This window comes from Microbacterium sp. Cr-K32, from assembly GCF_000708345.1.
Taxonomy (GTDB): domain Bacteria; phylum Actinomycetota; class Actinomycetes; order Actinomycetales; family Microbacteriaceae; genus Microbacterium; species Microbacterium maritypicum_A.
In genome coordinates, this window is sequence record NZ_JARD01000020.1 from 1 (window position 1) to 56,351 (window position 56,351).

The 56,351-nt window shown below is 68.5% G+C and carries 55 protein-coding genes (1 of these 55 running past the window's edge); 29 read left to right on the forward strand and 26 right to left on the reverse strand.

Annotation, left to right across the window (positions count from 1 at the left end; translation table 11 throughout):
* Window positions 1-107: 107 nt before the first annotated feature.
* The 5 genes from GZ64_RS0110180 to GZ64_RS0110200 all read left to right on the forward strand — a co-directional run bounded on the left by GZ64_RS0110180 (window position 108) and on the right by GZ64_RS0110200 (window position 4,047).
* A complete protein-coding gene (locus GZ64_RS0110180) occupies window positions 108-1,343 on the forward strand; it encodes a hypothetical protein (RefSeq protein WP_036271461.1) in 1,236 nt (411 codons plus the stop codon).
* Window positions 1,344-1,347: 4 nt separating this feature from the next.
* A complete protein-coding gene (locus tag GZ64_RS0110185; RefSeq protein WP_029266351.1) occupies window positions 1,348-1,692 on the forward strand; it encodes a thiamine-binding protein in 345 nt (114 codons plus the stop codon).
* Window positions 1,685-2,161, forward strand: coding sequence for a GNAT family N-acetyltransferase (locus GZ64_RS0110190; RefSeq protein WP_331280330.1), 477 nt, complete (start codon window positions 1,685-1,687; stop codon window positions 2,159-2,161). The genes GZ64_RS0110185 and GZ64_RS0110190 overlap by 8 nt, the downstream gene beginning before the upstream one ends.
* Window positions 2,162-2,170: 9 nt before the next feature.
* Window positions 2,171-3,352: an MFS transporter gene (locus GZ64_RS0110195; RefSeq protein ID WP_029266355.1), complete on the forward strand. Its 1,182-nt coding sequence runs from the start codon at window positions 2,171-2,173 to the stop codon at window positions 3,350-3,352.
* 83 nt (window positions 3,353-3,435) lie between these two features.
* The gene (locus tag GZ64_RS0110200) at window positions 3,436-4,047 is read left to right on the forward strand and encodes an NUDIX domain-containing protein (protein WP_029258484.1); all 612 of its coding nucleotides are present in this window, start codon (window positions 3,436-3,438) and stop codon (window positions 4,045-4,047) included.
* Between the two features lie 10 nt (window positions 4,048-4,057).
* Here GZ64_RS0110200 and metX read toward each other — a convergent pair whose 3' ends face one another.
* The 3 genes from metX to GZ64_RS0110215 all read right to left on the reverse strand — a co-directional run bounded on the left by metX (window position 4,058) and on the right by GZ64_RS0110215 (window position 7,785).
* Window positions 4,058-5,263, reverse strand: coding sequence for a homoserine O-acetyltransferase MetX (gene metX, locus GZ64_RS0110205; RefSeq protein WP_029258483.1), 1,206 nt, complete (start codon window positions 5,261-5,263; stop codon window positions 4,058-4,060).
* A 130-nt stretch (window positions 5,264-5,393) separates the two neighbouring features.
* Window positions 5,394-6,338 (reverse strand): endonuclease/exonuclease/phosphatase family protein, encoded by a 945-nt coding sequence (locus tag GZ64_RS0110210; RefSeq protein ID WP_051667954.1) that lies wholly within the window; start codon window positions 6,336-6,338, stop codon window positions 5,394-5,396.
* 124 nt (window positions 6,339-6,462) lie between these two features.
* Window positions 6,463-7,785 carry a bifunctional o-acetylhomoserine/o-acetylserine sulfhydrylase gene (locus GZ64_RS0110215; RefSeq protein ID WP_021198513.1) on the reverse strand — a complete coding sequence of 441 codons (1,323 nt, stop codon included), beginning with the start codon at window positions 7,783-7,785 and terminating at the stop codon, window positions 6,463-6,465.
* A 195-nt stretch (window positions 7,786-7,980) separates the two neighbouring features.
* Here GZ64_RS0110215 and GZ64_RS0110220 point away from each other — a divergent pair, with 195 nt between their 5' ends.
* From GZ64_RS0110220 to GZ64_RS0110230, 3 genes are read left to right on the forward strand one after another with little or no spacing between them, the layout of a single operon-like run.
* Window positions 7,981-8,763 carry an SDR family oxidoreductase gene (locus tag GZ64_RS0110220; protein WP_029266357.1) on the forward strand — a complete coding sequence of 261 codons (783 nt, stop codon included), beginning with the start codon at window positions 7,981-7,983 and terminating at the stop codon, window positions 8,761-8,763.
* A 2-nt stretch (window positions 8,764-8,765) separates the two neighbouring features.
* Window positions 8,766-9,479: a uracil-DNA glycosylase gene (locus tag GZ64_RS0110225; protein WP_029258480.1), complete on the forward strand. Its 714-nt coding sequence runs from the start codon at window positions 8,766-8,768 to the stop codon at window positions 9,477-9,479.
* Between the two features lie 4 nt (window positions 9,480-9,483).
* Complete coding sequence (locus tag GZ64_RS0110230) at window positions 9,484-10,101, forward strand: GNAT family N-acetyltransferase (protein ID WP_029266359.1); 618 nt, start codon at window positions 9,484-9,486, stop codon at window positions 10,099-10,101.
* 30 nt (window positions 10,102-10,131) lie between these two features.
* Here the strand turns inward: GZ64_RS0110230 and GZ64_RS0110235 are convergent, their stop codons facing one another.
* The 6 genes from GZ64_RS0110235 to GZ64_RS0110260 form a co-directional block, all read right to left on the reverse strand.
* Window positions 10,132-10,929 carry an ABC transporter ATP-binding protein gene (locus tag GZ64_RS0110235; protein ID WP_029266361.1) on the reverse strand — a complete coding sequence of 266 codons (798 nt, stop codon included), beginning with the start codon at window positions 10,927-10,929 and terminating at the stop codon, window positions 10,132-10,134.
* A complete protein-coding gene (locus GZ64_RS0110240; RefSeq protein ID WP_029266363.1) occupies window positions 10,926-11,717 on the reverse strand; it encodes an ABC transporter ATP-binding protein in 792 nt (263 codons plus the stop codon). Before GZ64_RS0110240 ends, GZ64_RS0110235 begins: the two co-directional genes overlap by 4 nt.
* A complete protein-coding gene (locus GZ64_RS0110245) occupies window positions 11,714-12,583 on the reverse strand; it encodes an ABC transporter permease (RefSeq protein ID WP_029266365.1) in 870 nt (289 codons plus the stop codon). Before GZ64_RS0110245 ends, GZ64_RS0110240 begins: the two co-directional genes overlap by 4 nt.
* Window positions 12,580-13,530: an ABC transporter permease gene (locus GZ64_RS0110250; RefSeq protein WP_029258475.1), complete on the reverse strand. Its 951-nt coding sequence runs from the start codon at window positions 13,528-13,530 to the stop codon at window positions 12,580-12,582. The genes GZ64_RS0110245 and GZ64_RS0110250 overlap by 4 nt, the downstream gene beginning before the upstream one ends.
* A 17-nt stretch (window positions 13,531-13,547) precedes the next feature.
* On the reverse strand, window positions 13,548-15,068 hold the full coding sequence (locus GZ64_RS0110255; protein WP_029258474.1) for an ABC transporter substrate-binding protein: 1,521 nt from the start codon (window positions 15,066-15,068) through the stop codon (window positions 13,548-13,550).
* A gap of 92 nt (window positions 15,069-15,160) precedes the next feature.
* A complete protein-coding gene (locus GZ64_RS0110260) occupies window positions 15,161-16,087 on the reverse strand; it encodes an alpha/beta fold hydrolase (protein ID WP_029258473.1) in 927 nt (308 codons plus the stop codon).
* Between the two features lie 170 nt (window positions 16,088-16,257).
* Here GZ64_RS0110260 and GZ64_RS0110265 point away from each other — a divergent pair, with 170 nt between their 5' ends.
* Genes GZ64_RS0110265 through GZ64_RS0110275 form a run of 3 tightly spaced genes read left to right on the forward strand, consistent with a single transcriptional unit; the run spans window position 16,258 to window position 17,989 of the window.
* A complete protein-coding gene (locus GZ64_RS0110265; RefSeq protein ID WP_021198503.1) occupies window positions 16,258-16,734 on the forward strand; it encodes a carboxymuconolactone decarboxylase family protein in 477 nt (158 codons plus the stop codon).
* Window positions 16,731-17,465 (forward strand): tyrosine-protein phosphatase, encoded by a 735-nt coding sequence (locus GZ64_RS0110270; RefSeq protein ID WP_021198502.1) that lies wholly within the window; start codon window positions 16,731-16,733, stop codon window positions 17,463-17,465. The genes GZ64_RS0110265 and GZ64_RS0110270 overlap by 4 nt, the downstream gene beginning before the upstream one ends.
* 35 nt (window positions 17,466-17,500) lie before the next feature.
* Window positions 17,501-17,989, forward strand: a complete 489-nt coding sequence (locus tag GZ64_RS0110275; RefSeq protein ID WP_231479866.1) for an SIP domain-containing protein — start codon at window positions 17,501-17,503, stop codon at window positions 17,987-17,989.
* 76 nt (window positions 17,990-18,065) lie between these two features.
* Here GZ64_RS0110275 and GZ64_RS0110280 read toward each other — a convergent pair whose 3' ends face one another.
* The 4 genes from GZ64_RS0110280 to GZ64_RS0110295 form a co-directional block, all read right to left on the reverse strand.
* Window positions 18,066-18,509, reverse strand: a complete 444-nt coding sequence (locus tag GZ64_RS0110280; RefSeq protein WP_021198500.1) for a hypothetical protein — start codon at window positions 18,507-18,509, stop codon at window positions 18,066-18,068.
* Entirely contained in the window at window positions 18,506-19,309 is an 804-nt protein-coding gene (locus GZ64_RS0110285) for an arginase family protein (protein ID WP_029266370.1), read from the reverse strand. Before GZ64_RS0110285 ends, GZ64_RS0110280 begins: the two co-directional genes overlap by 4 nt.
* A 64-nt stretch (window positions 19,310-19,373) precedes the next feature.
* Entirely contained in the window at window positions 19,374-20,117 is a 744-nt protein-coding gene (locus tag GZ64_RS0110290) for a PspA/IM30 family protein (protein ID WP_017831053.1), read from the reverse strand.
* Between the two features lie 58 nt (window positions 20,118-20,175).
* Window positions 20,176-22,221 carry a TPM domain-containing protein gene (locus GZ64_RS0110295; protein ID WP_029266372.1) on the reverse strand — a complete coding sequence of 682 codons (2,046 nt, stop codon included), beginning with the start codon at window positions 22,219-22,221 and terminating at the stop codon, window positions 20,176-20,178.
* Window positions 22,222-22,343: 122 nt separating this feature from the next.
* Between GZ64_RS0110295 and GZ64_RS0110300 the strand changes: the two genes are divergently transcribed.
* The 5 genes from GZ64_RS0110300 to GZ64_RS0110320 all read left to right on the forward strand — a co-directional run bounded on the left by GZ64_RS0110300 (window position 22,344) and on the right by GZ64_RS0110320 (window position 26,428).
* Window positions 22,344-23,183 carry a DUF3097 domain-containing protein gene (locus GZ64_RS0110300; protein ID WP_029266374.1) on the forward strand — a complete coding sequence of 280 codons (840 nt, stop codon included), beginning with the start codon at window positions 22,344-22,346 and terminating at the stop codon, window positions 23,181-23,183.
* 65 nt (window positions 23,184-23,248) lie between these two features.
* Window positions 23,249-23,974, forward strand: coding sequence for a tRNA (guanosine(46)-N7)-methyltransferase TrmB (gene trmB / locus GZ64_RS0110305; RefSeq protein WP_021198496.1), 726 nt, complete (start codon window positions 23,249-23,251; stop codon window positions 23,972-23,974).
* Window positions 23,975-23,994: 20 nt separating this feature from the next.
* A complete protein-coding gene (locus GZ64_RS0110310; protein WP_029266376.1) occupies window positions 23,995-24,861 on the forward strand; it encodes a CPBP family intramembrane glutamic endopeptidase in 867 nt (288 codons plus the stop codon).
* Window positions 24,862-24,913: 52 nt separating this feature from the next.
* A complete protein-coding gene (locus tag GZ64_RS0110315; RefSeq protein WP_029266378.1) occupies window positions 24,914-25,306 on the forward strand; it encodes a DUF1304 domain-containing protein in 393 nt (130 codons plus the stop codon).
* A gap of 45 nt (window positions 25,307-25,351) precedes the next feature.
* Window positions 25,352-26,428: a DNA polymerase IV gene (locus GZ64_RS0110320; protein ID WP_029266380.1), complete on the forward strand. Its 1,077-nt coding sequence runs from the start codon at window positions 25,352-25,354 to the stop codon at window positions 26,426-26,428.
* A 37-nt stretch (window positions 26,429-26,465) separates the two neighbouring features.
* On the opposite strand, the gene GZ64_RS0110325 is transcribed toward GZ64_RS0110320, so the two are convergent.
* The 4 genes from GZ64_RS0110325 to GZ64_RS0110340 form a co-directional block, all read right to left on the reverse strand.
* The gene (locus tag GZ64_RS0110325; protein WP_029258462.1) at window positions 26,466-26,867 is read right to left on the reverse strand and encodes a RidA family protein; all 402 of its coding nucleotides are present in this window, start codon (window positions 26,865-26,867) and stop codon (window positions 26,466-26,468) included.
* 56 nt (window positions 26,868-26,923) lie between these two features.
* A complete protein-coding gene (locus GZ64_RS0110330; protein ID WP_021198036.1) occupies window positions 26,924-27,901 on the reverse strand; it encodes a zinc-binding dehydrogenase in 978 nt (325 codons plus the stop codon).
* Window positions 27,902-27,928: 27 nt separating this feature from the next.
* Window positions 27,929-28,393, reverse strand: coding sequence for a MarR family winged helix-turn-helix transcriptional regulator (locus tag GZ64_RS0110335; RefSeq protein ID WP_197020520.1), 465 nt, complete (start codon window positions 28,391-28,393; stop codon window positions 27,929-27,931).
* A 92-nt stretch (window positions 28,394-28,485) separates the two neighbouring features.
* On the reverse strand, window positions 28,486-28,872 hold the full coding sequence (locus GZ64_RS0110340) for an SHOCT domain-containing protein (protein WP_021198034.1): 387 nt from the start codon (window positions 28,870-28,872) through the stop codon (window positions 28,486-28,488).
* Window positions 28,873-29,058: 186 nt separating this feature from the next.
* Between GZ64_RS0110340 and GZ64_RS19095 the strand changes: the two genes are divergently transcribed.
* The 3 genes from GZ64_RS19095 (at window position 29,059) to GZ64_RS0110355 (ending at window position 34,535) form a co-directional block, all read left to right on the forward strand.
* On the forward strand, window positions 29,059-30,735 hold the full coding sequence (locus GZ64_RS19095; RefSeq protein WP_029258459.1) for a SulP family inorganic anion transporter: 1,677 nt from the start codon (window positions 29,059-29,061) through the stop codon (window positions 30,733-30,735).
* 117 nt (window positions 30,736-30,852) lie between these two features.
* Entirely contained in the window at window positions 30,853-31,833 is a 981-nt protein-coding gene (locus GZ64_RS0110350; RefSeq protein WP_051667958.1) for an FUSC family protein, read from the forward strand.
* A gap of 101 nt (window positions 31,834-31,934) precedes the next feature.
* The gene (locus tag GZ64_RS0110355) at window positions 31,935-34,535 is read left to right on the forward strand and encodes a LuxR C-terminal-related transcriptional regulator (RefSeq protein WP_136023752.1); all 2,601 of its coding nucleotides are present in this window, start codon (window positions 31,935-31,937) and stop codon (window positions 34,533-34,535) included.
* A gap of 58 nt (window positions 34,536-34,593) precedes the next feature.
* Here the strand turns inward: GZ64_RS0110355 and GZ64_RS0110360 are convergent, their stop codons facing one another.
* From GZ64_RS0110360 to GZ64_RS0110380, 5 genes are all read right to left on the reverse strand, one after another.
* Window positions 34,594-35,310, reverse strand: coding sequence for a GAP family protein (locus GZ64_RS0110360; RefSeq protein ID WP_029266390.1), 717 nt, complete (start codon window positions 35,308-35,310; stop codon window positions 34,594-34,596).
* A 45-nt stretch (window positions 35,311-35,355) separates the two neighbouring features.
* Window positions 35,356-36,027, reverse strand: coding sequence for a GAP family protein (locus GZ64_RS0110365; protein ID WP_029266392.1), 672 nt, complete (start codon window positions 36,025-36,027; stop codon window positions 35,356-35,358).
* Window positions 36,027-37,679, reverse strand: a complete 1,653-nt coding sequence (locus GZ64_RS0110370) for a SulP family inorganic anion transporter (protein WP_231479867.1) — start codon at window positions 37,677-37,679, stop codon at window positions 36,027-36,029. Before GZ64_RS0110370 ends, GZ64_RS0110365 begins: the two co-directional genes overlap by 1 nt.
* Before the next feature lie 196 nt (window positions 37,680-37,875).
* Window positions 37,876-39,024, reverse strand: coding sequence for an AI-2E family transporter (locus tag GZ64_RS0110375; protein ID WP_231479868.1), 1,149 nt, complete (start codon window positions 39,022-39,024; stop codon window positions 37,876-37,878).
* 22 nt (window positions 39,025-39,046) lie between these two features.
* Window positions 39,047-39,880 (reverse strand): mechanosensitive ion channel family protein, encoded by an 834-nt coding sequence (locus tag GZ64_RS0110380; RefSeq protein ID WP_029258452.1) that lies wholly within the window; start codon window positions 39,878-39,880, stop codon window positions 39,047-39,049.
* A 180-nt stretch (window positions 39,881-40,060) separates the two neighbouring features.
* On the opposite strand from GZ64_RS0110380, the gene GZ64_RS0110385 reads away from it, so the two are divergent.
* Window positions 40,061-41,128, forward strand: coding sequence for a DUF998 domain-containing protein (locus GZ64_RS0110385; protein ID WP_081859735.1), 1,068 nt, complete (start codon window positions 40,061-40,063; stop codon window positions 41,126-41,128).
* 56 nt (window positions 41,129-41,184) lie between these two features.
* Window positions 41,185-43,731 carry a LuxR C-terminal-related transcriptional regulator gene (locus tag GZ64_RS0110390; RefSeq protein WP_136025490.1) on the forward strand — a complete coding sequence of 849 codons (2,547 nt, stop codon included), beginning with the start codon at window positions 41,185-41,187 and terminating at the stop codon, window positions 43,729-43,731.
* A 26-nt stretch (window positions 43,732-43,757) separates the two neighbouring features.
* Here GZ64_RS0110390 and GZ64_RS0110395 read toward each other — a convergent pair whose 3' ends face one another.
* Together GZ64_RS0110395 and GZ64_RS0110400 are read right to left on the reverse strand one after the other, a co-directional pair.
* Window positions 43,758-44,186 (reverse strand): DUF6325 family protein, encoded by a 429-nt coding sequence (locus GZ64_RS0110395; RefSeq protein WP_136023755.1) that lies wholly within the window; start codon window positions 44,184-44,186, stop codon window positions 43,758-43,760.
* 22 nt (window positions 44,187-44,208) lie between these two features.
* Complete coding sequence (locus GZ64_RS0110400; protein ID WP_029258448.1) at window positions 44,209-44,595, reverse strand: SHOCT domain-containing protein; 387 nt, start codon at window positions 44,593-44,595, stop codon at window positions 44,209-44,211.
* Between the two features lie 212 nt (window positions 44,596-44,807).
* Between GZ64_RS0110400 and GZ64_RS0110405 the strand changes: the two genes are divergently transcribed.
* From GZ64_RS0110405 to GZ64_RS0110415, 3 genes are read left to right on the forward strand one after another with little or no spacing between them, the layout of a single operon-like run.
* Complete coding sequence (locus tag GZ64_RS0110405; protein WP_021198022.1) at window positions 44,808-45,242, forward strand: DUF6325 family protein; 435 nt, start codon at window positions 44,808-44,810, stop codon at window positions 45,240-45,242.
* Between the two features lies 1 nt (window position 45,243).
* Entirely contained in the window at window positions 45,244-45,585 is a 342-nt protein-coding gene (locus tag GZ64_RS0110410) for an SHOCT domain-containing protein (protein WP_029258446.1), read from the forward strand.
* Window positions 45,586-45,634: 49 nt separating this feature from the next.
* Window positions 45,635-46,993, forward strand: coding sequence for a hypothetical protein (locus GZ64_RS0110415; protein ID WP_029266398.1), 1,359 nt, complete (start codon window positions 45,635-45,637; stop codon window positions 46,991-46,993).
* A gap of 28 nt (window positions 46,994-47,021) precedes the next feature.
* Here GZ64_RS0110415 and GZ64_RS0110420 read toward each other — a convergent pair whose 3' ends face one another.
* Window positions 47,022-47,963: an HAD family hydrolase gene (locus GZ64_RS0110420; RefSeq protein ID WP_029266400.1), complete on the reverse strand. Its 942-nt coding sequence runs from the start codon at window positions 47,961-47,963 to the stop codon at window positions 47,022-47,024.
* Window positions 47,964-48,172: 209 nt separating this feature from the next.
* On the opposite strand from GZ64_RS0110420, the gene GZ64_RS0110425 reads away from it, so the two are divergent.
* From GZ64_RS0110425 to GZ64_RS0110445, 5 genes are all read left to right on the forward strand, one after another.
* On the forward strand, window positions 48,173-48,382 hold the full coding sequence (locus GZ64_RS0110425; protein ID WP_029266402.1) for a heavy-metal-associated domain-containing protein: 210 nt from the start codon (window positions 48,173-48,175) through the stop codon (window positions 48,380-48,382).
* A complete protein-coding gene (locus tag GZ64_RS0110430; RefSeq protein WP_029266404.1) occupies window positions 48,382-49,338 on the forward strand; it encodes a hypothetical protein in 957 nt (318 codons plus the stop codon). Before GZ64_RS0110425 ends, GZ64_RS0110430 begins: the two co-directional genes overlap by 1 nt.
* Window positions 49,339-49,400: 62 nt before the next feature.
* Window positions 49,401-51,728 (forward strand): heavy metal translocating P-type ATPase, encoded by a 2,328-nt coding sequence (locus GZ64_RS0110435; protein WP_029266406.1) that lies wholly within the window; start codon window positions 49,401-49,403, stop codon window positions 51,726-51,728.
* A 20-nt stretch (window positions 51,729-51,748) separates the two neighbouring features.
* Window positions 51,749-52,009 (forward strand): YHS domain-containing protein, encoded by a 261-nt coding sequence (locus tag GZ64_RS0110440; protein ID WP_021198015.1) that lies wholly within the window; start codon window positions 51,749-51,751, stop codon window positions 52,007-52,009.
* 69 nt (window positions 52,010-52,078) lie between these two features.
* Window positions 52,079-54,196, forward strand: a complete 2,118-nt coding sequence (locus GZ64_RS0110445; protein WP_029266408.1) for a heavy metal translocating P-type ATPase — start codon at window positions 52,079-52,081, stop codon at window positions 54,194-54,196.
* A gap of 63 nt (window positions 54,197-54,259) precedes the next feature.
* On the opposite strand, the gene GZ64_RS0110450 is transcribed toward GZ64_RS0110445, so the two are convergent.
* Window positions 54,260-56,351, reverse strand: the 3' portion of a protein-coding gene (locus GZ64_RS0110450; RefSeq protein WP_029266409.1) for an arylsulfatase. Its footprint extends 263 nt past the window's final position; the window shows 2,092 of its 2,355 coding nt (coding positions 264-2,355); its start codon lies beyond the right edge, outside the window — the gene reads right to left on this strand; its stop codon occupies window positions 54,260-54,262.

Genomic DNA, 56,351 nt, shown 5'->3' on the forward strand with positions numbered 1-56,351 from the left:
CACGCCGGGCGTATCGCCGCCGGCGTGCGTGACGGCGGGGCGGGGCATCCGATCGTCGCGATGGACGTGGCCGAGGCCCTTCCACTCGCGATCGCGGACGTCCTGGCGTGAATCGCGCGTCGACGGCCCGGGTGGTCGCGCTGTGGAGCGTCTTCCTCATCGTGCACGCGCTCACCGCATGGGCCGGCTGGGTCTACCCCAGCCAGCCCATGGGCGATGTGGTGCTCGTATACGAGCCCTGGGCGTCCTCTGCACTCGGCGGGGGGCCGATCGTCGGTGTCACCGAGACATGGGTCTACCCTCAGCTCGCCCTCGTGCCGATGCTCGTCGCCGCCGTGCTCTCCGCGCCGCTCGTGCCTCTGCTCGGAGTATCCAGTGCGTATCTCGTCGGATGGGCGGTCCTGGTCGTCATCCTCGACGCCGTCGCCTTCGCTGTGCTGGTGGGGCGCGCGCCCTCGCACGCGCGCCGTGTCGCGGCCTGGTTCTGGTGCGGCGCACTGGTGCTCCTCGGACCGATCGCGCTCTACCGGATCGATGCGATCACCGTCCCGATCGCCGTGATCGGCGGACTCTGGCTCGTGTCGCGGCCCGCTGTCGGAGCCGCTCTCCTCACGATCGGGGCATGGATCAAGATCTGGCCCGGTGCGCTCGTGCTCGCCGCCGTCGTCGCGCTCCGTGCGCGCGTGCGGGTGCTGGTCGCCGCCGCCGTCGTCAGTGTCGGGGTCGTCGCGACTCTGCTCCTGCTCGGGGCGGACACCGAGGTCCTCGGCTTCCTGACCGAGCAGGCCGGACGAGGGCTGCAGATCGAAGCCGTGGCCGCCACCCCCTTCCTGTGGCTCGCGGTCGCCGGCGCCGCCCGCATCGAGTACAGCTTCGAGATCCTGACCTTCCAGATCACCGCGCCGGGGGTCGACGTCGTCGCCGCGGCGCTCACACCCCTCATGGCGATCGCGGTGCTCGCGGTGACTGCGGTCGGGGCACTCAAGGCGGTGCGCGGCGCGAGCTTCCCGCGACTGTTCCCTCCGCTCGCTCTCACACTGGTGACGCTTCTGATCGTCACCAACAAGGTCGGTTCACCGCAGTTCCAGACCTGGATGATCGCGCCGATGATCCTGTGGCTCGTGCTCGATCGGGTCAGGGCACGCGTCCCGGCCGTCGTCGTCCTCGCGCTCTGCCTGCTCACCTGCCTCGTGTATCCGATCGGCTACGACGCCCTGCTGCGGGCCGACGTCCTCTCGGTCGCCGTCCTCACGGTGCGCAACATCCTTCTCGTCGTCCTGCTCGTCCTCGCAGCCCGCGCTCTCGTGCGCGTGCCTGTCCGCCATCCGAAAACCCAGGAGTGAAACCATGCTGATCGCCTTCTCCGTCGCCCCGAGCGGCACCCCCTCCGCGGGAGCAGAGCGCACCGATGCCTCCGTGCATGACGCCGTGGCCGCCGCCGTGCGGGTGGTGCGCGAGTCCGGACTGCCGCACCGCACCACGAGCATGTTCACCGAGATCGAGGGACCGGACTGGGACACGGTCATGGGCGTCGTGAAGCGTGCGACCGAGGCCGTGATGCCCTTCGGCTCGCGGGTCTCGCTTGTGCTCAAGGCCGACATCCGCCCGGGCTACTCCGGAGAGCTGGACGCGAAGATCGAGCGGCTGGAAGCAGCCATCGACGAAGCAACGGTCGAGGAGTCCGGTGACTGATTCCCCTTCGTCCATGTCGATCGCTCTTCGACCGGCGACGGCCGACGACTCCGAGTGGATCGCGGAACTCCGCGCTGAAGTGCTTCGGGCCGACCTGGAGCGGCTGGGGCGTTTCGACGAGACCCGCGTCCGGCAGCGGTTCCGTGATGCGTTCGAACCGACGCAGACCCGGATCATCGTCGTGGACGGCACCGATGTCGGCTCGGTCGCCATCCGTGCGGAGGGGGAGTCCCGCTGGCTGGAGCACTTCTACATCGCGACCTCGCATCAGCGCCGTGGTCTCGGTGACCGCGTGCTGGGGATGGTGCTCGATGACGCGACCCCGTATCGACTCAACGTGCTCCAGGGCAGCCCGGCGCGCCGTCTTTACGAACGCCACGGTTTCGTCGTCGACACCCAGGATGACGTTGATGTCTTCATGACGCTCGATCGCGCAGGGCGGGCGACCTCCGGGTCCGACGGCCGCTAAGCTGATCCGGTGAATCCCTCGACTGAATCGAGGGGTGCGGCGAAGTGGGCGCTCCTCTCCCTCGCCATCGGCAGCTTCGGCATCGGCATGACCGAATTCGTGGTCATGGGCCTGCTGCCCAACATCGCCGCCGACCTGTTGCCTTCGCTCTGGGCGACCAGCCAGGAAGATGCGCTGAGCCAGGCCGGCTGGCTGATCTCGCTCTACGCGCTCGGCGTGGTGGTGGGCGCACCGACCATCGCCGGCTTCGTCGCGCGTTACCCGCGGCATCGGGTGATGATCGTGCTGGCCCTCGCGTTGACGGTGTTCAACGCCCTCACGGTCGTGCTGCCCACGTTCGAGCTCGTCGCCGCGTCGCGCTTCCTCGCCGGGCTGCCGCACGGTGCATACTTCGGCATCGGTGCGCTCGTGGCCGCCGATGTGATGGGGCCGGGCAACCGCGCCAAGGGTGTGGCGTTCATCCTCACCGGCCTCACGGTCGCCAACGTCGTGGGCGTGCCGTTGGGGACGTTCCTCGGGCAGCAGTGGGGCTGGCGCTCCGCCTTCGCCGTCGTGGCGCTCGTCTTCGCTCTCGCCACCCTCTGCATCGCGCTCTTCGTCCCGGAACATCCGGGGGACCCGGGGCGCACGATGCGCCAGGAACTGCGGGTGTTCCGTATCCCGCAGGTGTGGTTCACCCTGGGCGTCGGCGCGATCGGTTTCGGCGGATTCTTCGCCGTCTACAGCTACATCGCCCCGCTGGTGACCGAGGTCTCCGGCTCCCCGGAGTGGGTGGTGCCGATCGTCCTCGTGCTCATGGGGCTCGGGATGACGGCGGGAAACCTCGTCGGCGGTCACCTCGCCGACATCGACCTGCGCCGCACGCTGCTCTTCGGACTCGCCGCCATGGCCGTGGTCTTCGTGCTGCTGGCATTCCTGTCGTTCTGGATCGTCAGCCTGGCCGCGGTGGTGCTGGTGGTCGGGTTCGTCTCCTCCGTGCTGAGCCCGACGATCCAGACCCGGCTCATGGACGTGGCGGGCGACAACCAGTCGATCGCCGCAGCCATGAACCACTCGGCGCTCAACATCGGCAACAGCCTGGGCGCATTCCTCGGGGGCGTCGTCATCGCCGCCGGCTGGGGCTTCACCGCACCGGCATGGACCGGTGCCGCGCTCGCCGTGGCCGGTCTGCTGATCGCGCTGCTCTCGTAACGCGTCGAAGGACGTCGCCCGGCGGCAGCGGAGCTCGTCGCCTCGTAGTTTCGCCGCGGCCGGTCCGGTCGTAGAGTGACGGGGTGAGTGCCCCCGAGCTGTCCCTGCCCGTCGCCGGCACTGCTGTGCTGCTGCGCGCGTCGGACCCCGCCTTCGAGGTGCTGCTGATGCGTCGACCCGATCGCGGGTCGTTCGCGGGTGCATGGGTCTTCCCCGGGGGCAAGGTCGAACCGGGCGACGTGCACGACGGCGACGACGAGTCCGAGAACGCGCGCCGTGCCGCGATCAGGGAGACGCGCGAGGAGGTGGGCCTCGCTGTCGACGACCTCGTGGTGCTCTCCGAGTGGCAGCCGCCGGTGGAGGCCCCTACGCGTATCCGCACCTGGTTCTTCCTCGCCGAGGCGCCGGACGGAGAGCCTTCGCCCGCTGCCGACGAGGTCGCGGAGATCGCCTGGGTGCGGGCGGCGGAGGCGCTCGCGAGGCACGCGGCGGGGGAGTGGACGCTGTATCCGCCGACGTGGATCACGCTCCACCAGCTTGCTGCGTTCAGCGACGTGGAATCGGCCCTGTCGTCGGGCGGTGCGGCGCAGCTGTTCCAGACCCGGGTGCTCGAGTCCGAAGCCGGGCGTGCCTTCGCCTGGGAGCAGGGACGCCTCGAGGCGGGCGCGCTGCCCTGGCGGTTCGTCGCGACCTGAGCGGCCGGGGTCAGCTGTCGAGCAGACGCCGCAGGTTCGAGCCCACCGCCTCGGTCTCGATCAGGAAGCCGTCGTGCCCGAAGTCGCTCGTGATCACCACGGCTTCGTCGTCGATGACATTCGGGATGCTGCGGGCGATGCGCTGTTGTCCGTCGACGGGGAAGAGGCGATCGCTGTCGATGCCGAGAACCAGCGTGGTGGCGGTGACGCCGTGCAGCGCCTCTTCGACGCCCCCTCGTCCACGGCCGACGTCGTGCGAGTTCATGGCCTCGACGAGCGTGATGTAGCTGTTCGCGTCGAAGCGGCGTGTGAACTTGTTGCCGTGGAAGTCGAGATACGACTCCACGGCGAAGCGACCGCCGTGCCCGAGCGGGGACACGTCGGACTGCCACGATCGCTGGAAACGCTGGTTGAGCTCGATCGGGCTGCGGTAGTTCAGCAGGGCCATACGGCGCGCCAGGGCGAGGCCGCGGTGCGGGCCGTCACCGTCGCCGAGGTCGTAGTACTCACCGCCCTGGAACCGCGGATCCATCCGGATGGTCTCCAACTGCACGGTGTTGAGCGCGATCTGGTCGGCGGTGGTCACCGGGGGAGATGAGAGCACGGCGAGGCGCTGCACGCGCTGGGGATGTGTGGCCGCCCACTCCAGCGCATGCATCCCGCCCATGGAACCGCCGATGACAGCGGCCCAGCTCTCGATGCCGAGGGCATCCGCCAGGCGGACCTGGGCGGCGACCTGGTCACGGATCGTGAGGTACGGGAAACGGGAGGCCCACTCGTAGCCGTCGGGGGCGACGCTCGCGGGGCCCGTCGAGCCCTGGCAGCCGCCCAGCATGTTCGGGGCGATCACGAACCAGCGGTCCGTGTCGAGCGGAGCTCCCGGGCCCGTGATGTCCTCCCACCAGCCCGCGGTGGGGTGCCCGGATCCCGCTGCGCCGCGCACATGGCTGTCCCCGGTGAGCGCGTGCAGCACGAGCACGGCGTTGTCCCGTGCCGTGTTCAGCTCGCCCCAGGACTCGTAGGCGATGCGGATGCCGGGGAGCTCGGCGCCGCTCTCCGTCGAGAAGGCGCCGAAGGCGGCGAACCGGCGACCGCCCACCGGGTCTCCGTCACGCCATGCTCCGGTCGCCGGCGGGCGGGCACGGAGCAGCCTGACGTCGGCCTCCGTCACGGGCGCCGAGGGCACCGTGTCCTCGGAGGTCGTCTGCCAGTCCATGCTCCCATTCTCGCCTGGTCCGGGACCCGTCGGTGGCAGGTTACGCTCCGATGTCCCGACTCTCCCGACCGCGACGATCGAGGCGGCCCGTCGGCATCGTCGCGTCGGTCGTCGGTCGTCGGCAGGTGTATCAGCGCACTCGGGTCAGGGTGGCGAGATGATCGCTGTTCCCCGCCCGCATCGTGCCCGACGTGACGACATCGAGGCCGCGGACGAAGACCTGGTCGATGCGTACGAGGGGGAAGGCGACAGGCCAGGTGAGCCCGAGGCTCCCATCCGTCGGACGCACCCAATCGGCTTCCGCGCGCAAGGCCGTCAGGCTCGGATCGGTCGACGGTGCGTTGAAGTCGCCGACGGCGATGAGGGAGTCCGCAGGGTCGGAGCCGACCTGGTCCGCGAGTCCGCTCAGCATCGTGTCGCGGTCCTGCTGGTGCCCCGGCCGCACCGACGCGGCGTGCATCACATAGACGGCGACCGGCGCGGACGGCACCTGCACCTCGACACGGAGCGCACGCTTCCAGCTGAGTCCCAGCGTCAGGGGCTCGGCGTTCGCGAGGGGATATCTGCTCCACACACCGACGGTTCCGACCGTGTACGAATGCGGGTACTGCCCGGCGAGGGCGTTCTGCGCCGCGGAGAGGCTGTCTCCATCGAGCTCCACGAGGGCGATCACATCGGCGCCGCTCTGCGCGAGCTCGGTCGCGGATGCGGCGGCCCCGCCGGATCGCGCCCTCACGTTCTGGCTCACGACCGTCAGTCCGGAGGCGGAGGCCGACTCCGACCCCATCGGACCGGGGAGGGCGGGAAGAGCCGGTGCCATCGCGAGGACCCACAGGAGTGCGGGAACCAGGATCACGACGACCACCCGGCGGGCGAGGAACAATGCGGCGATCAGCAGTGCGAGAAGCACGAGACCGAGCCAGGGGAGGGCGGCAGCGACCGCTGTGCCGACGATTCCGGGGATCCAGCCGCCGGCGATGACGAGCAGCACGGCGACGCCGGCGGCGGCGAGCCATCGCGCGCGGGTCGTCGTCACGCGTCGGACGCGCGGCGGTCGGTGTTCGACGTCGATCATGCTCTCCTCACGGCGGTCTTCCATTGTCGAGGCCGTCGCCTGTGGGTCGGCCGGGTGAAGACGTCGCCTGCACGCGAAGATGCCCCGGAGCTCGGGCTCCGGGGCATCTCGTGGGGTGTGCGGGTCAGGCGCGCGCGGCCTCCGACACGGCGCGGGCCGCGGCGAGAGCCTGCTCGAGGTCGGCCTTGAGATCGTCGACGTTCTCGATGCCGACGGAGAGTCGGACCAGGCCCGGCGTGACACCGGCGGTGAGCTGCTGCTCCGGCGTCAGCTGCGCGTGCGTGGTCGACGCGGGGTGGATGACGAGCGAGCGCACGTCGCCGATGTTGGCGAGGTGGCTGAACAGCGACAGGCTGTTCACGAACTCGCGTCCGGCTTCGACGCCGCCCTTCAGCTCGAACGACAGCACGGCGCCGACGCCCTTGGGCGCGTACTCGTTCGCCTTGGCGTACCAGGGTGAAGAGGGCAGACCCGAGTAGTTGACCGTCGCGACATCGTCGCGGCCGTCGAGCCACTCGGCGATCTCCTGGGCGTTCTGCACGTGGCGCTCGATGCGCAGGGACAGGGTCTCGACGCCCTGGATGAGGTTCCAGGCGCTCTGCGGGGCGATGGCGGATCCGAGGTCGCGCAGCAGCTGCACGCGGGCCTTGATGATGTACGCGAGCGGGTCGCCGACGGCGGCGGTGTAGCTGGCGCCGTGGTACGAGGGGTCCGGCACCGTGAGGCCGGGGAACTTGTCGACGTTCTTCGACCACTCGAACTTTCCGCCGTCGATGATGACGCCGCCGATCGTGGTGCCGTGGCCGCCGAGGAACTTCGTGACCGAGTGCACGACGATGTCGGCGCCGAACTCGAACGGACGGATCAGGTACGGGGTGGCGATCGTGTTGTCGACGATCAGCGGGACGCCGTTCTCGTGGGCCACATCGGCGACGGTGCGGATGTCGAGGATGTTGATCTGCGGGTTGCCGATCGTCTCCGCGAAGAACAGCTTCGTGTTCGGGCGGACAGCGCGACGCCACTCCTCGGGGTCGTCCTGGTTCTCGACGAACGTGACCTCGATGCCGAGCTTCGCCAGCGTGTACTTGAAGAGGTTGTAGGTGCCGCCGTAGATGGAGCTCGACGCGACGAAGTGGTCGCCGGCCTGGGCGATGTTCAGGACCGCGAAGGTCGACGCTGCCTGGCCGCTGGCGAGCACGAGAGCACCGGTGCCGCCTTCGAGCGCGGCGAGACGCTGCTCGAGCACGTCCTGCGTCGGGTTCTGGATGCGGGTGTAGATGTTGCCGAACTCCGCGAGGGCGAACAGGTTGGCGGCATGGTCCGCACTGTCGAACACGTACGAGGTGGTCTGGTAGATCGGCGTGGCACGTGCCTTGGTGACCGGGTCGGGGGCAGCGCCCGAGTGGATCTGCTTGGTCTCGAAACGCCAGGACTCGGGTGCGGACATGTGATTCCCCCAGGAGTGGTCGGAAGGTCGTGTGGCGGATGCCGTTGCAGCGACAGTACGGAATATCGCTGTCTGTCAACAACACACGGGAAATGTGACGTAACAGAGCGGAGGCCCGGAATCCTGCGGCGGATCGATAGGCGACAACCCCAGGGGGGAGTCCGCATTCCGGGGAGAACGCCGTACGGTGGAGGCATGGTGAACAGACGAGCAGTGGTGACAGGTGCGAGTTCGGGCATCGGCGCGGCGACGGTGCGTGCGCTCCGTGCCCGGGGATGGGACGTCGTGGGGGTGGCGCGACGCGAGGACCGACTGTCGGCGCTCGCCGCGGAGACCGGAGCCTCGGCCATCGCCTGCGACCTCACCGATGCCTCCGCCGTCGACGCGCTCGTGGGCGAACTCGAGCGGTCGGGCCCCGTGCATGCTCTCGTCCAGGTCGCCGGCGGTGCTCGCGGCACCGACCGCATCGAGGACGCATCGGTCGACGACTGGCAGTGGATGTTCGACGCGAACGTCCTGGCGAGCCAGCGTCTCGTCGCGGGTCTGCTCCCGCTCCTGCGCCGAGCCGCGGCATCGGACGGTCACGCGGATGCGATCTTCGTCACCTCCACGGCCGCGCAGACCGCGTACGCCGGCGGTGCAGGCTACAACGCCGCGAAGGCCGCGGAGTCGATGCTGGTGAAGGTGCTCCGTCAGGAACTCAACGGCGAGCCGATCCGTGTGGTCGAGGTGGCACCGGGAATGGTGCACACCGAGGAGTTCACGCTCAATCGCCTGGGCGGAGACTCGGTCGCGGCCGAGGCCGTGTACGCGGGTGTCGACGCCCCGCTCGTCGCCGACGACGTCGCCGACGTGATCGCCTATGCGCTGGAGTCGCCCGGACGCGTGAACCTCGACCTGATCACGATGCGGCCGGTAGCGCAGTCCGCGCAGCACCTGCTCGCCCGCGGTCCGCTGCGGGTGCGCTCCATCGACTGACGATGGCCCAGACTCTCGCAGAGCTCGCCGAGGGCGGGCTGATCGACGCCGGATGGGCGGAGGCACTGGCCCCCGTCCAGGACACGATCACCTCCCTGGGGGAGCGGCTCCGCGACGAGCAGGAGGCAGGGCGGGGATACCTGCCGGCGGGCGCGAACGTGCTCAGGGCCTTCCAGCGGCCGCTGTCCGACGTCCGCGTCCTCATCACCGGGCAGGATCCCTACCCCACGCCCGGACATCCCATCGGACTCTCGTTCGCCGTCGATCGCGATGTGCGCCCGCTGCCGCGCAGCCTCTCGAACATCTACAAGGAGCGCGAGACCGACCTGGGCATCCCTCCCGCACCGCACGGTGATCTGACGGCGTGGAGCGATCAGGGCGTCCTCCTGCTCAACCGTGTGCTCACCGTGCGTCCCGGTGAGGCGGCCTCTCACAGAGGGTGGGGGTGGGAGAAGGTCACGGAGCTCGCGATCCGTGCGCTCGTCGCGCGCGACCAGCCGCTCGTCGCGATCCTGTGGGGGAAGGACGCGGCCAACCTGCGGCCCCTCCTCGGGGAGACGCCGGTCATCTCCTCGGCTCATCCATCCCCGCTCTCAGCCCGCCGCGGTTTCTTCGGATCGCGTCCGTTCTCGCGGGCGAACGCCATGCTCGAGGAACGGGGTGCCGAGCCCGTGGACTGGAGGGTGGAAGGCGAAGCCTCTCCCTCTCTAAGCTGAGCGCATGCAGTTCGAGCCGGGGGACCGTCGTCGTGTCCTGCCGCGCCACCTGCGGCCTGCGCCCGCGCCCGAGATCTTCTCGTACACGATCCGCGCCGCGCGGCCTGCCGACCTGCCCCATGTGCGCGAGATATACAACCACTTCGTGAGCAATTCGGCCGTGACGCTCGACGAGCGACGCAGCAGCATTCCCTACTGGCGCGACAAGTACGCTCTGCTCGCCCGGCTCGAGCTTCCGTTCCTCGTCGCGGTGTCCCCGGGCGGCGAGGTGATGGGCTACGCCCTCGCGCAGCCATGGGCAGGTAAGAACGCCTACAAGTACACCGTCGAGGATTCGATCTACCTCGGTCCCGGTGCGGGAGGCAAAGGCCTGGGGGCGGCGTTGCTGCAGGCCCTCATCGATGCCTGCGAGCAGATCGGCCTCCGAGAGATGGTCGCGGTCATCAGCGACCGTGGTGCGGAGGCGTCGATCCGACTGCACGAGAAGCTCGGCTTCGTCGAAGCGGGACGGATGGGACGCGTCGGGTACAAGTTCGGCCGAGACCTCGGCACCGTGTACATGCGCCGCGTGCTCAAGCCGACAGGGCGGCGGCGGGGAGGGCTCTTCGGCTCGCGGCGCTGAGGACGCTCGTCCGGTCTCGCGATCGCTCTCTCAGTGCCCGGGGCCGGCGGGGATGACGGGGATGGCCGAGAGCAGCCTCTTCGTGTAGTCCTGAGTCGGATGCAGGAGCACGTCGCGAGTAGCGCCCCGCTCGACGATATGGCCGTCCTTCATCACGACGACCGTGTCGCACAGGTTCTGCACCACTCCGATGTCGTGCGACACGAGAACCAGCGTGAGGTCGGTCGTGTGTCGCAGTTCGATCAGCAGCTCGAGGATCTGGGCACGAACGGTCACGTCCAACGCCGACAGCGGCTCGTCGCCGACCAGGATCCGCGGGCCATGTACGATCGCGCGTGCGAGGGCGATCCGCTGCCGCTGCCCGCCCGAGAACTCATGCGGATAGCGGTCACCCATCTCGGGTTCGAGCCCGACCCGGGCGAGCACCTCCCGCACACGCGCACGGTGATCCCCCTCGACGCCGAGGGCCCAGAGCGGTTCTCGCACGATCTGACCGGCCGTCATCCGGGGGTCGAGCGACGCGTACGGGTCCTGGAACACCAGCCCTGTCTCGCGGCGCAGCCAATGCAGGGACCTCGCCGATGCGGTGGCGTCGACCGGGCGGCCGCCGACGGCGATCGTGCCGGACGTCGGGCGGTCCAGTCCCAGCAGCAGCCTGACCAGAGTGGACTTGCCCGATCCGGATTCGCCGATGATGCCGACGGACGATCCTTCGACGATGTCGAGGTCGGTGGGAGCCAGGGCGGTCTGCGTGCGGGTGCGCTCGAATGCGGAGCGTTTCGGGACGAAGAAGTCGCGACTGAGCCCTCGGGCCTCGATCAGACTCACGCGGCACCCCCATCCGGACGCCACAGGGTCGCCGTCGCATCCCGCAGCAGCCCCTGGGTGATGGGCGAGGACGGTGCGGAGAGAAGGGTCGAGACCGGGGCGGCTTCGACGACGTGCCCGTGTTCGAGCACGACTCCCTCGGTCGCGACCTGTGCGAGCACGGCGAGGTCGTGGGTGATGAACACGAGAGACATGCCCTCGTCCGCGACGAGCGCGAGCAGCAGGGAGAGGATCTCGGCCTGGATCGTGACGTCGAGCGCGGTCGTCGGCTCATCGGCGATGAGCAGCCTCGGACGACACGCGAGTGCCATCGCGATGGCGACACGCTGGCGCTGACCGCCGGAGAGCTGATGCGGGTACCGGTCCACGATCGACGCGGGGTCGGGAAGCCGCACCCGTGCCGCTTCCGCGATCGCCCTCTCCCGGGCCTCGCGGCGCCCGAGTCCCTCGTGGATGCGGATCGATTCCGCGATCTGCCGACCGACGGTCCTGATCGGATTCAGTGCCGTGCGCGGCTCCTGGAACACGATGCCGATGTCGTCGCCGCGAAGGCGGGCCAGCTCGCGATCCGGCATCCCCACCAGCTCGGTGCCGTTCCAGCGGATGCTCCCGCTCGTGGTCGCGCCGTCCGGGAGCAGTCCCAGCACAGCGAGCGCGGTGAGGGACTTGCCGGACCCGGACTCGCCGATGAGTCCGAGTCGCGCGCCGTCGGGCACCTCGAAGGAGATGCCGTCGACGACGTGTCGCCCATCGATCTCGACCACGAGGTCCTTCACGGAGAGGCTCATGCGACCACCCCCGGGGTGTGGATCTCGGCGGCGCGATGCCGCAGCGTCGGATCGGTCGCCTCGCGCAGACCGTCGCCCAGCAGGTTCAGCGCGAGGACGGTGATCGTGATCGTGAGCCCCGGCCAGAGCACGGACAGCGGATGCACCCCGATATACCGTTGGAGGTCGGCGAGCAGCAGGCCCCAGCTCGGTTCGACCACCGAGGCGCCGAAACCCAGATACGAGAGACCGGCTTCGGCGAGGACTGCGACCGCCATCGACCACGACAGCTGCACGATGAAGACGGGGGCGACGTTCGGCAGCAGGTGTCGCACGAGGCTCTGAGCAGGCGTGACCCCCGCGGCTCGCGCAGCCAGGACGAAGTCGCTCTGCTGCACACGGCGCAACTCGGGGCGGGTGACGCGCGCGATGTTGACGCCGAAGCCGATTCCCACCGCCCAGATCACCACCCAGAGGGATCCGCCCCAGACCGAGGAGATCATCATGGCGATCAGCAGCACGGGGAATGCGATCAGGATGTCGACGAGTACCGCCACGGTCTCACGCAGCCAGCGTGCGGTCAGTGCTCCGAGGGCTGCGAGTGCGATACCGACCACGGTGGCGACGAGCCCTGCTCCGATGCTCACGAAGACGGTCGTGCGGGCACCCGCCATCAGCAGGCTCAGGATGTCGCGACCCGTGTCGTCGGTGCCCAGCAGATGCGGCCAGCTCGGCGGCAGCCAGCGATCGCCGATGTCCGACGCCTGCGGATCGAAGGGTGTCCAGAAGAGGGCGACGAGCGCGGTGAGGGCGATCACGACGACGACGATCGCACCGAAGCGCCCCGTCGAAGTGTCCCACAGTCGGCCCAGCCAGCGCGGGGTCATGCGGCCTCCCGCTGTCGAGGGTCGATCGCGCGGTGCGCGAGGTCGACCAGGAAGCCCACGACCAGCACGAATCCGGTGAGCACGAGCAGCTCGCTCTGCACCTTGATGAGGTCGCGCGTTCCGACATCGGCGACGAGCATGCGTCCGATTCCCGGGAGGGTGAACAGCTGCTCGATCACGACCGATCCGACGATGATGCCGGCGACCTGGAGGCCGAGCACCGTGATGATCGAGAGGCCGACGGCCGGGATGCCGTGCTGGATGAGCGCTCGAGTGCGGGTGAGGCCCTTCGCTGCGGCGGTGCGGACGAAGTCCTGTCCTGCGGCTTGGAGCGTCGCACTGCGTACGAATCGCATCAGCATCGCTCCCTCCACGATCCCGATCGTCAGCGCGGGGAGGAGGAGCGATTCGATCGCCCTTCCGGGCGTCGACCAGCCGGTGCGGGGGAACCCCTGCGGTGGAAGCCAGCCCAGCCAGACCGAGAAGACGACGATGAGCATCATGCCGGCCCACACCACGGGGACGGCGGCCAGCGCCTGAGCGCCGACGCTGAGCGCGGTGCCGCCGCGTCGGTTGCGCAGGAGCGCGGCCAGGATGCCGAAGGGCACGGCGATGAGCACGGCGATCAGGAGCGACATGATGCCGAGCGGAACGGTGACCTGAGCCTTGAGGAGGAGCTCTTCGCCGACGGAGGCGCCCGACAGCAGAGAGGTGCCGAGGTCGCCGCGGAAGATGCCGCCGATCCAGTCGGTGTACTGGGCGAGCAGAGGCCGGTTCAGTCCGAGGGATTCGCGCAGGGCCTCGACCTCGGCGGGGGAGGCCTGGGTGCCGGCGATGAGCTGTGCGACATCGCCGGGGAAGACGCGGAGCGTCAGGAAGATGAGCACGCTCGACACGAGGAGCCCTGCGATGAGCAGGGCTCCTCGGACGAGCGCATAGCGGATCACGAAGGGGTGACCGCTCGCTACTTCTCGGCGGAGACGGTGACGCCCGCGAGGTTGATGCGCGAGTTGATCGAGTCCTCGGGGAAGCCGGCCACGATCGGGCTCACCGCCGTGATCGTCTCGCCGTTGTAGAGCCAGTCGGCGGCGTGGTCCTCCGACACGATGCGTGCGGCCTGCGCGAGCAGGTCAGCGGACTTGTCCGGGTCGACCTCGGCAAGTGCCTTCGCATACAGGTCCTGCACCTCGGCGTTGTCGTAGCCGAAGTAGTAGTCCGGGTCGGCGAAGTTGCCGAAGTCCCGCGGCTCGACGTGCAGAACGAAGCTGAGGTCGTAGTCGTGGTTCGTGTAGACGTCCTCCAACCAGGTGGGGAACTCGACGGAGTTGACTTCGAGCGTCACGCCGATCTTCTTGAAGTCCGAGATCAGGACCTTCGGCACCGTCGTGCCGTAGAAGGAGGGGATCGTGAGCGTCAGCTCCAAGTCCTTCTGGCCGGCCTCTGCGAGCAGATCCTTGGCCTTCTCGGGGTCGTAGGAGATCACGTCGGACAGGTCTTCGTAGCCGGGGTCGAGCTCGGGGATCGGCCCGTACAGCGCGGTGCCGGCGCCGACCGCCTCGATGAGAGCTTCGTGGTCGATGGCGAGCCGGAGTGCTTCGCGCACGCGGACGTCGTCGAGCGGGGCCTTCTTGTTGTTGAAGGCGAGAGTGGCCTTGTCGGTGGTGCGCCCGGTCGTGAGGGCGAAGTCTCCCGAGTCCTCGAGCTGCGGCGCGAGGTTCGGATCCACGGCCGTGAGCACGTCCACGTCGCCGGCCAGCGCGGCGTTCACCCCCGCGGTGAAGTCGGGGATGTACTGGAACTCCACCTGCGCGACGCCGGCCGGATCGCCCCAGTAGGCGTCGTTGCGCGCGAAGGTGATGGTGCTGCCCTTGTTCCAGCGCGTCAGGGTGAAGGGACCGGTACCATTCTCGGCCGTCTTCAGATCGGTGGTGTCTCCGGTCTTGAACACCAGACCGGCGGGCCCCGTGAGGGCGAACAGGAAGTTCTGGTTCGGTGCGGACAGCACGATCTCGACCGTCGTCGGGTCCGGTGCAGTGATCGCCGTCACCGAGGCGAAGTCCGCGTTGCCCTGGACGGTCGCATCCGTGCGCACGGTCTCGTACGAGGAGACGACGTCGGCGGACGTGAGCGGCGTGCCGTCGTGGAAGACGACGCCGTCGTTCAGGGTGAACGTGTACGTGAGACCGTCGGACGAGACGGTGTAGTCGGAGGCGAGGCGACCCTCGATCTCATTGTCCTGCGTGCGGGTGACGAGACCCTCGTAGATGTTGTCGATCAGGATCTGCTCGAGCGCGGCACCACTGGTGTGGCGGATGTCGAGATTGGTCGGCTCGAGGACGAGCCCGACGTGGAGGGTGGCGCTCGGGTCGGGTGTTCCCGCTGCGCTGCTGGGCTCGGGCTCGGTGGTGCCGGAGCAGGCGCTCAGGATCACGGCGGTGGCCGCGAGCGCGGATATCAGCGCGAGACGTCGGGTGCGTCGGAACATGGGCGTTTCCTCTCGGTGCGGCAGCTGCTGTGTGCCGTGGAATCGAGCCTAGAGATGTGAGGCGGGGTGCGGGTCGTGTATGGAACGGAGAGTCATATTCCGGCGGCGGGTGCTGCCGAGCCGATGAGACCGGCGAGAGCGGTCGGTGCCGTCTCCTGCACGTTATGGGTCGCATCGAGGACGACCAGCTGCGCCGCAGGCACGCGTCGCTGGAGCTCGGCGGCATCGGCTTCGCTGACGAATCCTCGTGCGGCCCGCACCAGGGTGATCGGCGCGCTGACTGCGGCCAGGTCATCCCAGCCCGTCTCGTGCAGCACCGACGGGGCGGTTGCCGATCCGGGGTCGTGAGCGGCGAGAGCCTGGGCGGCGAGGTGTGCGAAGTGGTGCTTCCACTCCACGCGTCCGTCCTCGCGTACGCGCGTGTTCAGGAAGACACCGCGTTCGGTCTCGGGGCGGGATCCGCCGAAGCCGAGCGCGATCGCCTTGTCGACGAGTTCGTCCCGCGTGGCGAAGTCGGTCGGGCCCGCGTAGAACTCGCGCAGCGCCGCGGGTCCGGCTGTCACGTCGATCCCTGGCGTGATGTCGACGATGATGAGCTCGGCTACCAGATCGGGTCGTGCGGCTGCGAGCGCGGCACCGGTGAGTCCTCCGAGCGACTGGCCGACCACGACCTGGGGCTGCGTGGCCCAGGCGTCGAGCGCGGCGGCCACGTCGCGGGCGAGCGTTCGCGGCGTGTAGTCGATGTCGTCACGCCAGGAGGAGTCGCCGTGCCCGGCGAGATCGATCGCGAGCAGCGGCTGCTGCAGCGCAAGCGATGTGGTGTCCCAGGTGTGCGCGTTCAGGCCCGCTCCGTGCAGCAGTGTCACGCGCGGCTCGTCGGTTCCGAAACGAAGGGCGCTCAGGGTGCGTCCGTCCGGCAGCGGAAGGGTGAGACGCTCCACCGCCGGGAACGGCACGCCGAGTGCTTCGGCTTGTGCGGGAAGATAGCTGAACTCGCTGATGTCGATCGCCACCTCCACATTCTGCGCCCTCGCGCAGACGCGCAGGAAATGCAGGACCATTACGACAAGCAATTGCGGCTTTCGGTTGCACATTATGTCTCTATGTTTCGCTCTCCTGTTGTCAATATGCATTTCCTGCAGACGCCTCAGTCGGAGCGTGGGCAATGCTCGCCGAATATCATGGAGTCATGAGCGAGACGCGTGTGCACCTGTCCAAGACCGAGCCGACGGCGTACCAGGCGCTTGACGCGTTCTCGAAGACCGTGGGGCAGATCTGCGCGGCCAACGGCATCGACGACCGCCTCAAGGAGCTCGTCATGATCCACTGCTCGCAGCTCAACGGCTGCGCGTACTGCGCGCGGATCCATGTCGACCGAGCGGTGGCGGCGGGGGTCGACACCGACACTCTCACGCAGATCCCCACGTGGCGCGAGAGCGGTGTGTTCAGCGAGCGGGAACGCGCCGCCCTCGAGCTCGCCGAAGCGTTCACGTTCATCGCCGAGGACGGGATCTCCGACGAGGTCTACGACCAGGTGGGAAGTGTGTTCACCGAGAAGGAGTACGCGGCGCTCAGCTGGGCCTGCGTGTCGATCAACGCCTTCAACCGCATCGTGATCGCGGGACGCTACCCCGTTCCTGCTCGCGATCCGAAGGGTCAGGCATGACGATCCTCGAGGTCGAGGGTGTCTCGAACATCCGGGATGTCGGGGGTATGCCGGCGAACGGTGGTCGTATCCGTTCCGGGGTGCTGCTGCGATCGGGACAGCTCTCGGGTGCGACCGCATCCGGCGCCGCCGCGCTGCGGGCACAGGTTCGGCACATCGTCGATCTGCGCGACGGCGAAGAGGTCGCTGCGGAACCCACGGAGATCGAGGGGCCGGACACCACACACCTTCCCCTGTTCCTGGGTTCGGTGCGATCCTTCTTCGAGGCCGACACGAGTCTCGAAGACCTGTATCTGCATCTGCTCGAGGAGAGCGGCGAACGACTCGTCGACGCCATCCGCATCATCGCCGCGGGAGAGTGCACGCTGGTGCACTGCACCGTCGGCAAAGATCGGACCGGCGTCACCGTCGCCCTCGCTCTCGCCGCCGTCGGAGCCGATCGCGAGGCCGTGATCGCCGACTATGCGCTCACGGAGTCGCAGCTTCCTGCTCAGCGCACGCGGTGGATCGCCGAGTACCTGCGGACCCAGCACCCGGAGGCCGTGCACGCGGTGGCGCTCGCGACCCAGTCCCCGGCGCCCGTGATGCGTCGTCTGCTGCAGCAGGTCGACGAACGGTGGGGGTCTGCTGCCGCATACCTGCGCGCGCAGGGGATGACCGAGGCCGAACTGGCCGCCTTGGTGGCGGCGCTCGTCGAACCGGCTTCCTCCACCGAAAGCTCCCGGCGATGACCGAGCTGATGCAAGGTTAGGCAAGCCTTCACTTGGTGTACGATGAAGACACCATGGACACCTCGCTCGAGACTCGCGGCACGCGCGCCGAACGTCGCGCGGCACGTCAGCGTTCCCATCACCTGGTGACGGCAGACGAGCACTCGCTCACTGAGCTCGAGGTGTTCCTGACCACGCTGCCGTTGTGCGCGTCGGGTCGTATCTTCATCGAGGTGCCCGAGGTCGCCGACATCGGCGTGATCGATGCTCCTGGTCGAATGACGGTCACGTGGCTCGCTCGTGAGCAGCGGTCCGGTGCTCCCGGAAGCGGTCGGGCGTGCGCACCCGGTCAGGCTCTGGCAAGAGCGACCTGCGCGTGGGCCGACGAGATGATGTGCGACGACGAGATCGAGACCCACGTCACTCTGCTCGGCAGCTACCTCGGGACGGCCGACATCATCGACCACCTGATGAGTGCGCTGGAGATCTCCCCGGCGCTCATCCACGCTCCCGCGCGCTTCGGCCTGCTGCCCGCCGACCGCTGATCCGCACGCGCAGGCGGCTCACGGCATGTTGACGTGCCGTCCAGTGGCCCGCGCCCATGCGAAGGCCGTCAGCACGTCACCGCGTGCGGCGCACGTAGTTGCCGTCTTCGAGTCCCGCCTCGATCTCGAAGCGATTGCGTAGGGGGTTCCTCCCCGCAAAGAGGTACAGCACCGGCATCAGGAAGCCGTAGCGAAGCCACTGCTCCTTGTGCACGGCTTCGTGGCGGAGAACCGCCTCGCTGGGGCGGGTGCCACCCGTCAGGAAGCAGCCGCCGACGCACACCCCGCCGCGATTGAAGGTCCATGAGGGCATGCCCTGGAAGATCCACAAGCCTTCGCGCCGCTCGACGGGGCCGGTGCTCCACAGCGAGCCCCAGATCCACCCGATGGCCGTGCCCCAGGCGTAGCCGAGGCGGCTGATCGGAGAGCGCAGCAGGAAAGAGGGAATCCGTCGGTCGAGGCGTCTTCCGCGAGCGAGAGCCTGTTCTGCGGCCGGCCGCCAGTCCGTGGCGGCGGTCACGCCACCGCTCCGACCAGCCGCAGCAGCGCACCGAGGTCGTCGACCGCGTCGGCCGGAGACCGGGGAGCGAACCCGGCGATCGTCGCGCCCGCCAGTGGCACTTCGCTGCGCAGTGCGCGGATGGCAGTGCTCAGAGCCGCGGGCGAGAGTCCGAACGGCACGGAAGACGACACGCCCGCGAACTCCGAGGGATCGAGCACATCCACGTCGATGTGGACCCACACCCGCGTCGCCCCGGTCGCGCGGACCGCATCGAGCAGCGCTTCGGGGCGTGCGAGGTCGTCGACCGAGAGGTTGCTCAAAGGGGCGATCTGCTCGACCTCGGCATCGTCGAGATTGCGCATCCCGACGGTCACCACACGGTGCGCGGGGATCGCGGGGGAGAGCACGAGTTGATCCTCACCCTCACCGAGCAGCGCCCGCAGCGCCATGCCCGAGAATGCACCGGACGGTGAGGTCTCGGGCGTGTGCATGTCGGCGTGCGCGTCGCACCACACCACGGCGAGCCCTTCCGTCCCTCCCGGGAGGGCATCGAGAGCGGCGACGGTCACGCTGCAGTCGCCGCCGATCACCACGGTGTCGTGGTCGATGTGCCCGTGCACCATCTCACGGGTGCGTAGCAGGGCGCTCAGGCGGCGGACCCCGGTTCCCAACGACTCACCGGCCTCGACCGGCACATCGAGCACGGTCGTCGCCGTCCGCGGCAGATCACCCGCGATCGCTGCGGCGCCGTCGGTGAGAAGCATCGCGCGCGGTGCGGGTGAACCCTGCCACTGCGGGATGACGAGGAATCGCACCATGGGTGCCTCCGAAGAAGAGAGGGCGGATGCCCCGGCGCGCTGCCCGGGGCATCCGCCGGTCGTGTCAGTTGCCTTCGATGGCCTGGCGGGGAGCGCTGCCGCCGGCCTTGAGCTCGGCGAGACGTGCCTCGACCTCGGTCAGTTCGCCGAGGTCTTCCAGGCTCTCGAACTGGGCATCGAGGCTCGACGCTGCGAGCTCGATCTTGCCCTGCGCGATGGCCTCCTGGCGGCGGACCTTGTCCTCGAACCGGCCCAGCTCGCTGGTGGGGTCGAGCACGTTGATCGAGCCGACAGCGTCCTGCACCTTAGTCTGCGCCTCGGCGACCTTGGCGCGCGCGAGGAGTTCGCTGCGCTTGTTCTTGAGCTCGACCAGCTTGTCCTTCATGCCGTTCAAGCCGCTCTTGAGCTTGTCGACGATCTCGGTCTGCGCCGCGATTTGGGGCTCAGCACCGGTCGCCTCGCGCTCGGCGCTGATCTGGCGCTGCAGGGCGATCTTGGCGAGGTTGTCGAACTTGTCCGCGTCGGCGGTGTTGCCGCTCGCGCGCATCTCATCGGCCTTGCGGCTGGCGGCGAGGGCCTTGTTGCCCCATTCGGTCGACGCCTGGACGTCTTCCTCGTGGTCGCGCTCGAGCAGGCGCAGGTTGCCGATCGTCTCCGCGATCGCCGACTCGGCGTCGGCGATGCTGTTCGTGTAATCGCGAACGAGCTGGTCGATCATCTTCTGCGGGTCCTCCGCAGAGTCCAGCAGGGAGTTGATGTTCGCGCGGACGAGGGTCGAGATACGTCCGAAGATGGACTGCTTGGTCATGCGTGATTCCTTTCAGAGGGCGTCTTCGAGAGCTTGTCGTATGTGTCTGTGTAGCGGATCAGAAGCGTCTACCTCCTGATCGGCCACTGCGGCCGCTGCTGCGGGAGCCGCCGCCTCCGCCGAATCCGGAGCTGCGGAATCCTCCTCCGGAGGAGCGCCAGCCGCTGCTGCTTCCCCGCCGCGAGGATCCGCCGCTTCCGCCGCCGGCGAGCAGCCCGCCGATGATGCCGCCGAGGATGTCCCCGCCGATCCCCGAGCCGCCGGACGACGACCCGGATCCGCCGAACAGGCCTCCGAAGCCGCCCTGGTCGTAACCGGGAGGGGCGTACGCCTGCACATCGGATTGCGCAGCCGACGTCGCCTGGCCTGCCAGGGCGAGCGCACGATTGGCCTCCGCCAGTGCGGCGTCGGGGTCGGTCGCCCGCAGGTTGAGCGCCTGCGTCAGGCTCGCCTCCGCGTTCGCGAGGCGGGTGCGGGCGGTGGAGCCCACGGTTCCTCGGCGCGTCTCGATGAAGTCACGAGCCGCGCGGATCTCGGAGTTCGCCTGAGTGAGGGTCTGATCGAGCATCTGCTGCACACGACGCGCGCGTTCGACGCCCTCCCTGCCCTGAGCGATCGCGGCATCGATCTGCGCGTTGGCGGCGGTGAGCGCCTCGAGAACGCGCTGCGGATTACGCGTGGAGCCGGCGAGGTCGGTCTGTGCCACTTGGAGCTGCTGTGCGGTCGCGGAGGCCGCGCCGGCGATCGCTCCCGAAGGATCGGGCAGCTGCTGCGCCGCCGCGAGGTCTCCCTGCAGCTCGGTGACGAGCGCCTGGGACTGCGCCTCGATCGTCGAGAGCTCGGTGCCCAGCGTCGTCACAGCCTGGGCGAGCTGTGCCGCCTGCGCCACCGACTGCTCTGCGGTGCGGATCGCGAACGCCGCCTCGCCCGAACGGCCGGCCGCGATCGCCTGCGCCGCCGCCTCGATCGATCGATCCGCGAGGTCGGCTCGCTCGCGGGCCTGTGCGGGGTTGTCCGCGACCATCGCGAGCGCCGCCGGAGCGTAGGTGGACGTGAGTGCGGAGAGGGCCGGAGCGGCCGCGGCGAGGACCGGGTCGAGCGCCGCGCGCTCACGACGGACCCGCTCGAGCTCCTGCGGGGCGTTCTGCTCCAGTTTGCGGAGCTCGTCGAATGCGGCGGTGTTGTCATCCAGGATGTCGTCGATCTCGTCCGCGATCTGGATGATGCGAATATGCCACGCCCTGCGGTCGTGGATCGTGTCCTCGATCTCGTCGTCGAGCTTCTGCTTCAGGTCGAAGGCCTCGGAGATCTTGGCCTTCGCCGCATCGACGACGCGCGTGAACTCCTCGGTCGCGCCCTCGCCGAACTGGGCGACGGCGAAGCCGAGTTCCTCCCGGCTCGAGGTGATCGCATCGTCCGCCTGCACGAGCGCGAGTCCGGCCTGTGCCTCGACCTGCTGGTCGGTCAGAGCGGAGAATGGATCGGCGGGATCGGGGGTCTCGGGCATGGCGCCGCGCTCACGGATCTCGGCGCGGCGGCGCGCGCGGCGCACGAGAGCGACGACGAGCCACACCAGCAGCGCGACCACGACGATCGCGACGACGATCAGGCCGATCCGGAGCGCGCCGGCGCCCCCGTCTCCCTGGATCTCATCGGCGGCGAGGCTGATCGCTCCGACCCAGTCGCCGTCGGACGCGAAGGGAACCATCTTGTCCTCGATGCTGTCGAGCTGTCCGAAGCTCACGGGGCCGTCGGGGGCGGCGGAGATGTAGTAGCTCCGGCCGTCGACGGCGATCGCGAGAAGATACTGCTCGGTGCCGAGATTGTTGTCCTGTGCGACCGTATCCGCCCACTGCACGTTGTCGCTGGGATTGGTGAAGTCGTCGACGAGGACGACGAAGAGGTCGGCGTTCGAGTTGTCGGTGAGCTCCTGGAGCCGGGCTTCGACGGTGGCCTCTTCGTCGGCGCTCAGCACACCCGCCTGATCGGTGACGTACCCGGCATCGAGGGTGAGCGGATCGGTGGCCGATGCCGCGGAGGCGGTGAACGCTCCGGCGACCGCGGCGAGCGTGAGTGCGGCCAGCGCGAGCCACCGTTTCGTCATCGTGTTCCCTCCGACCGGCAGCCGAGCCCCATGCCACGAGTCTATGCACTGGATCCGACACGCGACAGCACTCGATGGTGCTTCTCCGTTCGCCCTCAGCGCAGACACATACGCTGGGAGGCATGGACGACATGTACGGTTCGGATGTGCTGGCCGCCGGCTGGCGCGACCGCGGCGCGAAGCAGGTGCCGCAGGTCGCGGCGGAGACGGATCTCGTCGTGGAGGTCGCCGACGACGGTTTCTGCGGTGCCGTGACCCGCGTGCAGGGTGGGAACGTCGAGCTGGAGGACCGGGGCGGACGTCGACGCCTGTTCCCCCTCGGCGGAGGATTCCTGATCGACGGCGCACCGGTCCGTCTGGTCGTCCCCGCGGCGAAGCCCCAGGGCCCGCGTCGGACGGCGTCCGGGTCCTTCGTGGTCGCCGATCAGCGCGCCCGCGTCGCGCTGCCCAGCCGCATCCTCGTCGAGGGCAAGCACGATGCCGAGCTCGTCGAGAAGGTGTGGGGTGCAGATCTGCGGGTCGAAGGCGTGGTCGTCGAGTTCCTGCAGGGAGTGGATCTGCTCGACGATCTGCTGGCAGCCGAACCACCCAGCGCGACGCGACGCTACGGAGTTCTCGTCGACCATCTCGTCCCGGGCTCCAAGGAGTCGCGGATCGCGGATGCGGTCGCCCGGGGCCCGCACGGTCGCCATCTCCGCATCGTCGGTCACCCCTTCGTCGACGTCTGGCAGTGCGTCACGCCGCGAGCCCTCGGCATCGCGAAGTGGCCGGAGATCCCGCGCGGCATCGAGTGGAAGGTCGGTATCTGCCGTGCCCTCGGGTGGCCGCACGAGACGCAGGCCGACACCGCGCGCGCCTGGCAGCACATCCTCTCGAAGGTGACGACCTATCGGGATCTGGAACCCGCCCTGCTGGGCCGTGTGGAGGAACTCATCGACTTCGTGACGGCGCCGACGCACTGAGCGCGGCTCTCGCGGGAGGTATCCGAGGCGCCGGACGCCGCGACGCCGACGGCTACCCTGGATTCATGCCCGAACCCCGTACCTTCCGAGACGAACCGGTGTCGTTCGTGCGCCGCAGCGGTCGGATGTCCGACGCCCAGGAGCGCGCGTTCTCCGAGCTCGGCCCGCACTACCTGCTCGACGTGCCGCGAGACGTCGCCTGGACGTCCGTGCACCCCGAGGCCCGTCTCGACCCCGCGACCGAGTACGGACGCTCGGCCGATCTCTACGTGGAGATCGGCTCCGGGCAGGGGCATGCGATCGTGGCCGCGGCGTCGTCGCGCCCGGACGACGACTTCCTCGCCGTCGAGGTGTTCCGCGCTGGACTCGCGCGGACGATGCTCGACGCCGATCGCGAGGGTGCCCGCAACCTGCGCGTGGTCGAGGCGAACGCGCCGGAGGTGCTCTCCTCATTCCTCCCCGAGGCTGCGGCACGGGAGGTGTGGATCTTCTTCCCCGACCCGTGGCACAAGAAGAAGCACACCAAACGGCGTCTGGTGCGCCCCGGTTTCGGCGACACCGCGGCGAGAGCATTGCGTGACGGCGGACTGCTGCGACTCGCGACGGACTGGGAGGACTACGCGCTGCAGATGCGCGAGGTGCTCGATGCCGAGCCGCTGTTCGAGCGTGCATTCGACGGGGAGTGGGCTGACCGCTTCGACGGCCGGGTGATGACCGCATTCGAGCGCAAGGGCATCGCCAAGGGACGGGACATCCGCGACCTCGTGTATCGGCGCAGGACGCGCGCGTGACCGACGTGCGGCGTGACACGATGCAGCGGCTGGGCTTCGTGCCGGCGCTGCTCGTGTGCGCCGCGGCTCCGGCATTCTTCGTGCTGGAGATCCCCTGGATCGGCTGGACGCTGCTCGCGGCGGGCATCGCTGTGGCGGGNCTGATCGAGCGCGGCCGCCGCGCCGAGGACGAGGTCGTGCGCGTGGGGTCTCGGTTGGAGACCGCGAGGATGATCGGAGTGCACAGGCCGCCGTCTCTCGCGAGGGATCTCTCCCTGATCGCGATCGGTCTTCTGATCGTGAGCATCATCCCGTTGGCTGCGGAGCTCGACAACCTCGCGATGTTGCGCTTCACTCTTGCACTCGGCGGGGCGGTCGCCGTGCCGTACGTCATCTCGCGGTTCGTCTACCGCGACCGCGCGATCAGCTTCCCGTGGCGAACACGTAGACGCTGGGGTCGGCTGCAATGGGGCTGGCTGGTGGCCGTGCTGGTGCTCGGCTGGCTCATCCTGCCCTTCTACTTCATCACCAGCGGGGTCTACCAGAACTGGCCGGTGGTCGACACCCCCGACCTCATCGCGAGGCTCTTCGTCGGCGTCGGCGCCGTCGGTATCTGGGACGAGCTGTTCTTCATCTGCACGGTGTTCGTGCTGCTGCGACGCCACTTCCCGGACCTGGTCGCGAACCTGCTCCAAGCGATCGTCTTCGTCTCGTTCCTCTGGGAGCTCGGCTACCGGGAGTGGGGACCGCTGCTGACCATCCCGTTCGCCCTGCTGCAGGGGTACATCTTCCTCCGCACGCATTCGCTCGCCTATGTCGTCACGGTGCATCTGCTGTTCGACGCCGTGGTGTTCGCCGTGCTGGTGCACGCACACAATCCGGGACTGCTGCCGATCTTCCTCGTGTAGCCCCGGTCGCGGTCAGCTTGCTCCCGACCCTTCGGAACGGGAGAATCAGCCCATGCTCATCGTCGGTCTCGTCCTCGCCGCAGCCGCCGCTGCGTTCCACGTCTTCATCTTCGCGCTCGAGTCGCTCAGGTGGACCGATCCCGAGACGCGGAAGATCTTCGGCGTCGCCAGCGAGGCCGATGCGGTCACCATGAAGCAGTTGGCCTTCAACCAGGGGTTCTACAACCTCTTCCTCGCGCTGACGACCCTGCTCGGCATCGGTCTCGTGATCGTGGGAGCAGAGACGGTGGGGCTCACACTCGTCTTCGCCGGTACCGCGATGATGCTCGCCGCCGCGCTGGTGCTCGTGCTGTCCGACCGCACCAAGGTGCGCGCGGCCACGATGCAGGGTGCTCTGCCGCTCCTCGCGGTGGCCGCCACGGCGATCGGCGTCGCGATCAGCTGATGCTCGAGGGGTGACATCCGCGCCGTCAGCGACCACACTCGTTGCATGGCCGACTGGGTGCTGCACGTGGACATGGATCAGTTCATCGCCGCGGTCGAGGTGTTGCGGAGGCCTGAGCTCGCCGGCCTCCCGGTGATCGTCGGTGGTCGGGGAGACCCCTCCGAGCGCGCCGTCGTGTCGACCGCCTCGTATGAGGCGCGCGCCTTCGGCATCGGTTCGGGCATGCCTCTGAAGATCGCCGCGCGCAAGGCACCCGATGACGCGGTCTTCCTCCCCGTCGACCACGAGGCCTATGCTCTGGCCTCCGGTGAGGTGATGGCCGCGCTCCGGGCGCTGCCGGATGTGGTGCTCGAGATCGTGGGGTGGGACGAGTGCTTTCTCGGCGTGACCACGGACGATCCGGAGACGATGGCGAGGTCCGCGCAGGCCGCGGTGCTCGATGCGACCGAGCTGCACTGCTCGGTGGGGATCGGCGACAACAAGGTGCGGGCGAAGATCGCGACCGGATTCGGCAAGCCCCGCGGCATATTCCGCCTCACAGCGGACAACTGGTTCGAGATCATGGGAGACAGGCCGACGCGCGAGCTGTGGGGTGTCGGGCCGAAGGTGCAGAGGAGACTGGCCGCTCACGGCATCCTGACCGTGCGCGAGCTGGCCGATGCGGACGAGCAGGCTCTGGTTGCGGAGTTCGGACCGCGGATGGGCGTCTGGTATCACGGCTTGGGATCCGGAATCGGTCCGCGTACCGTCGACGACACGCCGTGGGTCGCTCGCAGCCACAGTCGCGAGATGACCTACCAGCAGAACCTGACGACACCGGATCAGGTCGAGACGGCGATCAGAGAACTCGCCGCCCAGGCCTTCCAGGACTGCGCCGTCGAAGGGCGAGCCGTCGTGCGTGTGCACCTCAAGGTGCGGTACGCCCCGTTCGAGACCAGGACGATCGGTCGCAGGCTTCCGGGGCCGACCACGGATCGCGAGGAATTCGTCGCGGCCGCGGCAGCACTCGGCGCGACGCTCGATCCCGAGCGTGAGGTTCGCCTGCTGGGCGTGCGCGCGGAGATGACCATGCCGGACGGCGCCGACGATGCGGAGCGCACTCCGGTGCGTGGCAGGATCTGACCTCCGTCCCGCACGCCCCCACAAGCGCGGGGTTCGATCAGTCCCGGACGACGGCGGCGACGGCGCTCACCTCGATCAGCGCACCGGGCACCCCGAGCCCTGCCACCAGCGCAGCCGTGACGAGGGGCGGGGCGCCTTCCCTGGCGAGCCTCGAGGCGACCGCTCCATAGGCTGCGCGCAGATCCGCTTCCTGATGGATCAGCACGGTCCAGCTGATCACGTCGTCGAGTCCGGCACCGACCGACTCGAGAGCGATCCTGGCGTTCTCCACCGCGCGCAGCGACTGCTCGCCGGCATCGGAGGAGACGACGGCCCCCGTGGTGTCGACGCCGTTCTGGCCGCCGATGTAGATCGTCGTCGCTCCAGGCGGAACGACCGCCACGTGGCTGAATGCCGGACTCGCGACGAGCCCTTCAGGCTGAGTGAGTGTGATGTTCATGCGCACACTCTGCCTTGGGGTACCGACATCGGAAAGCTCCTCGGAGGCGCACGCGCTCAGAAGCGGAGGAGCACCTTGCCGACGCGCCCTGCGGTATCGCTCGCCTGCACGGCCGCGCTGATGTCGGCAGCGTCGAAGATGCCGGCGACGGGAAGGGTGAGGCTGCCGTCGGCGAGACGCTGGAAGAGCTCGCCGAACAGAGCGGTTCGCGTGTCCGCGTCCAGGCGGGGGATCACCTTGCTGCCCCAGAAACCCTTCACCGTGGCCTGCTTGAAGATCACATCGGAGGATGCGATCTCCATGATGGGCGAGTCCATCGCGCCGAAGGCGACCAGGGTTGCTCCCTCGGCGAGCAACGAGAGCACCTGGCCCGCAGAAGCGCCGCCGACCGAGTCGACACCGGCGACGACGGGGGCACCGCCGGTGAGGGCTTCCACCTGTGCCTTCCAATCGGCCTGATCGGTGGCGACGATCCGGTCGATGCCCTGCTCATGGAGTTCCGTGATGCCCGCCGTTCGACGCACGAGGCCGACGACGTTCACACCACGTGCGGAGGCGAGCTGCGCGAGCATGCGCCCCACGGCGCCGTTCGCAGCGTTCTGGACGATCCAGTCGCCCTCCTTCACCGCGAGGAAATCGAGCAGGGTGATCGCGCTGAACGGCATCGACACGAGCTGGGCGGCCGTCTCGTCGGGAAGCCCGTCCGGGATGGGGATGAGCCCCGCGGCGTTCGTCACGATGTACTCGGCCCATGCGCCGAAGGTCCCTCCAGTGGCGACGCGCTGGCCGACGGCGAGGTTCTCGACGCCGGCGCCGAGCGCATCCACCACGCCCAACGCCTCTGTGCCCGACGCCGCAGGGAGTTCGGGAGTGAAGCCGTAAGTGCCGCGCACCGTCCAGAGATCGTGATTGTGGATGGGGGAGAGGACCACTCGCAGGCGGACCTGTCCCTCGCCGGGCTCCGGAACGGGCCGGTCCTCGACGCGGAGGACTTCCTTCGGCTCGCCGAACGTGGGGTGGATGAGTGCGCGCATGGCGGCTCCGTTCTGTCGGGGGTGAGGTCAGCGGGCGTCGCCCGGGCGGGCGCTGCCGAGGTCGATGGTCGCCTGCTGGAGGCGATCGGTGATGTCGTGCAACTCGGCGATGAGAGCTCTGCGATGGTCGTCGTCGTGGAGTCCCGAGATCGCGGTGATCCTGGAATGGATCGGCGCGACCTCGGAGCGAAGCCCGCGCCCCTTTTCAGTGAGCGTCACGGTCACGACGCGCTCATCCTCGCGACTGCGCGATCGCGCCACGAGTCCTGCCTGCTCGAGTCGCCGGACGAGCGGGGAGAGCGTGCCGGAATCCAGGCGCATCACCTCGCCGAGCGAGCCGATCGTCTGTTCACCGTCGAGCCAGAGCGCGGCGAGCACCAGGTATTGCGGGTACGTCAGTCCCCACGGCGCGAGCAGTGCCCGATATGCCTGCGTGGTGGCGCGAGCCGCGGAGTAGAGGGAGAAGCACACCATCTCATCGGTCACCGGCATGGATAAATCATTGCATGCGATTCGATTGTGCACAACTTGAATGACGGAGAACAGGGCGTGCCCGCAGTGCGCGGACACGCCCCGTGTCGGTCCTAACGGAGGACCTTGGCCTTGATCGTGTTGTACTCCTCGGCCGTGATGGTCCCGGAGTCCAGCAATGCCTTCGCCTTCGCGATCTCCTCACTCGGGCTCGTGCCGGCGACCTGCTGGATATAGGCATCTGCCGCGCTGCGGGCGCTCGCTGCCTCCGCATTGCTCCGCTCTGCCATGCCCGATCCCCGTGCGATCAGGTACACGAGCACCGTGAGGAACGGAACGAAGATCAGGAAGATGATCCACACCGCCTTCCACCAGCCGTTGAGCTTCCGGTCACGGAACAGGTCGGCGACGATGGCGAACAGGGCGAACAGGTAGGAGATGAAGACGAACGCCAGCAGGAACCACCAGATGATGTCCCAGAACGATCCCCAAAAACTCATGACTACTCCTTCAAAAGACGTTCCGCGCGAAGTCGGCGGCTCGTCGGACGTTACCGGTGCGCAGGGCCGGCGGCACTGTCCGCGGCGGGAGTTCACCAGGGTGAGCCGCGCGTGGGACTCTCTTCCCCGTGTTCCTCGCGGCATCCGCCGCAGTACGCTTCTGACGACCCGACGACGGAGAGGCCGATGACCGTGACGAGACGACCCCCGTGGCTGTTCAGCACCGTCGTGGGCTACCGACGCTCCTGGATCCTTCGCGACGTGATCGCGGGGCTCTCGGCCGGTGCCGTCGTGATTCCGCAGGCGATGGCCTATGCGACGATCGCGAACCTGCCCGTGCAGGTGGGCCTCTACACCTGCATCCTGCCGATGCTCGTGTACGCGTTCCTCGGGGGGAGCAGGGCGATGAGCGTCTCGACGACGTCGACCATCGCCACGCTGACGGCGACGACCCTGGTCACGGCGGGCGTGGCGGCCGGGGCTGAGGACGCGATGGGTTCGTTGATGATGCTGACCCTGCTGGTCGGCGCGATCCTGCTGATCGCCCGGCTCTGCCGGCTCGGCTCGCTCGTGGAGAACATCAGTGGCGCCACGGTCCTCGGCCTGAAGATCGGTGTCGGTGCGACGGTCGCGGTCGGACAGCTGCCGAAGCTGCTGGGAGAGAGCGACGACTTCTCCGGTCATGGATTCCTCGCATCGCTCGGCGCGGTGGCGCAGGCCTTCGGAAGTGCGAACGGGCCCACGATCGCCCTCTCCGCGGGCTCCATCGCGGTGATCCTCGTGCTCAAGCGCTTCGCTCCGAAGGTTCCGGGCACGCTGGTCGTCGTGGTCGGAGGGATCCTCCTGGTCGGGCTGGCCGGAATCGATCGGCTCGGCGTCGACCTGATCGCTCCGGTGCCCAGCGGCCTGCCCGTTCCAGGAATCCCGGACTTCGGACAGACGGTGGTGCTGTTTCCGGGCGCGCTCGCGATCGCCGTGATGGCCTTCCTCGAGTCCGCAGCCGTCGCCCGAAGCCTCCGCGTCGCCACCGAGCCTCAGATCGACAGCGACCAGGAGCTGTTCGCGACAGGCGCGGCGAACACGGTCGGGGCATTCTTCGGAACGATGCCGGCGGCCGGAGGGTTCTCGCAGAGCGCGGTCAATCAGAGCGCGGGGGCGCGCTCGCAGGTGGCGACCCTCGTCACGGTGGTCCTCGCCGTCCTCGTCGCCCTCTTCCTCGGCCCGGTGCTCAGTCTGCTGCCGGAGGCGACGTTGGCCGCGATGGTGTTTGTCGCCGTGGCGGGGCTCATCAACATCCCGGAACTCGTGCGCTGGGCACGCATCAGTCGCGTCGACTTCTGGATCGCGTCGTCCGTCGCCGTGCTCGGTCTCACCGCGGGGCTGCTCCCCGCCGTGGCCGTCGGCGTCGTCGTGACGCTGATCCTGGTGCTGCGCGAGGTCAACATCCCGAAGGCGACGATCGTGGGTGGTGACGGAGGGGTGCTGGGCATCCGCCTGGACCGCGGTCTCTACACTGCGAACGCCCTGGCGAACGAGCGGATGCTCCTCGAGACCGTGGCGGCCCAGGGGGCTCCGGTCCGCGCGCTCGTGCTCGGGCTGACGCAGCAGGAAGTGATGACGATCACCGTGCTCGACGCGCTCGAAGACCTCGACCGCGAGCTCTCGCAGCTCGGGGTCGTGCTGCACCTGGCTGCGGTGCCGGCATCAGCCAAGGTCGTGGCGGAGCGCACACCGTGGTTCGCAGGCCTCGAATCGGCGGGGCGCGTCCACGGGACGTTGCGAGACGGCATCACCGCAGCCGAATCGGCGATCGATGCGGGGATGCCCAGCCTTCACCAGGGTGAAGTGGACGACGCGCCCTGACGCACCGACGACCTCCTCCCTAGGCTGGCTCCACAAGTGGGAGCGGCGGGCAGCCCCACGAGAGGGGGCGGTCGTGTCGAGCGACGAGCGGGCGGTTGCGGGGCCGAGGTGGACAGGATGGACGACCGCGCAGGGCTGAGTTGGCGGTGGTCTCGGTTCGGCCTCGGCATGCTCTTCGCCGTGCCCGCCATCGTGGTCGCCCCGTTCGATCTGTCGCTGGCGGTCGCCTTCGGGATCGGGGTCGTGCCCGCGGCGGCTTTCGGCATGCCGCCGCGACGGCGCAGTCGAGCGATCATCCCGGTCGTCGGGGCGCTCAGCGCCATGGCGCTGCTGCTCGGGTCCGTGCTGGCGGCTTCGCCCGTCATCGCCGTCGTCGGGGTGTTCGTGCTCGCGGTCCTGGCGAGCGTCAACGCGACGCGCGGACGCGGGGGTCAGCTCCTGCTGGTCCTGGCGCTGCCGATGACCGGTATCGGGCTGAGCTTCACCTGGTCGCCGGTCACCCTCGGTTTCGCGGCGTGCATCGTGGCCGGTTCGATCTATGCGTGGATCCTCATGCTGCTCTGGCCGGAACGCGACGAAGAGCCCCATCCGCCGCCGCCGGTGCCGCGCGGTCGCGCCATGCTGGTCTACGGAATCCTTCTCGGCGCGGGTGCGGCGACGGCGGCGGCGCTCGGCTTCCTGTGGGACCTCGAGCACGTCGGTTGGGCGACCGGTGCGGTGCTCCTGGTGATGAGACCCGTGCGGGGGCAGCTCATCGCGCGCAGCATCGGGCGTGCGGGCTCCGTTCTGATCGGCGCTCTGGCGGCGGCGGTCGTGGCGGTGCTCGACCCCGCTGACGTCGTCATGGGGATCGTGGTGGGACTCGTCATCGGGTCGACGTGCGCGATTCAGGAGAGCCGTTGGTACGTCGTGCCCGGATTCACCACGTTCCTCGCTCTCACGCTCATCATGTCGACGTCCCCGGAGCCCCCGGCGGAGCGGTTCGTCGAGCGCGCCGTGGAAACGCTGCTCGGGGTCGGACTCGCTCTCTTCTTCGGAGCCGTGGTGCCCTCGATCGTCTCGCTGCTCGCGAGGGTTCGGCGTCGTTCCTCCGCGTGATTCCACGCTAGACGAAAGTTCCTTGAGCCCGTGTTCTCTGGGGTGGGATACTTCGAGTGGGAGAGGGTCGAGTATCGTCTAACATGTTACGGGGGGTTCCGATGGCATCAGATGGACAGGATCCGCAATCGTCGCGGGCTTTCGTCGTTTCGGCTACCGCGGGGGATATCGCGCGGCCGCGACTGCTGGCGCGACTCACCGCCGCGATGGATGAGCCCTGGACGTTGACCGTGCTCTCCGCGCCCGCCGGTTCCGGCAAGACGCGGCTGCTCGTCCACTGGGCTCACGCATTGGACGCCCATGGTGACACCGCGGTGGTGTGGTGGGCTCTGCAGCGTGGCGACATGGATCTCGAACCGTTGCGGAGCGCACTGGCAGACGTCGATGACGAACGGCTCCGCGAGAGCCTGGCGCGGGTCGCCGGCAGCTGGTCGGTGGAGACCGCACGCGCGCTGGCGCGCTCCCTCCGCGGCGCGGGGCGGCGCATCGTCGTCATCATCGACGACGTCCACCTCGTCGAGGACGATCGGCTCGCCGAGATGCTGACTTCTTTCGTGAACGCCGTTCCCGGCAACGGGCACGTCGTCCTCTCCGGACGGGGAACCCGCAGGATTCCGCTCGCCCGCCGACGCATCGCCGGGATCGCCCTCGAACTCGATGCGAAAGATCTCGCCTTCACGCCGGCGGAGGTGCGGTTGTTCTTCCGTGCGCGGGACGTGAGCCTCTCACAGGGGGAGATCACGTCCGTGCTGCGCAGGACCGAAGGATGGGCGACCGGGCTGCGTCTCCTCGAACTCGCCGCGCTCCACGATTCGTTCGCGACCGTGCTCCCGCTGCGCGGCGATTCTCCCACGGTGACCGACTACTTCGCCGAGGAGGTCTTCGCCGACCTCGACCACGAGCTCAGCGACTTCCTCGTGCTCACCTCGGTACCCGATTCGTTCACTCCCCGACTGGCCTCGCGGCTCATCGGTGGAGCGCCGGCCGCGGGTCTGATCGAGCAACTCATCCGCCTCAACGTTCTCATCAGTCGCAACCGCGACGAGCCGGGGTGGTATCACTATCACCCCCTGCTGCGGGAGTTCCTCTACGCCCGGTTGAAGGAGCGCGGAGATGCGGCGGTCGAGGCCCTCGAGAAGGTGACGGCGGAGTGGTTCGCCGCAGAGCAGGAGCACAGGCTCGCGCTCACTCACGCGACGCGCAGTCACGACGCGCAGTCGATGTCCCTGATCCTGCGACAGTGCGGGATGCAGCTCGTTCTCATGGGGCATGCCTGCGAGGTGATCTCCGCGACAGCGGGGCTTCCGCATTCCGTGCTGGCCGAACCTTCCGTGCAGCTGTTGATCGCATCGGCGCGACTCGCGCGAGGAGACGCTTCCACGGCAGCTGCCCTGCTGGACTCCTCGCCGCCATGGCCGGGGGATGAGGGGTCTGCGGCCGTTCGTCAGTGGCGGAAGGGGCTGGAACTGCATATCGCCGTCCGGCGCGGAAGCCTCACCGAAACTCTCGACCGGCTGGAGCTCGCGCTCGATGAGGTGACCGGGGAGTCGCAACTGGACACCTATGTGTTCGTGCAGGCCGCCATGGCGGAGCTCTATGTCGGAGACCTCGACCGGGCAGGTCGATTCGCGCGGTTGGCGTGTGACCGCGCAATCGCCTCCGGCGCTGCAGCGGCGGAGTTGCAGGCGGCAGCCATCCTGAACACCGCTGAGTTCTTCCGCGGTCGCATGGGCGAGGTGCTCCGCTCGGGTGCGCGCCTCGATCAGCGCTGGGCCGAGCTCGGCACACCGGACGACTCGTTCTACGAGGTCACCAGAGTGTGGCGCTATTGGGTTCCCTTCGAGCGGATGCTCGTCGGCGACGTCGACGAGACGCTGAAGGTCGCCGCCGGCATCATCGAATCGGGCGCCGAACCCTCGATCGCACGGGGTCTCCGCGGAATGATCACGCTTCTGGGAGTCGACTCCGCGATCGACGCGCATGCCGCGGCCACCGCTCTGCTCGACAACCTGGCGCCGCGCGCCGACATGCCGCTTCCGGTGCACTGGTACGCGATGATGAGCGCATCCGCCGTGCGGGCGTTCGATCGACTCGGGGAGCGCTCGCTCCGTGACCGCTTCATCGTCGAGATCGAGCGGGCGATCGGCTCGACCGGCGACGTCTTCCTGCTCAGGGCGATCGCGGCACTGCACGACCAGGACTTCGCGCGTGCCCGTCAGGCGCTCGCTCCCGTCCTGGAGGGAAGCTCGCAGTGTCTTCTGCCGGCATCGATGGTCGACGCGTGGCTGGTCGCGGCATGCCTCGACGTGCAGTCCGGGCACCCGGACCAGGCGCAGGTGTCTCTCGCCTTCGCGCTCGCGCTGGCGGAGCCGGAGGAGCTGGTCCGGCGTTTCGCCGACGCGGGGCCGGTGGTGGCGCGTCTGCTCGCCGCACGCGCCACCCCGGGTTCCCGTGGACGTTTCGCCGACTGCGTCCGCGAGCGCCTCGCCGCTGCGGGCATGCTGATCGACGAAGAACTCACGCGACGCGAGCGCATCGTGCTCTCCGCGTTGAGCCGCAATGCGACGCTGCGAGAGATCGCCCAGCAGGAGTTCATCTCGCCGAACACCGTGAAGACCCACGTCCGGAACATCTATCGGAAGCTCGGCGTCTCCGACCGCGAGGGAGTGACGGCGGCCGCGCTCGCTCTCGGTATCGACTGAGCGTGCAAGGTATCGACTGAGCGCGTGAGGCCGCGATCGCGTCGAACCGGTGCGTCGGTCAGAGCAAGGCGGAGATCCCCTTCTCGAGCTGAAGGGCACCGATGACCAGGAGCAGCGCGGCGTTCAGGACGTGCGTGTTCCCGGCTATCCACGTCCGCACGCGATCGAGGAGCGGCTGGGCGTCGGCACCGCGGACCACCACGTACAGCACGGGCAGCGCGATGGGGAGCGTCCCGATGATGACGAAGACGACAGCGACCCACAGACCGGTGCTCCGGTCGACGTCCGACAACGAGATGTCGAGCGCGGCGAGGATAGCGCACGAGGCATCGACCGGATTGAGCACGAAGAGCCCGAGTCCGAGAAGCAGAGTCCGCCCGGGCCGAAAGGACTCCACGGAATGCAGCCAGCCCGGGAGCTGGGGTGATGCGGCGACGACTTCGCGCGGTGATGACGCCGCGGCCATCTGTGCGATGTGTGCGCGACCCTTTCGGTACACCCAGACGGCGGACCCGATCAGGAACAAGCCGAGGAGGACGCGCACGATCGGGACCCACAGCGGAGGCTCACCGAGCTCGTGCACCGCGAGCAGGGGGAACAGCCAGAGGCACAGGGTCATGAGCCCGCCCAGACCGAGGAACCACCCGATCAGGTACGTGATGCCGTTCATCCGCGCATCGCGCGAGAGGAGAACGGCGACGAGCGCCATGATCGCGAGGGGGCTCAGGACCACACCGAGAGCGACCGGGACGAGCGCGAGTATCAGTTCTCCCACGTGCGTGTCCCTTCTGCGGGCCGGGTGCCCCGGCCGATCCCGGTTCTAGAAACTGCCGATTCCCTTGCCGATCATCGACACGCCGATCACCAGGAGCAGGACGGCCATGATGACGGCGTTCTCCGCCGCCAGCCACCCGCGCAGGGCGTCCAAGGGCGCACGGAGACGCTCGGCTGCGACGAGGTAGCCGACGACCGGGATCAGCACCGTCGATGAGGCGATGAGCGTGTAGATGACGACGACCACGACGGCGGACCCGACCGGAAGGGCCGCGCCCCCGATGTCGGTGCCCGCGCCGGCGGCCATGATCAGGTTCTTGGGGTTCACGGCGGACAGGAGGAATCCGAGGCCGAACGCCACGGGGAAGGTGACCGTGTCGATGGCCTTCATCCACTTCGGCAGCGCCGCGTCCTCGCCGGGCTTGGGGCGCTTGCGCCATTGCCCGAAGGCGAGGAGGAAGAGCAGCAGCCCCAGGACGAGCTGCACCACACCACGGACCGGCCGTGAGGCATCGGGGTCGTCCGCCGGCAGGATCGACGACAGGAGAGTGAACACGGTGACGGCGACGACGATCCCGATCACCCACCCGAGGAGGAAGCCGACACTGGTGATGCGCGCCTTGGGCGAGAGCAGCATGAGGATCGCCGCGATGATCGGGATCGGGCTGATCGCGACCCCGAGCGCGAGGGGGAGGATCTCTCCGATGACGGTTCCCATCAGTGACCTTTCTCTGGAGTCGACCCCGTCGTCGACGGAGCCAGATTCGTGATCGCTTCGCGGTTGGTGGCGTAGACGTCTTCCGCCTCGAGGAGTCCGAGCTCGGTCAGGCGGTGCAGTGTGTTCGGCCGCACTCGACTGAAGGCGAGGGAGACCGACTGGCCGGCGAGCCAGTGCTTGAGGGCGACGAACGATTCCGCGCCGGTCACGTCCACATCGGTGACGGCTTCCATATCGACGACGAGGTGTTGGACACGGCCGTGGCCAGCAGACGAGATGGCGTCTTTCACGGCGCTCGAGAACACGGCACCGTTGGCGAAGAACAGCGGAGCGGCCAGCCGGATGACGATCACTCCCGGTGCCGTGACGTTTCCGGCCGGAGCGTCCTCGAGCAGCGACTCGCCGGGGTCTCCGCTGGATTCGAGCACGTCGATCGCGGGATTCGACGCGCGTTTGGCGATGTTGATGAGCGCGAGCACGAACGCCACCAGGATGCCCGGGATCGAGCCGATCAGAAGCGTGACGAGGAAGCAGGTCGCGCCGATGAGGAACTCGAACCGGTCCTTGCGCCACAGGTCGATGAAGTCGCGGATGCCGAGCAGCGGGATGATCGCGACTCCGACGATCGCGCCGATGGCCGGCGACGGGATATCGGCCAGGAGTGCCGTGCCGAACAGGAGCAGCAGCAGGGTGCCCGCGGCGAGGATCAACGCGGGGAACTGCGTACGCGAACCCGCTTGATCCATCGCCGCAGTGCGGGAGGTCGACGAGCCGACGGCGAAGCTGCCCTGCGCGCCGGCGACGATGTTCGACGCACCGAATGCGAGGAGATCCCGGTTCGCGTGGAACGGGTAGCCGTGTTTCTCAGAGTATGACCGCGACACCAGCAGGCCCTCGGCCGTCGTGACCAGAGTCAAGGCGATCGCGGAGGGAACCAGCATGAGCCAGAGCGACCAGTCGATCATCGGCCACGTGAGCACGGGCGGTCCTGCCGGAACCTCGCCGAGGACGTCGACGCCTTGCTGATCGAGTCCGGTCACGACGACGACGAGCGTGGTCGCCACCAGGACGATCAGTGCCCAAGGGACGGCGCGGAGAAATCTGCGTCCCAGCAGCAGCACGGCGACCGCGCACACGGAGATCAGGACGGCCCAGCCGTTGACCGTGGTGAACCCTCCGACGAGGTCGACCAGTTTCCCGATGAAGTCCTTGCCGGAGTCGATCTTGACGCCGAGCATCTTCGCCACCTGGCTGAGCATGATGTCGAGCGCCAGCCCGCCGACGAAACCCACGAGGATCGGTTTGGAGAGGAAGTTCGCGAGGAAGCCCAGTTTGAAGATCGCGAGGAGCACGAACATGACGCCGCAGATGATCGCCTGGGCCAGCGCGAGAGTGGCGTAGTCGGCGCTGCCGGCGGCGGCGAGGCCGCCGATCGAGGACGCGACGAGCGCGGCGGCTGCCGCGTCCGGTGACGCGACCAGCTGTCGGGAGGAGACGATCAGCGCATACACGATCGTGGGAACGATCAGGGCGTAGAGGCCGGCGGTGGGCGGAAGGCCGGCGATCTGGGCGTAACCGATGTTCAACGGGATCGCGATGGCGAGCAGGGTGACCCCGGCTGTGAGCTCCGTGACGAAGTTGCGCCTGGTCAATCCCGCGAGTGGACGTTGCACATCGCCTCCATCCGCCGGCGCCCCCGTCGAGCGCTCCCGCGTCCACGATCCCACCGGGAGCGTTCTCGGGACCACGTCTCGACGGCAACCTCACCCCTGGTGATTTACGGGGAGAGTGCGGGCTCAGCGAGGTCGTGCGGGCGCAGCGTGGCGGGAAGAGGCAGGTGCGGAGCCGTCAGCGGCGACGAGGCGCGTGACGTCGGCGACGTCGTCGCGCAGTCTCGACCGGCTCCGGCTCCGGCTCCGGCGCCGCGGGAACCGCGATGCGGTCTCCGGAGAGCCAGCGCAGCCAGGTCGCGTCGGGATCGCCCTCGAAGACGAGCGTCCGTGCCAGCAGGGTGAGCGGGATCGACAGGATCGCCCCGAGGGGACCGATGATGAAGGTCCAGAAGATCACTGAGAAGAAGCTGAGCGTCAGACTGAGATCGACGGCATCGCTGACGAACTTCGGCTGGACGAGCACCTGGAGGACCACGTTGACGATGCAGTAGACCGCGACCACTCCGAGCAGCAGCGGCCAGCCGCCGACGACGAACGCCAGGATCGCCGGAGGGACGAGGCCGAGGACGAAGCCGATGTTCGGGATGAAGTTCGTCACGAACGCCAGGATCGCCCAGACGACCGGAGCCGGAACGCCCATCCACCACAGTGCGAGACCGTCGATGATCGCGACGATCGCGCCGAAGCTCGCGTTGACGATGTAGTAACGGCGGACGCCGGTGTTGAGACGCGAGATCCGCGCGATCACCGCGCCCTTGGTCGCGCCGAAGATCGCGGGCGCCTGGCGGTAGCGAGCGGCATCCACCGCCATGAAGATGATGTAGGCGCACACGAAGAACAGGGCCGTCGCGACGCTGACCACGGTTCCCCCGATGCTCCGTGCGAGCCCGAGCAGCGTGGTGGGGTCGAGGACCGACGCTGCGGCGTCCGAGGCCTCCTCGTCCAGGCCGAGGGACTGCAGCCACGCCACGAGGTCGTCGACGGTCGTGGCCAGACCGCCTTCCGACACCAGGTCGCCGATCAGACGGGCGAACTGCGTACCTGCGAGCCAGAGCAGTGCTCCCATGATCAGGAGAATCAGATACGCGACTGCGATGACCGCGGTCGTGCTCGCCCACTGCGGCCAACCGCGTCGATCGAGAGGGCGACGGAGGGGCTCGCAGATGACCACGATCACGATCGCCAGCGCGATGGGCCCGAAGAGGTCACGGGCGAAGTAGACGCCGGCCAGAGCCACCGCGCTGGCCGCGAGCATGAGCAGCACCCGCAGACTGGGGGAGAGCATCCGGTCGGGGGCGCGCTCCGGCGCAGGCGAGGTGGTCACGCGGACAGCGTAGTCGACGAGCTCAGAACGGCTCCGGTGCGACCAGCGGTGCCGGGCCTTGCCGGGGGGTGACGACCGCTCTCACCCCGGCGGATTCCAGCGCCTCGGCCACACCGCGGACCGTCGCCGACACCACGGCCGATCCGTGCAGCGGGTGGTGCCAGATCCGAAGGATGAGCATCCATCGTGTCGGAGAGACCGAGGCGAACGACACGCCGGGATGCTCGCGGGCATGAACGCCCTCGACCTCGCCGGCGGCACGGGAGATGATCGCGATGACATCATCCACGGCGATCCCCTCTTCTCTCGCGACCCGGATGTCCACCGCGCTGCGACGCGCGCCGTGACGGGAGTCGTTCACCAGAACCCCGGTGAGGAGCGTGGCGTTCGGTACGTGCACCGTCCTGCCGTCGACCGTCGCCAGGAGCACCGCGCGTCCGTTGAGCTCCTGGACGACGCCGCGGATCGGCCCGTCGGGGCCGTCGATCTCGATCTCCTCCCCGATCTTCACGGACTGGCGGGATTGGATGAGCACCCCGGCCGCGAAATTGTCGGCGACGCCGCGGAGCACGAGGATCAGGACGACCACGGCGATGGCCGTCATGGCCAGGAGCGGCTGCACGTTCGCCCCGAGGAAGGCCAGCCCGACGCCGATGCCCACCAGGAGCAGGGCGTATTGGGTGAAGCGTGCCGCCAACTGCGCGACCGAGTCGGAGATGCCCGGCGTCCGTGTCGTCAGCTTGAGCACGCCTTTCCGGGCGAAGCGGGAGAGCAGCCAACCGATGAGGATGGACAGCACCGCCAGCACGATCTGCCACGGCGAGAGCCCATCGGGGAACAGAGCGTCCAGCGTCACGTTCGCCGACCACTCGATCGGGGGCTCCAGCGCATCATCCGACCAGGATGCGGCGCGCGCGCTCGCCGCGGAGGATCCCTCTCATCCGGAGGGGGTGAGCGCGGAGCACGGCTGGTCGGTATCGCCCGTTGAGGATGAACGATGTTCGTCCGCGCTTCCGCAGCACCGGAGACTGAGGGCATGTCGACGACGCCCCCATCGCCGGATCTCCTCACAGCAGCCCGCTCGCACGGCGCGACCCGTGAACGAGCGCGGGAGGCCATCGGTCTCCAGATCTCGATCTTCGCCTTCGTCGTCGCAGCGCTCGTGGCCCTCGTGGTGTTCCGCCTGCGGTCGGCGCCCATCTCCGGCCCCGATTCGCTCGGGCAGTTCGCGGCACTGGCATCCGCGGTCACGGCGGTCGTCGTCTTCGTGCTGGGTCGCGTCATCGCCGCCGATCCCGAGAGGCACAGGCGGCTCGGGGTGCTCGACATCATCGACATCGCGGCCTTCGCCTTCGCGCACGCCATCATCGCCCTGCTCGGGTGGACGCTCGCCGCGACGATCATCGAAGCGGGTCTGATCGGAGCCGTCGTTTACCCCGTGCCCGTCCTGATGCTCGCCGGCGCCGCGAGCGGGCTCACCGCGTACGTGACCTACTACTCCGCGACCCATCTGGACCTGCAGCTGCTGGCGACGGTCCTCGCGGTGTTCCTGGTCCTCGGGATCCTGGCGAGCATGCTGACGGCGAGCGACCCGCAATGGTGGCAGGAGAACCTCAGCGCGCTCGGCATGACCGACGACCTCTCGGCGCGGGCGTTCAACCTCACTCTGATCGTCGCCGGGATCCTCGTGACCACGCTCGCCCGCTACGCGACGAGGGGCATCCCCACCCCGCACCCGCGCGGAGTGACCTCGGTGCGGACCTGCCTCATCATCGTCGGGCTCTTCCTCGGCATGGTCGGCGTGTTCCCCGTCGATGAGCACTTCGCGCTTCACACCGCGGTGGCGTCGGGAATGGTCGTCGCGTTCGCCGTGCTCGTCGTCGCGATGCGCTGGTGGGTGCCCGGAGTCTCGCGGACCTTCCTGCTGCTGGGGTACGTCTTCACCCTCCTGATCGTGGTTCTGGCGGTGTTCTTCGCCGTCGGCTACTACACGCTCACTGCCGTGGAACTGGTGGCCGGGACCGTCGTGTTCACCTGGATCATCCTCTTCATCCGCACCGCTGATGCCCTCAAACGAGACGAGGGAGCGAAGACCGGCGACTAAAGATCACCCGGAGGATGCCCTTGAGGGGTATCCGGCACGCCACTAGCTTTGGTGCCATGTCGCACCCCGTACGCTCGACGAGGCCGGGACCCACGGTGCGATTCCGGCCACCGGCTCCCCAGCCCGGCGCGATCCGTCGTGATCGGGTGAGCGCAGCGATAGGGGCGGCCGTCGTGAACGCGCAGTTGACGGTGATCAGCGCCCCGAGCGGATTCGGGAAGACGACCGCGGTCGCCGATTGGGCCTCGGGTGTCGATCGGGTCGCGTGGCTCGGACTCCACACGTTCGACTCCGACCCGTCCCGGTTGACTCAGGGGGTCGTGAACGCGCTGCTCACCGGCGCCGAGCGTTCCGGCCGTCCTCTCGATCTCGACCGTGATCTGGACGATCCGGACCGGGCGTACCAGGAGATCTGCCGGGCGTTGGGAAATTCGGACGAGCGTATGCACCTGATCGTCGACGATGCGCAGCGCGCGGGCGAGGAATGGCGCAGGGGACTTCTCGGCATGCTCGCCGAGCAGACGCCGGAGAGTCTGCACGTCGTCCTGGTGGGGACGACCCTGCTCGAGCTGACGCTCTCCCGTCATCGGCTGATGCACCCGGAGGCCTTCGTCGGCGTCGACACCCTCAGCTTCACGGGAGAGGAGGTTCGACTGCTGCTCGAGGGGGACGCGGCCCACCTCGAACCCGAGACGATCCTCGACGAGACTCAGGGGTGGCCGATCGCCGTCAGACTGATGATGATCGGCGGAGCGAGACCCGACGCGCAGGCGCAGAGCGCCTCGAGTTTCCTGGGCAGCTACGTGAGGGAGCATGTGCTCGGGAGCCTTCCTCCCGACGTCGCGGACTTCGTGCTCGAGGCGAGCGTCTGCGGAGAACTCACCCCCGAACTCGCCGCCGCTGTCACCGGGCGCCCCGACACCGTCACGCTGCTCGAGACCTGCGTGCGACTCGGTCTGTTCCTCGACCGGTTCGAGGGGCCTCACGGCATCGTCTATCGATGGCATGCCGCCTTTGCACGACGATGCGCCGAGATCCTGGGCCAGGATGCAGCGCGCGCGAAAGAATGCCACAGGCGCGCCGCCGCCGCCCTGGAACCGACGGATCCGACGGCGTCGATCGCGCATTCGCTCCAGGCGTTCGACTTCCTCGCTGCGCGCTCGACCCTTCTTCGGCACTGGCTCGGGCTCGTGGTCGGGGCGAGGGCGGACGAGGTCGAGCGCACCGCGACCGAGATGCTGCGACGCACGCCCGACGACGCCCAGGTGCTGCTCGTGCGCGCCTGCGCGAGCGATGTGCTCGGTGACCATCGCGTGGCGCGCGAGTTGTTCCGGCGTGCGGAGGCATCGATCGCGCGATCGGCCGACCCCGATGAGCCTGCTGTCCTCCAGATCGCCCGACTCTTCATCGCCGACGAGCGCGCGGAGGTCGCGAGCGCGAGCGCCAAGGTGCGGCAGATGCTGCTCGATGACGATTCGACGGAGCTGAGCGACCGCGCCGCGCTCAACTACCTGCTGGGATGGACTGAGATCCGGCATCGCGGCAATCCCCTGATCCCGCTCGAGTACTTCTCCGCGGCGGCCAGGGAGGCACGGGGCTCCGGGGATCGGGAACTCGCGAAACGGGCATCGGGGCACCTCGCCTTCGGGCAGACGTGGGCGGGTCGCCTCACCGAGGCCCGGCAGTCGCTCATCCGTGTGCACGAGGAGGAGGACGTCGGTCTGCCCTGGAGCACCTACGCCGGCGGCAGCGCCGCGGCGGCCGCGGGATTCGTCTCCTACTGGTCGGGGGAGCTCGTCGACGCCATCCGCGAGTTCGGGACGGTGATCGCCAACGGCAGCTCCGATCGCTCGTTCACGAGCGTGGCACGCATGATGATCGCCTACGCAGCGGCGGAGACCGGAGACGTCGCCGCCTGCCGTCGCGCGGCGATCGGCATCCAGGACATCCCGCTGGAGGTCGTGCACGGCATCTCCTGGCCGGCGTTCCGCGAATCATCGGTCGCCCTGCTCGAAGAGGCGGTCGGCCGGCAGGACCGGGCGATGCGGATCGCGCGCAGATATGTCCATTGCCCCGACCTCCCCGTCGTCAACGTCGCACTGTCAGGGGTGTTCCGCCGGTCCGGCGAGTACTCGGCGGCGTTGGAGATGCTGCGATCCCTGCGGGCATTCAGCGAGGTGTCGTACGTGAAGTCGGCGACGCTCATCACGGCAGCTCTCCTGCGCCGTCATGGCGGGCACCATGAGGAGGCGCACGAACTGTGCGAGGCTGCCGTCGCCGTCGCGGCGGGGGAGAACATCCGCCTTCCCTTCGGCCCGCGCGAGACAGCGGTGCGCAAGCTGTTGGGAGAGCATGTGCATTTCGGCACGCAGTTCGAGGACTTCATCGGCAGGTGTCTCGCCACGGATACGGCCGGGTCGCTCGTGGACGCGCTCTCGGAACGCGAGCGTGATGTGTTCCAGCAGCTCCAGACGGCGCGTACGCTGCAGGAGATTGCGCGGGAGCTGGCGGTGTCGATCAACACCGTGAAGACCCACCAGCGAGCGATCTACCGCAAACTCGGGGTGTCGTCGCGACGTGAGGCCGTGCGGACCACCGTCTGACGTCGACGGCGGCCCCGCAGGAAGCCTCACACCTGGTGCAGTGCCGACGAGAGGATCGTGTTCGCGATCGACGCCGGTATCGGCTGGGTCGCGAGGATGCGGTCCTCTCGGTGGTCGACGTCACGGGCGAACCGCTCGAGCCAGATCGGCTCCACCAGGATGAGCGCCGCGAGTGCGCCGAGGGGAACCGTCGCCGCGAAGTGACGAGCGTCGTCCTCGCCGATGAGACCGGGAGTCTCGAGGGCGAGGCCGGCGAGTGCGAACTCGTCACGGTCGACCTCGACGATCCGGTGTTCCTCGAGGCCGAGCCGCTCGATCATCAGGAAGTCGAGGAGGCGGATGGCGCCGGCCTCCACCTGTCGCAGCAGGGCCTCGAGGACGTTCGGGCCGAGGCGGTCGCCCTCGAGGTGCACGGCGACGAACTCGACGTCGCCGAGCGCCTGCAGAGTCGTCACATCGACCACCTCGACCACGGCCTCAGCTCAGAGCGCGGGTCTTGATGGCCGCGAACTCGTCGGGGGTGATGGTCCCCGCGGCGAGCAGCTTCGATGCCTTGTCGATCTCGTCGCTCGGGCTGGAGCCGGCGACGCTGCGGATGTAGGAGTCGGCTGCCTGCTGCTGGTCCCTGTAGGCGGAGACACTCCGCTCGCCCATGCCTCTGCCGCGCGCGATCAGGTAGACGAGCGCCGTGAGGAAGGGGACGAAGATGAGGAAGATGATCCACACGGCCTTCCACCAGCCGTTGAGCGTGTGGTCGCGGAACAGGTCGGCGACGATGTTGAAGAGCACCATCAGGTAGGAGACGAACACGAATACCCAGAAGAACCACCAGATGATGTCCCAGAAACTGTCCCAGATGGACATGTCGCACCTCTTTCGTCGAGTGACTGCGTACGGCGATCGTGACAGGACGCATCGTCGCGCGGGGGAGTCGCTCACCCTGATCGGGCGACCCCGCACGACCGGCGGGGGTGAGGGTCTCATCCGCTCGGGGTGAGAGAGCGGCCCGCGCCGGGCGCGGCGATGCGACCATGGTGCACAGTCGTGGCCGTGTGCCCCGTGAGAGAGGACCATCCATGAATGACTTCCGTTTCGGTCCCGCCGAGTTCTATCTCGTCGGGTTCGAAGGAACCCGCCCGGACCCCGCGACATTCCGCGCGTTGACCGACCTCGTCGACAGCGGGATCGTGCGCCTGTTGGACTTCGTCGTGCTCGCGAAGTCGGAGACCGGGAAGGTCGAGATCGTCGAGCTCGACGACGACGACGGAGTCCTGGACCTCGGCGACTTCGAGCCGATCGCGGCGGGTCTTGCGGGCGAAGAGGACGTCGAGTCGTTGGCGGGCGCGCTCGCCCCGGGACAGTCGGCTGCCCTGGTCGTCCTGGAACTCGCGTTCGCTCGCACGCTCGCACAGAATCTCGCCGCGGCGGGCGGACAGGTGCTGCGCACCGAGCGTGTTCCGGCGCCCGTGGTGAACGCCATGATGGACATCCTCGATCAGGAAGGTGAATGACATGCCCTTGAGAAGATTCGGTCGCCCCGGACTGATCGGCCTCGCCGCCCGGACGGCAGTGGTGGCCGGGACCGCATCGGCTGTCGGCGGCGCCATGTCGCGGCATCAGCAGGAGCGTGCCCAGGGAGAGTACGAGCAGCAGCAGTATGAAGCCGCGCAGCAGCAGGCGCAGATCGACGCCGCGGCTCAGAACGCCGCATCGCAGTACTCGTCTCCGCCTCCGGCCGCGCCCGCACAGGGGGACGACCTGATCGCGAAACTGCAGCAGCTCGCGTCCCTCAAGGACTCCGGCGTCCTCTCCGAGGCTGAGTTCGCCGCGGCGAAGCAGAAGCTCCTGAGCTGAACACACCGATGATTCGTCGTCTGCGGGATGGCCGAAACGAGAAGGACGAATGAGCGAACTGGACGATCTGCGAGCGCGTGTCCTTCTTCTCGAACAGGAGAACGAGACACTCAAGAAGCCCCGTCGGCGTCCGGTGGCCAGAAGCATCGTCGCGGGAATCGTGCTGGCTCTTGCGGTGCTGATGGCACCGATCGCCGCGATGGGGACCTGGGCGCGCCTGCAGCTCGTCGATGCCGATCAGTTCGTCGCGACGTTCGCACCTCTGGCCGAAGACCCTGACGTGCAGGACTTCGTCGCGGATCAGGTCAGCTCGGCGATCCACGAGCAGGTGGACTTCGATGCGATCGTCGGCGAGGTGTTCGACGGGATCCGTGAACTCGACCTTCCGCCCCGTGCCTCCTCCGCCCTGTCGTTGCTGGAGGCTCCAGCGGCCAGTGGGCTGACCTCCCTCGTCGACGGTGTCATCCATGACGTCGTGGCATCGGACCAGTTCGCCGACATCTGGGCGCAGACGCTGCGCATCACTCATGAACGTGCCGTCGCGATCCTGCAGAACAGCCCTGACACCGCCCTGCAGCTCGCAGACGACGGGGTTCTCTCGATCGACCTGGGTCAGGTCGTCGACCGCGTCAAGGCGGTGCTGACGGAGCGCGGTGTCGGGTTCGCCGACCTCATCCCGGAGATCGACCGATCGGTTCCCATCGCCCAGGCGGATGCCCTCGTCCTGGTGCGCACGATCTATCAGATCGCGGTGGCCGCCGGATTCTGGCTGCCATGGGTCGTTCTCGGTCTCGTCGTCGTCGGCATCCTCCTCGCGAGGAACCGCGCGCGTGCTCTCTTCTGGACCAGCGCGGGATTCGCCGTCGCGTTCCTGCTCCTGTCGGCGGGGATGGGCATCGGAAGAACGTTCTTCATCGGCGCCGTGAGCCCGTCGATCATGACGGCGGCGGCCGCGCAGTCGCTGTTCGACGAAGTCACGTCGCTGCTGAGCTCGACGATCGTGGCACTGGCCCTGGTCGGAGTGCTCGTCGCCGCGTGGGCGTGGCTGGCCGGATCGAGCCGCAGCGCCGTGGTGACACGCGGAATCCTGGAGAGCGGCTTCACGGCGGTCCGGAGCACCTGGGAACGACGAGGCCTGTCGACCGGACGATTCGGCCTCGCGGTCGATCGCTTCCACGGTCCGATCCTTCTGGTCGGATTGGTGCTCGCGCTCCTCATCCTCATGGCGTCGAGACCGGTCTCGTTCGGCGCGGTGTTCGGGGTGACCGTCGGACTGCTCGTCTTCGCCATCGTGGTCGAGCTGCTCAGGCGACCCCCGGGCGCAGCGATCGTTTCCCCGAGGGAAGAGCCACTGGTCGAAGAGCCGGAGGAAACGGACCCGGCCGACGCGGAGAACGCCCGACGGTGAGTCTCCGACGGGCGTTCTCCCCGACATCTCAGGCGCGCGCGGAGTCGGGAAACACCTGCTCCCAGTCGTCTCTGACGCTCACGACGGTGTAGCCCTTGTCCGCAGCATCCGCGAGGGCCTTCTCGGCGCCCGCGTCGTAGGGGATGTCGCCGCGTGACGGGTCGTCGTGGTGGACGAGGAGTGCGAAACCCGGCCGGGGTCCTCGGCGTGTGAAGTCCATCATCGCCGTGTCACCGTTGGAGTTGCCCCCCACGAACAGGGGGCGCCGGCCGATGCGGGTCCAGATGCGGATCGGCTTCTCGGGGCCGTCGTCGAAGAAGGCCAAGGAGGACGAGTACCGCACGGTCGCCTCGGCATCGTCCCACGCGAGACCGAAGGCCGACCCGACCACGCGCTCCGGGGGGATCCCGTAGTTGGCCTGCGTCATCGGACGCATGAAGTCACGCTCACCTCCCGAGACGATGTAGCAGGTGAAGCCGTGGTGCTCCAGAAACCTGAGCAACTCGACCATCGGCTGAAACACGGTCTCGGCGTAGGGGCGCTGCAACGTCGGATGCTGCGCGGTGCGGTAGAACTCCGCCACCGACGCCGCGTATTCCTCCACGCTCATCCCATCCGTGAGCCCGACCAGCGCCTGGATGATGATCCCGAGGTCGGAGTCGTCACCACCGTAGTGCTTGTCGATCGCCGCTCCCAGCCACGCGAAGTCGCCGCTCACGGCTGCGAGATACGGCTGCCTCTCGGCGAGCTCCGGTGCCCGCTCCGCAGCCGCACGCCACTGCTCCACGACGAAGTGCAGCTGTGTGATCATCGGCTTCTCCGACCACAGGGTCCCGTCGTTGTCGAACACCGCGATGCGCTCCTCGACGGGAACGGCGTCTGGCCCCGATGTCACGGAGGCGACGAAAGCCTCGATGTCTCGGCGTGTGCGGGTGTCGCGCCAGGAGGGGAGGGAAGGGTGAGCGGTCATGTGCGATCCTCGCGTCTCTTCGAATGCCGGCGGAAGCATCAGCGTGGCATCGTCCCGCGGTTCTCGACAGGCCGACATCACCCCGCCGGGGCGATGGTCCGCGTGGTCGAACACGGAGATCACCGCGTGATCGGAATACCCTGGGAGGGTATAAGGTTGACGCGAAGGAGTACCCCACCCGGGTATGCTGAATCGAGAAAGGAACCCTCATGAACACGAGCGAGTACCAGGTGAGCGGAATGAGCTGCGGCCACTGCGAGGTCGCTATCCGCGGCGAAGTCAGCCAGATTCCCGGTGTCGATGCGGTCGACATCAGCGCTCAGACCGGCAGGCTCGTCGTGACGAGCGCAGAACCCCTCGAAGACGCGGCGATCCTCGCGGCGGTCGACGAGGCGGGTTACCAGGCAGTACCCGCCTGATGAACACCGCAGGCCGTCTCGGCCTCTACGGCGCGGGTCTCGTGGTGGTCTTCGGGGTCGCGTTCGCGGTGGCCGGCGCCGTCGTTCCCGACAGCGCTGTGGCCTCCTGGACGGAGCGCGGGGGAGCCGGCCACGATGAGCAGTCGGCGGAACCCGCCACGCAGAACACGGATAACGGGAAAGAGCAGGGGGCAGACGTGAGTGGAGTGATGATCGCCGCATCCGGATACACCATCGGCGCGATCTCGGCCCCGGGGGAGACCGGGACCGCGGGGGAGCTCTCCTTCGTGGTGCGAGGGCCCGAGGGCGAGCCGGTCACCTCGTACGAGACGGCCCACGGCAAGCAGCTTCACCTGATCGTGGTGCGCAGTGACGGCAGCCGATATCGGCATGTGCATCCCGTGCTCGATGTCGGGACGGGGGCCTGGTCGCTGCCATGGACCTGGGAGGCTGCGGGTACGTACCGTGTGTACGCCGACTTCACCGCATCGGACGGGCCCGGGGTGACGCTCTCACGGACCGTCGATGTGGGCGGGCCCTTCACGCCGCAGCCTCCGGCCGAGACGCGGTCCACCGCCACCGTCGATGGATTCGACGTGTCGATCAGTGGTGACCTCGTCGCCGGTGCCGGGAGCGAGTTGACGGTCGAGATCGCTCGGGACGGGGTACCCGTCACCACGCTCGAGCCCTATCTGGGTGCGTTCGGGCATCTGGTCGCACTCCGTGACGGAGACCTGGCCTACCTGCACGTGCACGCGCACGGAGATGAGCCCGAACCGGGTGAGGTCGCCGGTCCCGAGGTGGTCTTCACCGCGCAGGCTCCGACCGCCGGCAGGTACCTGCTCTACCTCGACTTCCAGGTCGACGGGAAGGTCCACACCGCGCCGTTCGTCCTCGATGCGGTTCCCGCCGACCTGTCGTCGAACGACACGGGCGACGACCACGGCGGGCACTGAACCGCACCACCCCACTCTTTCCGCGTCCTCGGACGCGGAGCGCAAGTATCGAGGAGATCATCATGACGGACACGCAGTCCGCGGCCGCACCGGCCAGCGTGGAGCTGGAGATCGGCGGCATGACCTGCGCATCGTGCGCGATGCGGATCGAGAAGAAGCTGAATCGGATCGACGGCGTCACGGCGACCGTGAACTATGCCACGGAGAAGGCCAAGGTGATCGCCCCGGCCGGCTTCGATCCTGCTCTGCTCATCGCGGAGGTGGAGAAGACCGGATATACCGCGGCCCTTCCTGCGCCCGAAGCCGAGACGCGTCAGGACGATGCGGGCGATGCCCCCGATGCCGAACTCACGAGTCTCAAGCACCGGCTCATCGCCTCGATCGTCCTGACGGTTCCGGTCATCGCGATGGCGATGATCCCGGCGCTCCAGTTCATGTACTGGCAGTGGCTCTCGCTCGCGCTCGCCGGTCCCGTCATCGTGTGGGCGGCGTGGCCGTTCCACAAGGCGGCGTGGACGAACCTGCGCCACGGCGCAGCGACCATGGACACCCTGATCTCGATGGGGACCATCGCCGCATTGCTGTGGTCGCTCTACGCCCTGTTCTTCGGGACTGCAGGAGTCCCCGGGATGACGCACCCGTTCGAGCTGACCGTGGCTCCGAGTGACGGCGCCGCGAACATCTACCTCGAGGTGGGGGCGGGGGTGACGATGTTCATCCTCGCCGGGCGCTACTTCGAGAAGCGCTCCAAGCGCCAGGCCGGGGCCGCGCTGCGTGCGCTGCTCGAACTCGGAGCCAAGGACGTCGCCGTGATCCGCGACGGTATCGAGAAGCGGATTCCCACGGCCGACCTCCAGCCGGGCGATGAGTTCGTCGTACGCCCCGGTGAGAAGATCGCCACGGACGGGGTCATCGTGTCCGGGACCTCGGCCGTCGATGCCTCGATGCTGACCGGCGAGTCGGTGCCGGTCGAGGTCGGTGAAGGGGACGCCGTGACCGGCGCGACCGTGAACGCCGGTGGCCGCCTGGTCATCCGGGCGACCCGTGTCGGCTCCGACACGCAGCTGGCGCAGATGGCGAAGCTGGTCGAGGACGCGCAGACGGGGAAGGCCGAGGTGCAGCGCCTCGCCGACCGCGTCTCCGGGATCTTCGTGCCGATCGTCATCGCGATCGCCCTCGCCACCCTCGGGGCATGGCTGGGAGCCGGGTTCCCTGCCTCCGCAGCCTTCACGGCGGCCGTCGCCGTGCTCATCATCGCCTGCCCCTGCGCGCTGGGCCTCGCCACACCGACCGCTCTGCTGGTGGGGACGGGACGCGGAGCGCAGATGGGCATCCTCATCAAAGGACCCGAGGTGCTCGAATCCACCCGCAAGGTCGACACGGTCGTGCTCGACAAGACGGGCACCGTGACGAGCGGCAAGATGACGCTCACCGCCGTGCACACCGCGGAGGGCGTCGATCGACGCGAGCTCCTGCGGCTGGCAGGCGCCGTGGAAGACGCGTCGGAGCACCCCATCGCGCAGGCAGTGGCGAAAGCCGCGACTCAGGAGATCGGCGCACTCCCGGTGCCCGAGGACTTCGTCAACGTCGAAGGCAAGGGTGTTCAGGGCGTGATCGAGGGGCACGCGGTGCTCGTGGGTCGGGAATCGCTGTTGGCCGAGTGGTCGCTGCACCTGCCCGCCGCGCTCGCTGCCGTGAAAGCGGAGGCCGAGAGTCAGGGCAAGACCGCCATCGCGGTCGGGTGGGACGGCGAGGCGCGTGGCGTGCTCGTCGTCGCCGACACGGTGAAGCCGACCAGTGCGCAGGCCATCTCGCAGCTCAAGAGTCTGGGTCTCACGCCCGTCCTCCTCACCGGCGACAACCGGGCGGTGGCGGAGCAGATCGCGGCAGAGGTCGGCATCACCGATGTCATCGCCGAGGTGCTCCCGAAGGAGAAGGTCGATGTGATCACACGGCTGCAGCGCGATGGCAAGGTCGTCGCGATGGTCGGGGACGGCGTGAATGACGCGGCCGCACTCGCCCAGGCCGATCTGGGGCTCGCGATGGGCACAGGGACCGATGCGGCGATCGAGGCCAGCGACATCACACTGGTCCGCGGAGATCTGCGCAGTGCCGCGGACGCCATCCGCCTGTCCCGCAGGACTCTGGGCACGATCAAGGGCAACCTGTTCTGGGCCTTCGCCTACAACGTCGCGGCGATCCCGCTCGCAGCGCTCGGCTTGCTCAACCCCATGCTCGCCGGCGCGGCGATGGCGTTCTCCAGCGTCTTCGTGGTCGGCAACAGCCTCCGCCTGCGTTCCTTCCGGAGCCAGACGGCGGACCCCTCTCCGGCAGGGAGCCGTGCGGCGCGGGAACGCGCGACACCGGCAGTCCCCGCAGGAACCCACTGAAACCGAAAGAGGAGCATCTCATGTCCGATTCCCCCGCAGGATCCTGCTGCAGCGTCACCAGCAACGGTGCGGTCTCCGCCGAAGGTCGAAAGGATCTGCTGGCGTCGCCCTCCGGCGCCATGGCAGAGTGCCCGGTGATGGTCGGCAGCGCGGTCGTCGTCGCGGATGCCGAGGCCGCCGGCCTGTTCCGTGACTACGAGGGCACCCGCTACTACTTCTGCTGCGCAGGATGCGGGCCGGCGTTCGACGCCGACCCGGCGAAGTACGTCGCCGCAGCCTGACCGTTTCACCCGTGCGGGGCCGCCACACGCGGCCCTGCACGGGAATCGTCTTTCCGAGGAGGAGAGGTAATGAGCATTCCGCACCACGACAGCACCGCACCCGACGCCCCGCCCCAGGAGTCGAACGACTCCGACCATATGCATGGGGGGCACGACGCCCACGGGGGACACGACGCCCACGGGGGACACGGAGAGCACGGCGGGCACGCCGACCACGTCGGCCAGTTCCGGCGGCTGTTCTGGATCATGCTCGCGCTTGCCGTCCCCACCGTCGCGTTGTCGGGGATGTTCGCGATGATCCTCGGCTACCCCCTTCCCGACCTCCCCGGGCTGATGTGGGTCTCGCCCGTGCTGGGAACCGTGATGTACGTGTGGGGAGGCAAGCCCTTCCTCGTGGGCGCCGTCAGCGAGATCCGCGCGCGCAAGCCCGGCATGATGCTGCTCATCGGCCTGGCGATCACCGTGGCCTTCTTCGCATCGTGGGGGGCGAGTCTCGGCATCCTCCACCACGAGCTCGACTTCTGGTGGGAGCTGGCCCTCCTCATCGTGATCATGTTGCTCGGGCATTGGATCGAGATGCGCTCGCTCGCGCAGACCACCTCTGCACTCGACTCGCTCGCCGCCCTCCTGCCGGACGAGGCCGAGCGTGTGGAGGACGGTCAGGTCGTGATCGTCTCACCCGCAGACCTGGCCGTCGGTGACATCGTCGTCGTTCGCCCTGGCGGAAGCGTTCCGGCCGACGGGCGCATCCTCGACGGACGCGCGTCGATGGACGAGTCGATGGTGACGGGGGAGTCCCGCACGGTCACACGCGGCGCGGGAGACCAGGTCACCGCCGGCACCGTCGCCACGGACTCCGCGCTCCGGGTGGAGATCACCGCGACCGGAGACGACACCACCCTCGCCGGCATCCAGCGCCTGGTGACCGAGGCGCAGAGCTCGTCTTCGCGAGCTCAGCGCCTCGCGGATACCGCAGCGGGGTGGCTGTTCTGGTTCGCTCTGGGATCCGCGGCGATCACCGCGATCGTCTGGACTCTCGTCGGATTCCCCGACGCGGCCGTCATCCGCACGATCACCGTGCTCGTGATCGCCTGCCCGCACGCGCTGGGTCTGGCGATCCCGCTCGTCGTGTCGATCGCGACCGAGCGCGCCGCCCGGGGTGGAGTCCTCGTGAAGGACCGCCTCGCCCTGGAGAGTATGCGAACCGTCGACACCGTGCTGTTCGACAAGACCGGAACCCTCACCAAGGGCGAGCCCGTCGTGTCGGAGGTGTCGGTCTCCGGCGAGCATGACGCCGATCGCGTGCTGGCGCTCGCCGCCGCTGCGGAAGCCGACAGCGAGCACCCGCTCGCGAAGGCGATCGTCCGCGCCGCCACCGACAGGAGCCTGGCGGTGCCGCAGAGCCGCGACTTCACGTCGTCGCCTGCGGTCGGGGTCACGGCTACCGTCGAGGGATCCACCGTGCGCGTCGGCGGCCCGCACCTGCTCACGGAGGAGCAGGCGGACGAGCTCGCCGTCGCCGAGCAGTGGCGGGAGGACGGCGCGATCATCCTCCACGTCGTCCAGGACGGCCGAGTGATCGGAGCGCTGAAGCTCGCCGACGAGGTACGTCCGGAATCCCGCGAAGCCGTGGACGCGCTGCATGCGCTCGGTGTGCAGGTCGTCATGATCACGGGTGATGCCGAGGCCGTCGCGCAGACAGTCGCCGCCGACCTGGGGATCGACCGGTTCTTCGCGGGGGTGCGCCCCGAGGACAAAGCCGCGAAGGTGCAGGAGCTGCAGCGTGAGGGCCGAAAGGTGGCGATGGTCGGCGACGGCGTCAACGACGCACCCGCGCTGGCGCAGGCAGACGTGGGGCTCGCCATCGGGGCGGGCACCGACGTCGCCATCGCCTCTGCCGGCGTGATCCTCGCAAGCGATGACCCGCGCTCCGTGCTCTCGGTCATCGAACTCTCGCGGGCCGCGTATCGGAAGATGAAGCAGAATCTGTGGTGGGCGGCCGGGTACAACCTGCTCTCGGTGCCGCTCGCGGCCGGCGTGCTCGCGCCGATCGGATTCGTGCTGCCGATGTCGGTGGGGGCGATCCTGATGTCGCTGTCGACCATCGTCGTCGCGCTCAACGCGCAGCTGCTGCGTCGCCTCGATCTGCGGCCTGACGTCGCGACCCGCGCCATCCTCGATCGCTGATTCCCGTGCGCAGAAAGACCCCGTCCAGCCGGACGGGGTCTTTCTGCGCAAGGTTCTCGCGACTCACTGATGCCGCAGCGCGGCGTTCAAGTGCTCCTCGGGGTCGACCAGGTGGTTGTGATCGTCGGTGCCGAGTGCGACCTCCGCCCAATCGATCGTGCCGCTGAACTTGCCGCCCCACTCCTTGTATCCCTCGTAGGCGGGCATTCCGGTGTCCTCGCCGGTGTCCAGGCCCTCGTCGAAGGAGAAGTACAGCGGGTGCGTGTGCTCCACGCGTCCGGAGCCGGCCGCGGCGCCGTCGATGAACAGCGTGACCTCGCCGCCCTTGCCGATCCCCCCGCCGTCGTAGGCGAACTCCGCACGCACGAGGTGATCGCCACCGCCGATGGTCGTGTCGGACAGCACGGTCGTGCGGACCAGCCCGCAGTAGTTGTAGTGGTACCCGAGCTTGCCGTCTTCTGCGAAGAACGACCACCCGCCGGTGCGCCCGCCCTGGGCGACGATGGCACCTTCGACTGCGCCGTCCTCGGGCACCGTGAGCTGGGCCGTCACCGAGTACGAACGGTTCTTCACATTCAGGGCGACGTTCTCTCCCAGGCGGATCATCCCCGGGTACAACCGCAGTCGGTCGCCGGTGACGAGCGTGGGCCTGCCGGCGATCGCGGGATTCATGCGCTCGGCCGCGCGGTCGTCGAGCGGGAACACGTTGTGCCGAGCCGCCTCGATCAGGAACATCTGCTGCATCTCTGCCAGCTTCTCCGGGTGTGTGGACGCCAGGTTGTCCGACTGCGTCCAGTCGACCGAGGTGTCGTACAGCTCCCACACGTCGGCCGAGAAGTCCGGAGCCTTCGAGACGACATCCCACGGAGTGCGGTGCTTCGTCTGCGCCGTCCAGCCCTTGTGGTAGATGCCGCGGTTGCCCATCAGCTCGAAATACTGCGTGACGTGTCGTTCATCGGCGTCCGGGGCGTTGAAGCTGTAGGCCATCGAGACGCCGTGCATCGGAATCTGGGTGACCCCGTTCACCGTGTGCGGCTCGGCGAGGCCCGCGACGTCCAGGACGGTCGGGGCGAGGTCGATCACGTGGTGCCACTGGTGCCGGACCTCGCCGGATCCCTCGATCGCGCTCGGCCAGTGGACGATGGTGCCGTTGCGCGTTCCGCCGTAGTGCGATGCCACCTGCTTGGTCCACTGGTAGGGCGTGCACATCGCGTGCGCCCACGCCACGGAGTAGTGGTTGTACGCCTCTGGACCGCCGACCTTGTCGAGATGCTCGTTCCAGAACTCGACGGTCTCGAACTGACCGCCGCCGTTGGAGGCGGTCGTCAGCATGTAGGCACCGTTGATGCCGCCCTCCGCGCTCGCCCCGTTGTCGCCGATGATGTAGTAGACGAGGGTCTCGTCGAGGATGTCCTGCTCCTCGAGCGCGTCGATGACGCGACCGGTGTGGAAGTCGGCGTACTCCAGGAACGCCGCATAGACCTCCATCTGGTGCGCGAGGATCGGCTTCTGCTCGTCCGGGACGTCGTCCCAGGCCGGCAGTCCCTCCGGGCGTTCGGTGAGCTTCGAGTCCGGCGCGATCACGCCGAGTTCGATCTGCTTCGCTAAGGTCTGCTCGCGCTGCGCGTCCCAGCCCTGGTCGAAGGCCCCCTTGTACTTCGCGATCCAGTCCTTCGGAACGTGATGCGGGGCGTGCGTCGCGCCCGGGGCGAAGTAGATGAAGAACGGCTTGTCCGGCGTCAGGCTCTTCTGCTGCCGGATGTAGTCGATGGTCTTGTCGGCCAGATCGGGCATCAGGTGGTAACCCTCGTCCGTCGGCGGCTCGACCGCGGTGACTCCGTCGACGAGGGCCGGCGTCCATTGGTTCGTCTCACCGCCGATGAAACCGTAGAACCTCTCGAAGCCCGAGAATGCGGGCCAGTGGTCGAACGGTCCCGTGGGGCCTGTCTCCCACACCGGCACCTCGTGGCACTTTCCGAACTGCGCGGTGTTGTAGCCGTTCTGGCGCAGGATCTCGGGCAGCGGGACGGCAGAGTTCGGACGCGTGGAACGGTAGCCGGGGGAAGGGGTCGCGGTCTCGGTGATGTGGCCCATGCCGACGGCGTGGTGGTTGCGTCCGGAGAGCAGCGCAGCACGGGTGGGGGAGCACAGCGCG

Coding starts and splice junctions, on each gene's coding strand:
- GZ64_RS0110185 (WP_029266351.1), top strand. CDS start 1,348: ATGCTGATCGCCTTCTCCGTCGCCCCGAGCGGCACCCCCTCCGCGGGA.
- metX (WP_029258483.1), bottom strand. CDS start 5,263: ATGGACTGGCAGACGACCTCCGAGGACACGGTGCCCTCGGCGCCCGTG.
- GZ64_RS0110210 (WP_051667954.1), bottom strand. CDS start 6,338: ATGATCGACGTCGAACACCGACCGCCGCGCGTCCGACGCGTGACGACG.
- GZ64_RS0110215 (WP_021198513.1), bottom strand. CDS start 7,785: ATGTCCGCACCCGAGTCCTGGCGTTTCGAGACCAAGCAGATCCACTCG.
- GZ64_RS0110220 (WP_029266357.1), top strand. CDS start 7,981: ATGGTGAACAGACGAGCAGTGGTGACAGGTGCGAGTTCGGGCATCGGC.
- GZ64_RS0110225 (WP_029258480.1), top strand. CDS start 8,766: ATGGCCCAGACTCTCGCAGAGCTCGCCGAGGGCGGGCTGATCGACGCC.
- GZ64_RS0110230 (WP_029266359.1), top strand. CDS start 9,484: ATGCAGTTCGAGCCGGGGGACCGTCGTCGTGTCCTGCCGCGCCACCTG.
- GZ64_RS0110240 (WP_029266363.1), bottom strand. CDS start 11,717: ATGAGCCTCTCCGTGAAGGACCTCGTGGTCGAGATCGATGGGCGACAC.
- GZ64_RS0110245 (WP_029266365.1), bottom strand. CDS start 12,583: ATGACCCCGCGCTGGCTGGGCCGACTGTGGGACACTTCGACGGGGCGC.
- GZ64_RS0110255 (WP_029258474.1), bottom strand. CDS start 15,068: ATGTTCCGACGCACCCGACGTCTCGCGCTGATATCCGCGCTCGCGGCC.
- GZ64_RS0110265 (WP_021198503.1), top strand. CDS start 16,258: ATGAGCGAGACGCGTGTGCACCTGTCCAAGACCGAGCCGACGGCGTAC.
- GZ64_RS0110270 (WP_021198502.1), top strand. CDS start 16,731: ATGACGATCCTCGAGGTCGAGGGTGTCTCGAACATCCGGGATGTCGGG.
- GZ64_RS0110285 (WP_029266370.1), bottom strand. CDS start 19,309: ATGGTGCGATTCCTCGTCATCCCGCAGTGGCAGGGTTCACCCGCACCG.
- GZ64_RS0110290 (WP_017831053.1), bottom strand. CDS start 20,117: ATGACCAAGCAGTCCATCTTCGGACGTATCTCGACCCTCGTCCGCGCG.
- GZ64_RS0110295 (WP_029266372.1), bottom strand. CDS start 22,221: ATGACGAAACGGTGGCTCGCGCTGGCCGCACTCACGCTCGCCGCGGTC.
- GZ64_RS0110300 (WP_029266374.1), top strand. CDS start 22,344: ATGGACGACATGTACGGTTCGGATGTGCTGGCCGCCGGCTGGCGCGAC.
- trmB (WP_021198496.1), top strand. CDS start 23,249: ATGCCCGAACCCCGTACCTTCCGAGACGAACCGGTGTCGTTCGTGCGC.
- GZ64_RS0110315 (WP_029266378.1), top strand. CDS start 24,914: ATGCTCATCGTCGGTCTCGTCCTCGCCGCAGCCGCCGCTGCGTTCCAC.
- GZ64_RS0110320 (WP_029266380.1), top strand. CDS start 25,352: ATGGCCGACTGGGTGCTGCACGTGGACATGGATCAGTTCATCGCCGCG.
- GZ64_RS0110325 (WP_029258462.1), bottom strand. CDS start 26,867: ATGAACATCACACTCACTCAGCCTGAAGGGCTCGTCGCGAGTCCGGCA.
- GZ64_RS0110330 (WP_021198036.1), bottom strand. CDS start 27,901: ATGCGCGCACTCATCCACCCCACGTTCGGCGAGCCGAAGGAAGTCCTC.
- GZ64_RS0110335 (WP_197020520.1), bottom strand. CDS start 28,393: ATGCCGGTGACCGATGAGATGGTGTGCTTCTCCCTCTACTCCGCGGCT.
- GZ64_RS0110340 (WP_021198034.1), bottom strand. CDS start 28,872: ATGAGTTTTTGGGGATCGTTCTGGGACATCATCTGGTGGTTCCTGCTG.
- GZ64_RS19095 (WP_029258459.1), top strand. CDS start 29,059: ATGACCGTGACGAGACGACCCCCGTGGCTGTTCAGCACCGTCGTGGGC.
- GZ64_RS0110350 (WP_051667958.1), top strand. CDS start 30,853: ATGGACGACCGCGCAGGGCTGAGTTGGCGGTGGTCTCGGTTCGGCCTC.
- GZ64_RS0110355 (WP_136023752.1), top strand. CDS start 31,935: ATGGCATCAGATGGACAGGATCCGCAATCGTCGCGGGCTTTCGTCGTT.
- GZ64_RS0110365 (WP_029266392.1), bottom strand. CDS start 36,027: ATGGGAACCGTCATCGGAGAGATCCTCCCCCTCGCGCTCGGGGTCGCG.
- GZ64_RS0110385 (WP_081859735.1), top strand. CDS start 40,061: ATGTCGACGACGCCCCCATCGCCGGATCTCCTCACAGCAGCCCGCTCG.
- GZ64_RS0110390 (WP_136025490.1), top strand. CDS start 41,185: ATGTCGCACCCCGTACGCTCGACGAGGCCGGGACCCACGGTGCGATTC.
- GZ64_RS0110400 (WP_029258448.1), bottom strand. CDS start 44,595: ATGTCCATCTGGGACAGTTTCTGGGACATCATCTGGTGGTTCTTCTGG.
- GZ64_RS0110405 (WP_021198022.1), top strand. CDS start 44,808: ATGAATGACTTCCGTTTCGGTCCCGCCGAGTTCTATCTCGTCGGGTTC.
- GZ64_RS0110410 (WP_029258446.1), top strand. CDS start 45,244: ATGCCCTTGAGAAGATTCGGTCGCCCCGGACTGATCGGCCTCGCCGCC.
- GZ64_RS0110415 (WP_029266398.1), top strand. CDS start 45,635: ATGAGCGAACTGGACGATCTGCGAGCGCGTGTCCTTCTTCTCGAACAG.
- GZ64_RS0110420 (WP_029266400.1), bottom strand. CDS start 47,963: ATGACCGCTCACCCTTCCCTCCCCTCCTGGCGCGACACCCGCACACGC.
- GZ64_RS0110425 (WP_029266402.1), top strand. CDS start 48,173: ATGAACACGAGCGAGTACCAGGTGAGCGGAATGAGCTGCGGCCACTGC.
- GZ64_RS0110430 (WP_029266404.1), top strand. CDS start 48,382: ATGAACACCGCAGGCCGTCTCGGCCTCTACGGCGCGGGTCTCGTGGTG.
- GZ64_RS0110435 (WP_029266406.1), top strand. CDS start 49,401: ATGACGGACACGCAGTCCGCGGCCGCACCGGCCAGCGTGGAGCTGGAG.
- GZ64_RS0110440 (WP_021198015.1), top strand. CDS start 51,749: ATGTCCGATTCCCCCGCAGGATCCTGCTGCAGCGTCACCAGCAACGGT.
- GZ64_RS0110445 (WP_029266408.1), top strand. CDS start 52,079: ATGAGCATTCCGCACCACGACAGCACCGCACCCGACGCCCCGCCCCAG.